Origin of the sequence: Natronosalvus vescus, assembly GCF_023973145.1 — an archaeon.
Lineage (GTDB): Archaea > Halobacteriota > Halobacteria > Halobacteriales > Natrialbaceae > Natronosalvus > Natronosalvus vescus.
In genome coordinates, this window is record NZ_CP099546.1 from 2,277,215 (window position 1) to 2,333,498 (window position 56,284).

The following is a 56,284-nucleotide window of genomic DNA, read 5'->3' on the forward strand; positions in this document are numbered from 1 at the left end:
GGCACCCAGTCAGACCGCGGTATCGACCTAGGTGCCAAGGACGCCATAGAAGAGTTCTCAAAAAAATCATTTCGGATGACTCTCGGACGAATATCCGATCAGTACGCGTGCGTACCGTACGCTCTTTGGGTTAGCTGTGATCAGAAATTTTTCCAAGTGATCGAAAGAGTACAACGCCGGCAGCGAGCTCAAGCCCAATCGTCACCAGCGCATCTCGTGAGACATTCGCGCCCACTATTCAGCACGACTGCTGAAACCTGTCACCGACTGAGTGGTTCACCAGAGCCGCTTTTCGTTATTACGCGCGCTGGCTTCTGGCTTCACACAACTTCGCTCGCGTCGCCAGCGCTAAAAACAGCGCCAGCAGCGTGAACGTCACCTCGCCGGCGGCGATCACCCCCAGCGCGTCGGCACCGAGGTACATCGGTTCGTCGCGCTCGAGCGGGATCATCGTGTGATGGGGGTCGCCGACGATCGGCACGAAGTAATCCACGATCAGGTTGAGAGTGTAGTACGCGAGCGCGATGCCGACGGCCCAGACCGGAAAGTCGGTGATCCGGTAGAGGACGAACGCCTGGACGACCATCGCGAGGTGGCTCCAGAAGAGGAACTGGTACATCAGCGGATCGAGGAAGCTGTAGGCGTCGTAAAAGGCGAGCAGGGTGTACGGCGTCCACAGCCCCAGGATGATGTTCCCGAAGAAGGCGATCGCGGTCAGCCAGGGCAGTTCGTGCCCGAGTTTCCACGCGGCGATGGCCAGGGCGATCGCCAGCGTCGCCAGCGGGCTGTCCGGGACGAGCGGCCACATCACCATCGACGTCGTCGCCAGCTGCTCCTGGTAGTACCAGAAGCCGAAGACCGTCCCCGCGAGGTTGATCGCGACGACGAGCCACGCGTACCGGAGCCCCAGATCCTCGAGCGCCCGTGGCACGGGTGCCAGATACCGGGGGATGGACGGCCGATCGGGAAGCGTCCTGCCTGTCATCGCCGACGACGACGAACGCCGGCCGCAAAACGATAGCGATTGTCGACGCTCGAGGCCGTCGTAACGGTCAGGGATCCTCGAGCCGGGTACCTGTGCGTGCGAAGGTGTCCTCGAGCGGACGAACGCTAGCGCTCGTCAGACGATACGTTTCGAAACCCCTATCACTTGGCTCTCGAAGCTGAGTCCGTGAACGGGAACCGGGAACAGTTCTGGGCGCTCTATCTCACCCGGTTCGCCGAAGGGTTCGGGTTCATCACGCTCATCACCCTGATGGCGTTTTACATCGAGACGCTCGATCCCTCGAGTACGACCCTGTTCGGGATCACCATCAGTGCCGGGTTCATCATCGGGATGTACACCTCGGGGTACACCATCGGGAAGACCCTCTCGATCGTCCCGCTGGCGTGGGCAGGCGACCGGTTCGACAAACGCCTCGTCCTCCTGATCGTGCTTGCTCTGAGCATCGTCGTCTACGCGCTGTTTCCGCTCGTGGATTCGAGCGCCTCCTTCATCCTGCTCCGGGCGCTCCAGGGTGTCGCCGTGACGGGATCTGGACTGATGTCGCTCTCGCTCGTCGGTCAGATCGCCGACGTCGGTACGCGGGCGAACTACATCGGGAAGGCGAACGCGGCGAGCTTTGGCGCCTCGATCATCGGCAGCCTGAGCGCTGGACTGCTGTACGAACGATTCGGCTTCGGGCCGATTTTCACGATCATCGTCTGCGTGCTGGTCGTCGCCTGGCTCGGCACCTACCGCTATCTCGACCCCGACGAGACCCGCGTCGAGGGGTTTCCGTTTTCCGGACTGGCGCTCAATCGACGCATCCTCACGCTCTCGAGCTTCCGCATCCAGTACGCGTTTTCGGTCGAGATGGTTCGCGTCTGGGTCGCCATCTTCGCTGGCGTCTCCGTGGCCGACGGCGGACTCGCCCTGAGCGCGTTCGCCGTGTCGGTGGTCGTCGCCGCCGAGAAGTTCACGAACATGGTTTGTCAGCCGTTTACCGGCCGGCTCTCTGACGGCTACGGACGTGCACTGTTCGTCTTCGGCGGCGGCGGGGCCTACGGACTGATCGCGTTCGTCGTTCCGTTCGCGCCGGCAATCGGGGCCGCTCTCGAGGTGCCAGCATCGTATCCGCTCGTCGGCTCGCTCTCACCGGCGTTTCTCCCGTTGGTGGCGCTGTCTGGGTTGCTCGGTATCGCTGACAGCTTCCGGGAACCCGCGAGCATGGCGCTATTCGCCGACGAGGGCACCAGCGAGGGCGGCGTCGCCTCGAGTTTCGGCATCCGGGAGCTCGTTTGGCGGCCGGGGAGCGTCATCGGCCCGCTGCTGGGCGGCTGGCTGATGACCGAGGTGAGCATGGCGTCGGTGTTCTACGTCGGCGGGGCGTTCGCGCTCACCGGGGCCGGCACGTTCCTGGTGATTTTGCTGTCGGTACACGGACGCGACGCGTTGCGCTCGTGGTGACCGTCGGATCGAGTAACTTGGAGGAAACGAGTCGCGTTCGATGATCGTTCGCGTCTGACGAACCATTAAGTACGCTGCGATACGAATACGTCCGTTATGGGCAACAAGAACAAGACGATCTCGTTCCGGGTGAACGAGGACGCGTTCGAGGCACTGCAAGAAATCGCCGAAGAGCGCGACATCTCGTTGTCCGCCGTGTTTCGGGACTACGTCGACCTCCTGGTCGACCACGACGGCCAGGTCGTGGTCGTCCCCGAGGACGAACTCGGCCGCCGGGACGACGACGAACCCTCGTTCCCGCCGATGGTCGAGGTGCCAAAGAGCTTCGTCCGCGAACACGAGCGCCTCGAACTCGAGTCCGAACACCTGCGCGAGCAACTCGAAGAGCACAAATCCTACGTCAACGAGCTGCGGGATCGCCTCGAGGACGAGCAGGACGAGGTACTCTTGCTCGACGACCTGGACGAGAGCGACGAGTCACCGACGATCCGGTAGCATCCGGTGGGATCTTGCAGTGTTTTGGATCCGATAGCGATTACCTCGGGTGGTCACTGATACGGCTGTTGGCGATTCGGTCTATGGCGTCCCCTCTCAGCGACCACCCTTGCGGGTCGACACTCACCGGGAACTCGCTCAAACAGTCCTCATTGGTGGTTTCGATTGCTCGAGATGACTGCTGGTGCTCGGTCGCGCTGTCGAACCCCTTCGCCGCGTACAAAAATTCGAGGACGCTACTCGAACCAACTTGCCGTCGTTGGTGGGGGGCTGAAACCGATCAGCACTCCTCGTTGGTCACCGTCAGCGTCCCGGTTTCGGTTTCGCCGTTCGCCGTGACGATCCACTCGTGCTCGCCGGGGCCGAGATCACGAGCCATCACGCCGAAGTAGACGGTCTCGCTCTCCCCTGTATCGAGATCGGCGTAAACTGGTTCGTTGATCGGGCCGATCTCGAGCGTAATTTCGACCGAGGTGGTTTCGCCGCCACGATTCGTTACCGTGATACAGAAGTCAGCGGCGTCCTCGCCAGATTCGGCGTTCTCTTCGTACGGGATCGAGTCGGGTGCGGACACCGACAGCTCGAGATCGGTCTCGGCCTCGGTGTCATCATCGTCGTCCTCGTCTTGCTGGTCGTCCTCGTCTTGCTGGTCATCCTCGTCTGGTGACTCTCGGAGTGCGACGAGCTCGCTGTCGTGATCGACGTAGATCGTCTCGCCACTGATCGCACGAATTGCTCCGACCGGCGCGTCACCCCTCTCGACGGTCCACTTCTCGGAGCCGTCGTACTTGTCTAGGGCGACGAGCTCTTCGTCGTAGTCCCGATCCCCGTAATTGTGTCCGTCCTGGTACAAATACGCGTACACCGTGTCGCCGCTGATCACGGCACGCCCGTAGGTGTAGGTCACGTCGAGACTCCAGCTGGGTTCGTCGCCATCGATCGGCCCGCCGTTGTACTCCTGATCGGTACCGCCACCGACGTAGAGTTCTTCGCCGATCGCCAGCTCGCGGGTGCCGTGTGCCATCGTCAGCCACTCACCCGTCGTGGCGTCGTGCACCAGCCGTTCGTTGTAGGCCCCACCGTAGTAGGCGACGGCGGTCGACGTCGCGTGGATGCCGGGCGACGTCGTGTAGGGCTCGCGTTCCTCCCGCCAGACCTCCTCACCGGTCTCTGGCTCGAACGCAATCGGGCCTGCACCCGTGACGCTGTAGATCACGCCGTTGGCCGCCGCGGTCGCCGTGACGAACTCGTACTCCGCCTCGCCCTCGCCGTGGTAGAAGTCTTCGGGGGCCGTGACCGACTCCTTCTCCCACAGAATCGAGCCGTCGTCGGCATCGAGCGCGTACAACGTCCCGTCGACGACGACGTAGACGCCGCCGTAGGCGACCGTCTGCCAGTAGATCTCCTCCTCGGGATCGAACTCGGTCTCCCAGACGACCGAGCCGTCGGTTCGGTCGAGCGCGACCACCTCGTACCCGCTGAGGTAGACGCGCTCGTCGACGACCGACGGCGTGCCCGCTTCGACCTCCGTGTTCTCCCAGACGACCGAGCCGTCGGCGGCCTCGAGCGCGGCGACGCCGTCTTCGGTGGTCGTGTACACCGTGTCGTCGGCGACGGCGACGGTTCCGACGTTGCCCACCGAGTCTAACCCACCGTGTTCGACCGACCACGCGGCCTCGAGCGAGTCTCCGTCGAACGCGTGGCCGTCGTCGATGTATCTCGCGTGCCCGGGATCACCCCGGTGGGAGGGCCAGTCGTCGTCCATCTCCGGATTCGCCTCGATCGTCGAATCCGGGAGGTCGTCGATATCGGACTCGTTAGCTTCTCCCGCGCCGATCGAAGCGAGTCCAATTGCGCTCGTAAGTGCTGCACCTGTCGCGAGTACCGTTCGGCGATGCCACTTTGGCATACTATCGACAACCCCGATTGGCCGCTTCACTATCAGGATGTTAGGAACCAGTTGTGATTGCTATAATTGTTGCACAATCGAATTATGACCACGCTTGACTTTTCAACCGTCAGTTAAGACTGGTTTGTCAGGTCACGAAACTCGAGCACGGAGTTGACCGAAGCCGACTCGCTCGAGTCGATTTCACTCGGGCTATCACCCTCGGCTGCTCACCGCGAGAGTTCCTGTTTCGTCCGCCGTATCTTGTTGGAGGCGTCGTCGTTCCCCTCGACGCGCGCTAATCCCTCGGCGGCCTCGAGCGTGCGCACCCCGCTGTCGAGAAACGAGAGGACGTCCCCGGAGTAGGCGTAGACCATGTAGTCGTCGCTCATCACGTCTACGATGGCGTCCGGGCCAAGTCCCTGGGCGCGTAACTCGAGCAGGTACCGGATGAACTTCCGCTCCGGGCAGCCACAGTAGGGGTTGTTCTGACAGTCACAGTCCAGGAAATCCGTCGCGAAGTCGAGCACCCGCTCACGGGTCGCGTCGTCGAGCTTCTCGAGCCCCTTCCCCTGAAAGAGGATGTCGAGGGTCGCCCCTTTGAACGCCCCCTTCGGGATGTTCGTCTCGAGCTGGGAGCTGAGTTGCCGGTGGTTTTTGACGTAGATCTTGTCGGTGATGGCCACGCGTTGGCGGTGCTACTCGAGCAGTGGGCAAAAGCCCCTCGATAGTGACGACCGTTTCGGCGTCGAGCTCGGTTCCGCGTCCGTCTGGTGGGTGGCACTCGAGCGTCCGGGATATTGGTATTGATATTATAGTGAAAAGCTATACTATCGATAGCTTCTCTGGAAACGGGGATTTGCGTCCCCGATCGCTGCGGTAGGCGTTCACACTCTTCCCCGAGAGTCGTAACGTATTTGAAGTCGACCGGGCTAGAAAAGCCTGCAAGCGCGTCCGGGTTGGGGTAGTGGTTATCCTTCAGCCTTGTGGAGGCTGAGACGCGGGTTCGATTCTCGCACCCGGACTTTCTGGCGACGAACGGACGTGAGGAGGTGAAAGTCCGACCGAAATCGAACCACGCGAGACGAGCGTAGCGAGTCTCGCAGTCGGGTTCGATTCTCGCACCCGAACCTTTTGTGATGAACCATCTCGTGAACCACGGAAGTCACCCGAACCTATTCGTGCTCGTCAATCCGTCGCTGTCGGTTTCCGGCAACGCTCCCGATGGCAGAAATGACACTGACAGCCTGCCAACGCAGTACGAACGCCGGTCTCACCGTGTTCAACCGACGTCAGTCCTGCCAGGGCAGTCCCGTGCGTACAGACGTCGTAGACGGTGACTCGTTTCTCAGATTTTGAAAACCGTCTTATTTCGTATCGACATAGATCAGTCAGATAATAACATGACTGAGGCAACTTCGATATGTGAACCGATAGACGGCAGTCCGTAAGACAACTCGAGACCAACCGTCTCCCAACCGTGACACAGTTAGACTTTATTTTGTACGACAATCTTGCGTAATTTGTCTGACGGGGATTTATGGTCTTCTCCGACATAGAACTGTTCCCGTCACACGTCGTGACTGTCACCACTACCGATACCCATGACCGCACCATCATCACCACAAGTCAACGCAGCCGATTCGGGCGTTCCAAATACCACGTACTTCACCCACGATTGGACGGACGCTGACGACCTCACGACCGACGTCGTCATGGCCGTCGCTGAAATGACCGGCAAGGACGAGACCGAAATCGAGTGCGTGCACGACCGTCTCAATCCCGAATCCCTCAATACGCTCTTTTCCCAGACCGAGACCGAACGGTACACGCCGGATAGTCTGATAATGTTCTCACTCGAGGGGTGTTCTATCACCGTGTACAGTTCCGGGTTAGTCGTGGTGCAAGGCGAGTAAGCTACGGAGCGGAACTCGTGATTGCATCGTACCCACCGACGAGATATTCGCGTCCGCAATCTGAAATCTGCTAGCGCATTGCATCGGGGACGACCATTCCGGCAGCGTCGAGCTTCTCGAGGCGCGTATCGACGTCTCCACTCTGAGAGATACCGATCAGTTCGAGTCCCTCACGGATCGCTCGCGGTCGACAGCGATTCGCGGCGTACAGAAACTCGAGAACGCGTCCTCGTTATTTCGCCATCCAGTCGCCCGGTTTTCGGACGACGACGGTCATGGCCGTAGTACGGGCTCCACGTCGGCCCCCTCCACGATCATGTGGAAGTGTTCGTCACAGAGACGCGGCGCGTTCCCCTCCTCGAGCACGGTGGTACTTGTGACGACGTTGTTCTCGATGATCGTCTTTGGGACGTACCGAGGGAGGGCGATCTGTCCGTCACGATCGCACAGTTGACAGTCGTCACCATCGGTGTGGAAGCCGTGCTGTAACGTTCGTCCGAACTCGTCCTTTTCGCAATTCATACAGAGCCTCCCGATCTCGACGCCACTGTACAGATCAACGACCGCTCGATTATATCCAGATCTATGTCCACATGTTATACAGTTCATACGAGTTCCCTATCCTTGTAGTGGAACTCAGGGTAAGAACCAATTACACATAAAGGGGCGCAGCGAGGTGGAATTGATCATAATAACCAACTAATTGATGTATGTTTGGAAATGTATCACCTTCTTCACTGCTGTCGATATGAAGGTAGGTTTCGAGTGGATCACGTCCAATAAAGCACAGAAATATTATATATACTCAACTGAGTTTCACGGACGTTGCTTATTCTACCCCCGCTACGTCTGGTGATTTTGGATCGTGTTCCAATCGAAATTACACGTCGGGTGGATGCCGTCTTGCATTCGGACACTGTACTCGACCCCTTTATTTCGGGTATTGTCTGACGCTTTATTCTGTTCTATACTCGCGGAACTAGGGTCGCCCGGCAATGGAACGATAACTGTATTAATTGTTCATTACTGTCTTTCGGGTGTCTCACAGACACGGTCTCCCGACCGATTTACGGCTGGGACAGCACAGGGGAGCCGTTCGTACCTGAGATGCCGTCCAGCAGTCCGTATGCCTCTCGAGATCACGGACTACGAACGCTGGATCACGAGCCCTGTGCACCACTCGGTTGCCGTCTTAGAGCGAGTGGAACTGCGGTCAGTTGGCCGGACGCGCCTCGCCCGCACCGCTCACGGCGCCACTCTCGCGAATAATGTTCATCGCGGTCATCAGATCAGTTCGCGTGATCAGTCCCACCAGGTCGCCGTGGCCGTCGATGACCAGCAGTCGACCGATATTGTCCTGTTGCATGCGCTCGAGTGCCGTCATCGCGTCGGCGTGGGGCTCGATCGTCTTTAACTCGGTACTCATCACGTCGGAGACGGTAAACGCATCGCGCTCGACGGGTTTCACGTCACGGGCGTCCGAGAGGGTAACGAGGCCGACGAGATAGCCGTCGTCGAGAACGGGGTAGCCGGTGTGGCGCTCGCTGAACATCCGCTGGATGAGCGTCGCGATGGACGTCTCGGGGGCGACCGTGTGGAGGCTCCGAGCGGGGGTCATGATGTCGGAGACGGCGACTCCCTCGAAGGCGGCTTTCATCGTTACCTGCCGCGATTCGGTGGAGGCGGCGATGTAGACGAATAAGGCGACGAAGATGAGGAAGAAGTTGCTGAAGAGCCCGAAGATGGCCATGACGACGGCGAACAGTTTGCCGACGCTGGCTGCCTGCTGGGTGGCTTTCGCGTAGGGGCGGTTTCGCGCCAGCAAGGCGCGAAGGACACGCCCACCGTCCATCGGGAACGCGGGAACCATGTTGAAAATCGCCAGGCCGACGTTCAGGATGGCCAGATAGCCGAGGACGAACAACGTTCCATCGATGACTGCCTGGGAGGCGATCCCCTCGAGGGCGGTCGGCGTCACGAGAAACAGGCCGTAGGCGGCGACGCCGACGAGAATCGAGACGATCGGGCCGGCGATGGCGATGTTGAGTTCCTGTTTCCAGTCTTCGGGCATCTCCGAGAGGGCGGCGAGCCCACCCAGGAGCCAGAGGGTGATCGACTCGATGGGGAAGCCGTATCGCTGGGCGGTCAGCGAGTGGCCGAGTTCGTGGAAGACGACGCCCACGAACAGTCCGACCGCCGCTACCGTCCCGAGGATCCAGGGGGTGGATCCGCTGGCGATGGCGTCACTCGAGATGCCCGCGTCCATGAACTCGTTCAGGACGCCGACGACGGGGACGATCTGGACGCCGATGAGGTAGGCGAAAAACGGGAGGACGAGCAGAAAGGTCAAATCGAGTTTGATTGGAATGCCGAACAGCGACCCGATCCGGAAACTCTTCATGTCGGTGCATAGCGGGGGAATCCTCTTAAACGCGATGTCGTCTCACCGCTCGTGAACGGCTGGCGAACTACCAGTCCAGCGCGCTATAGTAGCCACTGCAAGTCAATGCACACCTGATCGCCAGATGCATCGGCGATCAGTGTGTAAATCGTTGCAGTTGTTACTATATGTTCCTCGAGTCGCCCACACCGACGGTTCGAAGCCTTTATTCCCGCGGTGGGCTTCGTTCCCAACAAGTAACCATGTCCGACAAACCCGCCTCAATGTATCGGAAGATCGACAAGCCGGCCTACACGCGCCGTGAATACATCACCGGGATTCCGGGCTCGAAGATCGCCCAGCACAAGATGGGCGACACCAGCGCGGAACCCGAGGACTACCCCGTCCAGATCAGCCTTGTCGCCGACGAGGAGTGCCAGATCCGTCACGGCAGCCTCGAGGCATCGCGCCTGTCGGCCAACCGCCACATGATCAAAAACGCCGGGGAGTTCCAGTACAAGATGATTCTCCGGAAGTTCCCCCACCAGGTGCTGCGCGAGAACAAGCAGGCGACCGGTGCGGGTGCAGACCGTGTTTCCGACGGGATGCGCCAGTCGTTCGGGAAGATCGTCGGCACCGCCGCCCGCGTCCAGAAGGGCGACCGCATCTTCACCGTCTGGTGTGACGTCGACGACGCCGCCTTCGCGAAGGATGCGTTCCGCCGTGCGTACAACAAGATTACGCCACCGTGTCGGATCGTCGTCGAGCGCGGCGAAGAACAGCTCATTTCCTGAGTTCTGTACACGGTTCATGCCCGTTTCGACGTTTCTTCTCCCGTAGCAACTGGTTTCGCTTGCCGTCACCCTCGAGTTCGAGATGGCGGACGCCTCGAGATTTCGATCGCCAGACGAATCCGAATCCCAATTTGCTCGACCCACCTCATAGGGGATCGTTGTCGTCACGTACCGACGTTTCCCGACTCGGGATTGGGCAAACGGTAATACATTGGTACAACGATCCCTATCAGACGCTGGCTCTTTTACCCTGACCCACCCAGTGGTCGGTATGATCGACCTCGCCGTCGCCAACCGCAAGGCGACATTCGAGCGCATGCGCGAGCCACTCGCAGAGCGCGGGATCACCTGTCATCACGTGCCGGTACGCGAGCGAACGGTCTCACTCGAGAACCCGCCCTGGAACCCGGACGACTACGACGTCGGGTTCGTCTATCCCGGTCGACTGATGGAAGGCGGCGTCGCCGACGCATTACTCGAGCTATCGTGGCTCAACGGGCTCGAGGCCGTCGTCACCTCCCGAAACAAGGCGGGCGTCCTCGCGCGCCTCGGGAGGTCGGGGGTGCCGACGCCCGAATCGGTGTACGTCTCCAATCCAGTCGACGACGCGGAACTGATGCGGGCGTTCGACCGATTCGAGCCGCCGGTCGTCGTCAAGCCGAACTCGACGACTCGCGGCGTCGGCGTCGCGAAAGCCCACGACCTCGACTCGTTCCTCGGAATCTGTGAGTACCTCTCGCTGGTACACGATTACCGGGCGACCGGCGACAAGTCCTTCCTCGTTCAGGCGTACGTCCCCGGGGCGACAGACTATCGCGTGATGGTACTCGAGGGCGAGTACGTCGGCGCAGTCGAACGGCGACTGCCCGCCGACGCCCGGGCCGACGGGCGGTGGAAACACAACGTCCATCGGGGTGCGGAGGCGACCGGCGTCGGCCTCCCCGACCGTATTCGCGAGGTCGCCCTCGAGGCAGCCGACGCGCTCGATATTCCGTTCGTCGGCGTCGACCTCCTCGTCTCGCAATCGGGCGAGGTGGTCGTCAACGAGACCAACGCCCGGCCGACCATCGACGCCGCCACGAAGTACGAACCCGGATTCTACGATCGGCTGGCAGCGGCGCTCGAGTCCCGGGTGTAGTGCCGATCCGCTGGCGGCGCTCGTGTCTCGCATGCAGCGAGGGTGTCGGACTCGAAACGGATCGTTGAAAATAGCCTTGCGAGGATGGGGTGAGCGTTTATCGGACTGGTTATGGGCTAGCGAATGTGCTGCCCGTGCTGTTCGCGTCGGGGGCTGTCGGTCTGCACCGACGGATTCCGAACAGCAGCTGCTCTCAACACCATGTCTGACGACGATCCACCCTTCGAACCCGAACCCGACGAATCGAACGACGAAACACACGCGACCGACGGCGGCTCGGATTCCGGATCCGGAACCAGCGGCGACGACGCCGGCGAGGATCGAAAACAGGAACAACTCGATTCGGCACGCGAAAATCCCGAGGGCGAACAGCTGACGTCCGACCACGGGGTCAAGATTAGCGACACCGACAACTCCCTGAAGGCGGGCGAGCGCGGCCCGACCATCATGGAGGACTTCCACTTCCGGGAGAAGATGACCCAGTTCGACCACGAGTCGATCCCCGAACGGGTCGTCCACGCCCGCGGGACGGGCGCCCACGGCTACTTCCAGCCCTACGAGGATCCCGACCTCGGCGACGAATACGACGATCTCGAGGAGGTGACGAAGGCGACGGTGCTGACCAATTCCGACCAGAAGACACCCGTCTTCGTTCGCTTTTCGACGGTCGTCGGCTCCCGGGGCTCGTCCGACACCGTCCGGGACGTTCGGGGCTTCGCGACGAAGTTCTATACCGAGGAGGGCAACTGGGATCTCGTCGGGAACAACATGCCACCCTTCTTTATCCAGGACGCGATGGAGTTCCCCGACCTGGTTCACGCGATCAAGCCCGAACCCGACGACGGGATACCCCAGGCATCAGCCGCCCACGACACCTTCTGGGACTTCGCCTCGCTCAAACCGGAAATCACGCACATGATCATGTGGGTGCTCTCCGGGCGTGCGCTCCCTCGAGCGTACCGCATGATGCAGGGCTTCGGCGTTCACACGTTCCGGCTGGTCAACGACGACGGCGAGTCGGTGTTCGTCAAGTTCCACTGGACGCCCAAGCTCGGCACCCACCAGCTGGTCTGGGACGAGACCACGAAGCTCTGGGGGAAGAGTTCGGACTTCAACCGGAAGGGTCTCTACGACGTGATCGAGGAGGGATACGAACCCGAGTGGGAACTGGGCGTCCAGCTCTTCGACGAAGAGCGGGCCGAGGCGTTCGACTTCGACGTCCTCGACCCGACGAAGCTCGTTCCCGAGACCGAAGTTCCGGTACGGCCAATCGGGAGGATGGTACTCAACGAGACGCCCGACAACTTCTTCGCGGAGGTCGAGCAGGTCGCGTTCCACCCGGGCAACGTCGTCCCCGGCATCGACTTCTCGAACGACCCCCTGCTCCAGGGGCGGCTGTTCTCCTACCAGGACACCCAGCTCAACCGATTCAACAGCGCCAACTGGGACGAGATCCCGATCAACCGGCCGATCACCGAGCGACACAACAACCAGCGCGCCGGCTTCATGCGCCAGGAGATCAACGAGGGGAAGGTATCCTACAAGCCGAATTCGATCGGCGACGACGACCCACAGGAGGTTCCCGAGGAGGAAGGCGGCTACGAGCACTACGCCGAGAAGGTAGACGGGAAGAAGATCCGCAACCGCAGCGAGAGCTTCGAGGATCACTTCACGCAGGCGCGGCTGTTCTGGAATTCGATGAGCGAACCCGAAAAGCAGAACATCGTCGACGCCGCCCACTTCGAACTCGGCAAGGTCGACCGGACGGAGATTCGCGAGCGGATGGTGTACGATCTCTTCAACAACGTCGACCACGAGTTCGCCAAACGGGTCGCCGAGGGGATCGGCGTCGACCCACCTTCGGAACCCGGCGACGAGATGCCGACCCACGACCGAGAGGATCCGTCGCTCAGCATGGAGAACCGCACGCCAGACACGATCGAAACCCGCAAGATCGCCGTGCTACTCGACGACGGGTTCGACGACGAGCACGTCTCGACGCTCCGGTCGGCGCTCGAGGAGGAGGGCGCTCGAGTCAAGATCATTTCGAGGATCCTCGGCGAGAAGTCGGGAGCCGACGGCGAGACGGTCGATCCCGACCAGCACCACGTCGCGGCGGCTTCGGTCGCCTTCGACGCGGTCGTCGTCCCCGGCGGGAGCGAGAGCGTCGACGCCCTGCTCGAGCAGGGCCACGCCAGGCAGTTCGTCGCCGAGGCGTTCAAACACAAGAAGCCGATCGCGGCCCTCGGCGAGGGGATCGATCTCCTCGAGGCGGTCGAACTGCCCGAGGTGGCGCTCGCTGGCGATGGCGACGCCGACGCCGTAGCCGTCGACCAGGGCGTCGTAACGAGTCGATCCGCTGACGACCTGGAGGCGTTCACCGAGGCATTCGTCGAGGCGATCGCCGCTCACCGCCACTGGGAACGCAGCGTGAAGGGAGTGTCCGCGTAGGGATTCCACTCCGAGTGAGCAGGATCCACAATTTTCGAATTCGACTCACTCTCGAGCGGCCGCGACGATCCGGTCGGTGTCCGCGACCGTCGCGAACTCGCGGTGGAGGTGTGCGAGGGCGAGTCGGTGGCTCGTCTCGGCGTCGTAGGTCGTGCCGTCGTAGCCCGTCCGATCGAACGCCGCGGTCGCGTCGGCGGCGACGATCGGGTCGAACCCGTGATTCTCCGCCATCCGGGTCGTCGTCGAGACGCAGTGGTCGGTCGTCAGGCCGCAGACGACGAGCGTCCGCACGTCCCGCTCGCGCAGCCAGGCCTCGAGGTCGGTGCCGACGAACGCCCCGTTGACCTGCTTTTCGATAACGTGTTCGCCCGCCACCGGTTCCCCGACGGGTTTGAACGCGAAACCGGGTTGATCCGGTCGTAACGGCGACTCGGGCTCAGTCGAAGCGTGTCGAACGTGAACGATCGGGCGTTCCGTCTCCCGCCAGGCGGTGAGCAGGTCACTGATCCGCGACTCGGCGTCGGGGTTGTTTCGCTCGCCCCAGGTCGGGTCGTCGAACCCACACTGTACGTCGACGAGGAGCAGGGCCGCCGTCGGTGGCAGTCGCGACTCGAGGCCGCGCTTGTTCCCGTCTCTCGGTTCGTGGCCTTCCGCTGGACGCTGGCTTTCCATCCTCGAGCGTGGCTCCCGACTCGCGTCGTCCATGCGAGTCGATTGGTCTCGAGCGCGTTGAACGCTTCGGCGTGGCGACTCGGCCGAACAGGTCGTCGTCCTCGCTTCGAAATGTGAACGCATCGACCCCCGCCTCGAGCGATGACGTGTCGACCCGCTTCGAGACGTGAGCGTGACCGCCTCGTCTCGAGACGTGAGCGTGTCAATCCACCTCGAGACGCGCGTGCCACAGGGTAGCAATCCCAGAAGACGGAAATACCGAGCGGTGTAACAGTGAGACGATGCTGTTGGTCTTGTGTGTCGACCTCGACGACGACCTGGGTCGGAAGACCGGTTTCTCGACGCCCGTCATCGGTCGCGAGCCGGTCAGAGAGGCAGCCGTCGCGCTCGCCACTGCCGACCCCGAGGACTCCGACGTGAACGTCCTCTTTCAGGGGCTGCACATCTACGACGACCTCGATAGCCGCGACGAGAGCGTCGAGGTCGCCGTCGTGACCGGCCTCGAGGGCTCGGACGTCAAGGCCAACCGGAAGGTCGGCGAGGAGGTCGACACGGTGCTCGCGAGTCTGACGACCGGCGAGGACGTTACCGCGTTGGTCGTCACCGACGGCGCACAGGACGAATCCGTGGTGCCGATCATCCGCTCGCGCGTGCCGATCGACGGCGTTCGCCGCGTCGTCGTCCGCCAGGCACAGAACCTCGAGTCGATGTACTACACGATCAAGCAGGTGCTCGCCGACCCAGAGACGCGGGGAACCATCCTGATTCCGATCGGAATTCTGTTGCTCGTCTACCCGCTCGCGTTACTCGGTAGCCTGTTCGACCTGCCGGGTCTGATGCTCGGAATGACGTCTGCACTGCTCGGCCTCTATCTCATCTCGCGCGGCCTCGGCCTGGGCGAACACCTCGACGACTCCGTCGAGCGCCTTCGACTCTCGCTGTACGCCGGTCGGATGACCCTCATCGCCTACGTCGTTGCCGCGACGCTGATCGTTCTCGGCACCGTCAGCGGACTCAACACGCTCGAGACCTATCAGGAGGGATCCGGCGACCTCGGCCCGCCGCTCATGTTGGCGGCGTTCGTCGTCGGCTCCATTCAGTGGTTTGCGGCCGCCGGAATCACGACCAGTCTCGGTCAGATCACCGACGAGTACATCTCCGGCGGCCTCGAGTGGCGCTACCTCAATGCCCCCTTCTACGTCGTCGCGATGGCAGTCGTCCTCCACGCCGTTAGCGCCTTCTTCCTCGACGAGGTGGCACTCGCGTACCTCGCGACGGCGCTGACGGGCGGCACGCTGCTCGGGATCGTGAGTACGCTCACGTTCGCGGTCGCGGAGTCCCGGCTCTCGGACGGTGCGCACCGTGCTGATAGCGCCTGAGACGTGTCTCGGTGCTGGTTTTCCGACGACATTTGAGGTACCGCCTGTTCAGCGCTCGCGCTCGACCACGAACTCCGCGAGCTCGAGGAGGTAGGCTTTCGCTTCGGTGTCGGTGACGTCGACGGTCTCGAGGGCGTCGATGGCCCGGTCGGCCTCCATGCGGGCGCGTTCGTTCGCTTCGGCCGGCGTGAGGTCGGTCACCTGGACGAGCGAGGGGCGATCCATCTCGGCGTCGTGACCGGTCGGTTTTCCGAGCGATTCCGGATCGGCGACGGCGTCGAGGACGTCGTCCCGGATCTGGAAGGCGACACCGACCCGTTCGGCGTACTCGCCGAGGGACTCTACGGTGAAGGTGTCCGCGCCGGCGGCGATCGCGCCGAGTTCGGCGGCCGCCCGGAACAGCGCGCCGGTCTTTCGGCGGGCTAGGGTCATGTACTCCGCCTCGGTTTCGGGTTTCGCCTCGAGTTCGGTTGCCTCGCCGACGCCGAGTTCGACCATCGCCTCGGCGACGACCTGCATCGCGGCGGGATCGGTCGAGAAGAGGGCGAACGCCTCCCCGAGAAGACCGTCGCTGGCGACGATGGCCGGCCCGTAGCCGAACTCGGCCCAGGCGCTCGTCGTGCCCCGGCGGAGCGCGGATCGGTCGATGATGTCGTCGATGACGAGCGAGGCCGTGTGGACGAGTTCGATGCCGACGCCGAAGTCGACGGCGTCCTCGGCGTCGCCGCCGACCGTCTCACAGGCCAGCAGGGTCACCGTCGGGCGGACGCGCTTGCCTCCCGAGAGCGCGACGTGTCGGACGTCGTCGCTGAGGGCATCGGGTTCGATCCCGTCGACGACCTCGACGAGTCGCGCCTCGATGAGCGCCCGACGGTGCTCCAGCAGTTCCATTGCCAGCGCTTAGAACGGGGTTCAAAAGTAGGTGACGGTTGCCGATCCATCGGTGCGCCTACAGCGAGCGAGCGTAGCCACAACTCGGGCAGTGAATCGCGTTGGCGGTCACCAGGAGATGGCTCCGGTCACACCGGTTGCACGGACTGCCAACGGAGACGCCGCTTGCCCGAGCCAGCCCGGTGACCGTGTTCAGCAGCCGTTTCTGGCGGCGTTCGGCCGCCTCGAGGCGGCCACGGAGGGTCTCGAGTTCGCGCTGGGTCGCCCGTGCGTGTGTCCAGTCTGCAGTTGCCTGCCGTGAGTGGGACTGCGGTCGTGGCTCCGTCTGTGCCCGCGATTGGCTCGTCTGGCGCTGTCGCTCCCACTGTCGAGCCCAGTCTCGCTCGGATTGGTGGTGTGTTCGCGGTTGCATACGGAACCTAGGCGTCCCACGGAGAAAACCTGCGTGACGGCTTTAATGACATGACACCGGCGGTGTATCCGGATTCGGAACGATCATTCACCTGGGGTCGAAAGCGACCCCATGGTCGGGCTCCTCCGTCGGCTGCTGGCTGCGTTCAGCGTCGACCGGCGCGTCCTCGCGCTCGCGTTCGCGCGGATGGCCGACGGCGTCGGCAACTCCTTTCTGATCATCGTGATCCCGCTCTACGTCGGCAGCGAGGTCGTCGGTGGCCGCACGTTCGGCCTCGAGGAGGCGGTCATCATCGGTACCATCCTCTCGCTATACGGATTTCTCAACAGCAGCGCCCAACCGTTCACGGGCCGGTTCTCGGATCGAACGGGAAAACGACGAGCGTTCATCCTGGTCGGCCTCGTCGGCCTGACGATTACGAACCTGGCGTACGTGCTCGCGGACACCTACGCGGAACTGCTGGTGATCCGCGGCCTCCAGGGCGTCAGCGTGGCCTTCATCGTCCCCACGTCGATCGCACTCGTCAACGAACTCGCGACGACACGCGACCGGGGCGGGAACATGGGTGTCTACAATACCTTCAGGCTGATCGGCTTCGGGGCCGGCCCGGTCGCCGCTGGTGCCGTCGTCAGCCTCGGTCCGTACACGCTCTCGCTAACGACGCTCGAGGTCACGCTCAGTGGGTTCGACGCGGCGTTCTACGTGGCGGCGATCACGGCGGCGATCAGCGCGCTGATGGTCACCCTCCTGGTGTCGGATCCGGAGGCGACGAAAGCAAACGCGGGCGACGACCTCTCGATCGCGATCCGTGATCCAACCGGACGCCACCTTCTCGACCCGGTGTTCACCCTCGGAATCGCGACGCTCTTTCTGGCGGCCTCCATCGCCCTGTTCGCCACGATTCAGCCACAGATCAACGCCCGCCTCGAGCAGGGGGCGACCTGGTTCGGCCTCCAGTTCGCCGGGTTCGTGATCGCCCAGGTACTGCTCCAGACGCCGATCGGACGGGCCTGCGACCGTTACGGTCGACGCCCGTTCATCGTCGCTGGCATGATCTTTCTGGTGCCGACGACGCTCGTCCAGGGGTACGTCCTCACCTCCGAGGCGATGTTTCTCGCCCGCCTGTTACAGGGAGTCGCCGGGGCGATGGTGTTCGCCCCGTCGCTCGCGCTCGCTGGCGACCTCGCCGGTGAGGGTGAGTCCGGCACGAAACTCTCGATCCTGACGATGGCGTTCGGATTCGGGATCGCCCTCGGCCCGTTCGCCTCCGGTGCCCTGGTCGCCTACGGCTTTCGCGTCCCATTCATCTTCGGTGCCGTGATCTCGGCCGTCGGGGCCGTGCTCGTGATCACGCAGGTTGAAGAGACGCTCGAGTTGTAGGTGCCGCCCGTTCCATCGACGCGGAAACTTAAAAGACGGACGTATCCAGCCACGACGTTGTTATCGTGGCCTCCCAACGGACGACCGATGGATCCGCTCCCCCCATCGTTCGAACTGCTCATCTACGTCGTCTTGACCGGAATCGCAATTACTGGAATACTCTTACACGTTCACCTCTGGCGAATCGATCCGCGTCGACAGGCCTGATCGAGCCGCATTGTCCCCGCTGGCGTCAACGTACACGAACGCGACCCGGTCACCCCTTCGCTACCTTTTTGCCGACGCTGTGGGTACGACCTGTCATGCAAACCGTGCGCGCGCCGGCGACGAGCGCGAACCTCGGCAGTGGCTTCGACGTCTTCGGACTCGCACTCGAGTCACCCGCCGACGTCGTCCGCGTCGAGCGCGCCGCGGAGACGACGATCACCGTCACGGGGGTCGGCAGCACCTACATTCCGGAGGATCCGAAGTCGAACACCGTCGGCGCGGTCGCCGACGCGCTCGACGCCCCGGCTCGCATCCACATCGATAAGGGCGTGCGTCCGTCCTCGGGACTGGGATCTTCGGCGGCCAGCGCTGCCGGTGCGGCAGTCGCGCTGAACGCGCTCTACGACCTGGAATACACGCGGGAGGAACTCGTCTCGGTGGCTGCAGAGGGCGAAGCGCTCGTTTCGGGGGTCGCTCACGCCGACAACGTCGCCCCGTCGCTGCTTGGGGGATTCACGATCGTCACCGACGAGGGAATCACCCAGGTCGACGCCTCGCTCTCGCTCGTCGCCTGTCTTCCCGAAATAGTCGTCTCGACGCGTGACGCTCGCGGTGTCGTCCCGTCGTCGGTATCGCTCGCGGACGTCACCGAAACCGTGGGGAACGCGGCCACGCTCGCGGTCGGCATGGCTCGCGACGACCCGGCGCTCGTCGGACAGGGGATGGACGATCCGATCGTCACGCCCCGGCGGGCCGACCTGATCGACGGCTACGACGGCGTTCGGACGGCCGCCCTCGAGACTGGCGCGACGGGCGTCACGGTCAGCGGTGCCGGCCCGGCCGTCCTCGCCGTGTGCCGGGCGGACGACCGCCGAGCGGTCGCCGGCGCGATGATCGACGCCTTCGACGAGGCGGACGTCGAGAGCCGAGCGTACCAGACGCGCATTGGTTCGGGAGCGATTCTGTACGAGTAGGTGGGTGCCAGCAACAGAGAGCGAACACACAGGGGGCCGAACGGACGTGAGCACGAACAGGGGCGGAACGAATATGAGTACGAAACTCGACGCCGGACTCGCCCTGGGCGTCCTCGGCAGCTTCGTCCTGGTCGCGATCGCCGTCGACGCCCCGCTCTCGAGTCCGTTTCTCGTGCTGGGCGGGATCGGTACTGTCGTCTTCGAATTCGTCTCGTATTTCCGTCACGAGGCGATTCGCACCCGCTGGAAGCGGCCCGAGGTACAATTCGCGTCGGTGCTCGGTGCGATCGTCCTCGCCATCGTTGGCGGCTTCTTCGCCCCGTCGATCGTCCTCTCAGTCGGCATCGGTGCGCTGGTGACGTACCTCGTCCTGCTCGGGGTGCTGTCGTAGTCGCTCGAGTGACCGAATAGGCGACTCGAGTCCAGGTGATGCGTCTCGTCGCGTTCCGGAGTTTGCCCGTGACAACGGAGTCTGCCCGTGACAACGAAGTCCGCCCATGACAGTGACCAACGTATATCATGGCTCGCCGCATATGTCTCTCCTATGAAGTTCGTCATCGTTGGCTACGGCCGCGTGGGCTCGCGAACCGCCCGGATCCTCTCGACGGAGGGCCACGACGTTACCATCGTCGACAACGATCCTGATCGACTCGAGCGGGCCACAGGCGACGGGCTCGAAGCTGGCGTCCTGGGGGGTGGTGACGACGAGGATGTCCTGCTCGAGGCCGGAATCGACACCGCCGACGCCATCGGCGCGTTGACACCCGACCTAAACGTGAACTTCGCGGCGTGTATGGTCGGGAACCACCACGGCTGTCGAACCGTTCTCCGGATCGACGAGGACTACCGCGAGGACATCTACGAGAAGTACGCCAGCGACGTCGACGAGATCATCTACCCCGAGCGTCTCGGCGCGGCGGGCGCGAAGACGGCGCTACTCGGCGGGGACTTCAACGTCGTCGCCGAGCTCGCACAGAACCTGCAGTTGACCGTCCTCGAGATTACGGAGGGTTCGCCGGCGGTCGGCAAACGGATGAGCGAACTCGACCTGCCCGACAGCGCACGCATTTACGCACACGGTCGTGCCTCGGAATCGCTGACGATCCCGCTTCCGGGAACGGAACTCGCCGACGGTGATGCCGTCGCCGTCATCTCCGAAACGAGCGCGATCGACGGTGTGCGTACCGCGCTGCAGGCACACCACTGACCGAACGATTCTCGAGGGATGGAGTCGGTACTCGAGGTCGACTCCGAGGGGGTACGTGTGGGCGCGCACCGGGGAAGGATGGGAACTGATACCGTCAGATCGGGGTGCGCGCCTCGTCGTATTCATTCGCTCACATCATCATAAAACTCAGTCAGACGGCCGTGTGACGGAAGTCTGACGGCTCGAGTCTTCCGGCTCCGATCAGGGTGCCTCCTCGACCCGAAAGACGAGCACGTTCTGATGGACCATCGACGGCACGAACGAGAACGGGTAGCCGTAGACGTGAAGATCCTTGCCGGGATCGTACCAGATCAGGTTCGCGACGAGCGTCATCGGTGCTGCGCTTTCGATCGCTCGAGCGAGGTCGGCCGCGAGGAACTCGTAGGACTGCTCGCGGTACATATCGCCGATGAAGACGACGGCGTATCGACCGGGTTTGACCGTCCGCACAAACCGCTGAAAAGCGTCGCCCATGGTCTCGAGCCAGTCGGCTTTCGAGCTTGAGCCCCCACCATCGTCTCCGCTCTGGCCCTCGCATTTACCTTCCCCGTCTCCACCGTCGGTTCCATCGAACGCACCCAGTTTGCTCTCGCGGGTCGCTCGCCGGTTCCGCGTCTGCTCGCGCTCGTCCATGTCCCAGTAGGGCACGTCGGTCAACAGCAGGTCGACCGAGTCGTCGGGGAGGTCTTCGATCAACTCCCGACAGTCGCCCTCGCGTACGTCCTGGCCCGCCAGCGGCGTCTCGTCGCGTGCGCTGCGCTCCGCATTCTCGCGCTCGAGGGCCGTCTCGTACACCTCGATCCATCGCGGGTTGCGTTCGAAGCCGATAGCCTCTCGCTGACCGGTTCCCTCGTGTTCACAGAGACTCGCGCCGAGGAGCGTCCCGCCGACGCCGGCGTACGGATCGAGGACGGTTTCGCCGGCCTTGCTGAACCGTCCGATGAGTTCAGCACAGAGCCGCGGCGGCTTCTGTCCGCCGTGTTCGCTCCGAAGCTCGTGCTGGAGGTCGGGCGGATAATTCTCCGGGATCACCGACTTCGTCGCGAACTTCCACTCCCGCCCGGTCAGGTCGTTGAGGCGATTGCGCTCGTCGTAGATCCCCCGTCCCTCGAGGTACGTCTGGTGATCGGAGAGTGCCTCGGTGTTGACGATGTCGCCGTCTTCGATGGGGAGTGACTCCTCGCGGGCCCGGTCAGCGTCGAACGTGCCTTCGTCGTCGGTGAACAGGCGGCTCTGGCGGTGATCGCTCCCCGCGCTGTCGCCTTCGGCGTCCGCCCCTCCGTCGTCGGCCATACCTCGAGTGCTCACCGGTCGGTGATAAACGCTTTCGCTCTCGACCGTGTGTTTGAACTCCCTCTCCCGTTCGCAGTGGCCGTGGTGGTGACATCGGTGTTAGCGCGAGCCTTTGTACGCTCAGTCCCTTCATCCGTCCATGAACATGCTCGTCGACGGCGAGTGGCGAACCGACGCGTTCGAGACGACGAACGAGGAAGGGTCGTTCGAACGCCAGACGACACCCTTCCGGGATCAGGTTCGCAACGAGCCTGATGCCCGCTTTCAGCCCGAGGCCGGTCGGTACCACCTCTACGTCTCGTATGCCTGCCCGTGGGCGCACCGAACGCTGGTCGTTCGTGCCCTCCGGGGGCTCGAGGATGCCATCTCCGTGTCGGTCGTCGATCCCTACCGGGGCGAGGACGGCTGGCAGTTCACGCCCGAGAAGGAGGGGTGTACCGTCGATCACGTCCACGACGCAGACTACCTCCGGGAGCTGTACGTGCGCGCCGATCCGGACGCGACCTGTCGTGTGACGGTGCCCGTGCTCTGGGACACGAAGGAGGACACCATCGTCAACAACGAGTCGGCCGAGATCATTCGCCTGTTGGACACCGCGTTCGACGACCTGGCGACGCGGGACGTCGACCTCTACCCCGAGGGCTACCGGGAGGAAGTCGACCGGATCATCGAGTCGATCTACGAACCGATCAACAACGGCGTCTACCGGGCGGGCTTCGCGACGAATCAGGAGCCGTACGACGAGGCGGTGACCGAACTGTTCGACGCGCTCGCTCACTGGGACGACGTGCTGGCCGACCAGCGCTACCTCGCGGGTGATCGCCTGACAGAAGCGGACGTCTGTCTGTTCACGACGCTCGTTCGGTTCGACCAGGTGTACCATACTCACTTCATGTGCAACGTGCAGTTCATTCGGGAGTTCGACCACCTCTGGCCGTACCTTCGCGACCTCTACCAGACGTCGGGGGTCGCCGAGACGGTCGAAATGGGACACATCAAAGAACACTACTACACGACCCACCCCGACGTGAACCCACACCGGATCGTCGCCCAGGGGCCGGATCTCGACTTCGAGGCGTCACACGACCGGGGCGAATTACCGGGGGAGCCGCCGATCTCGAGTGCGGCGGCGGACGACTAACCGATCCGACTCCTTATCCGTCGTCCTCGAACTCGAGGGCGGCCGAGTTGATACAGTAGCGCTGGCCCGTCGGCTGGGGGCCGTCCTCGAAGACGTGGCCGAGGTGGCCCCCGCAGGTGGCACACAGGACTTCGGTTCGGTGCATGCCGTGGCTCGTGTCGGTGCGGGTCTCGATCACGTCGTCGTCGACGTCGTAGAAACTCGGCCAGCCACAGCCGGAGTGGTATTTCGTATCTGACTCGAAGAGGGTGGCCCCACAGCCGGCACAGGAGTAACTGCCGTCTTCCTCGTGATCGACGTATTCGCCCGAAAACGGCTGTTCGGTGCCGGCTTCGCGCAGGATCCGGTACTCCTCATCGCTCAGTCGCTCGCGCCACTCGTCGTCGGTCGTCGGGACGCGCTCGTGCTCGCTTTCGCTCTCGGTGTCGGTCTCGTTGCTCATCGAACGAATCTAGGGCGGTCGCTCTCAAGAGTCTGTCTCCGTTGGCGATCCACTCGAGCGGGGTATAATCGTACCGTCCTGTCGATCACCGGCCGGTGATGACGTTCGTGCTCTCACAGGATGGACACTGGGTCATCCGTCCGAGGCCGGGTACCTCGAGGCGAATCCACTCGTCGTCCCCACCGGGGGCTTCGAAGCCACAGTTCAGACAACGAGACTGCTGCGGTGTCGGTGATTCGAGCGCCATAGCCGATTCTATGCTATTCACTACCATATGGATTTTCGTTAGCAATGATGACTCTCAATCGCCGTGATCGATCTCCGTCGTCGTCGAAACGTACCCGCTGTGAAGATCTTCCACACTCGGGCAACCATTATCCGTCGTCGGCCAGCACCTCTCCTCCATGCACACGTGTTATTTCGACCTCGATGGCACCCTCGTCGAATTCGACGTGCCGTACGCGACCCTCTACGACACGGCGCTCGAGCGACTCGGCGTCGAGCCTGCTGGTGCGTCGACCTTCAGCGAGCGATTCTTCGAGGTGTTCGGGACGGTCGATGATCCTTACGCGGCCGCCATCGAGGCGACCGCGGTCGAGGTGGAGCCGGCGGCGTTTAGCGACTCTATCGTCGAGACCGAGATCGAACACACTGAACCGATCACCGGGGCAAAAGAGATCCTCGAGGCGCTTTCCGAGGAGTACCGGCTCGGCGTGCTGACGAACGGCCTCGGTCACGTCCAGCGGGCGAAACTCGAGGCCGTTGGGCTCGACCCGTGGGTTGAGACGATCGTCGTCGCCGACGAGGTCGACGCCTGGAAACCCGAGCCGGCGATCTATCGCGTTGCCGAGGAGCGATTACCGGCCGACTCGCACACGTTCGTCGCGGACGACCTCGAGCGGGACGTGGTGCCGGCGATCGAATGCGGGTGGCGAGGTGTGTACGTCGGTGCGACCGACGGCGATTCGACACAGGCTACCGTACTTTCCATCGAGAAGCTCGAGGAGTGCCTCGAGATACTGTAACTGGAACCAGAACTCGAGCGCGTCCCGTCTCAGTGTCCACTTCTTACTCGAGCGCGTCCGATTCCACGATCGTGTTCCGCAACGTGCCGACGCCCTTGTAAGTGATCTCGACGGTGTCGCCCGGTTCGACCAGTCCCGGGTTCGCCGGACTGCCGAAGGCGATCACGTCGCCGGGCCGGAGCGTGAATCGCTCGGAGAGGAAGGAAACGATCTCGAACGGGTCGAACAGCATCAGTTCGGTGGTCGCCTCCTGGCGGTGCTCGCCCGCGACGTCGGTCCACATCTCGAGGCTCGTCGGATCGACGTCGGTCTCGATCCACGGGCCGAGCGGGCCGGAGCCGTCGAACGCCTTTCGCGCGGTTCGCCCCTGCTGGTCGAGCGCGTCGAGGTCGTTCATGACGGTGTACCCACGAACGACCGAGGGGACGTCCGCGGGCTCGAGGTCTCGACAGCGGCTGTCGATGACCGCCGCCAGTTCGCCCGCGTAGGTCAGCTCGTCACTGAAGGTGGGGTAGGGAATCGACTGCTCGTGACCAGCCAATGAAGCCGGCGGCTTGATGAAAAAGTCCGGCTCCTCGGGCCGTTCGTAGTCCATCTGCTCGAGCGTTTCGGCGTAGTTGCGCCCGACGCAGTACAGCGCGGTCGGTTCACACGGCGGGAGCAGATCGCCGTCACGGCCGACGGCGTACGCGCCGTCGTCGGCGTGGACGACGCCGTCATCGTACCGGCCGGAAACGGGCCCCTCGGGTGTCGCGAGTCTCGCGAGTCGCATGGCCGTACTCTCGACTCGAGTGGATTAGCCCTGTCGTTCGCCCCCGTTTCGTGTCAGACCCTCTCTATCACAGTCTATTTCCGTCCCGTCGCCGTACCCCCACTCCATGGCAGTCGAGGACGAATCCGGCGACGGCGGTGGCCCTGACGACTCCCTCGAGGCGCTCGACGGACGCCAACGCACATTCGAGACTCCCACCGGGCCGCCCCTCGAGGAGTACGCCGCATTGGCCGAGGCGCTGGAGGAGGCCGTCAGCGGCGAGGTCGCCTTCGACGAATATACGCAACTGCTGTACGCCACCGACGGCAGCATCTACCAGGCGAGACCGGCGGGCGTGGTACATCCACGCGACGTTGCGGACGTGCAGGCGACGATGGAGACCACGGCCGAGTTCGACGTTCCGGTGCTCCCGCGCGGTGCTGGCTCGTCGCTCGCCGGTCAGGCCGTCGGCCCCGGTTGCGTCGTGCTCGATTTCACGACCCACATGGACGCCGTGCGCGAGGTCGATCCCGACGAGCGTCGCGCCGTCGTCCAGCCCGGCGTCGTCCAGGATCACCTCGATTCACACCTCGCGCCGCACGGGCTCAAGTTCGCCCCCGATCCAGCCTCCTCGAACCGGGCGACGGTCGGCGGCGGCATCGGCAACAACTCGACGGGCGCTCACTCGGTTCGCTACGGCATCACCGATGCCTACGTCGAGGCGTGCGAGGTCGTTCTGGCCGACGGCTCGCTCATCCGGGCGCGGGAGGTCGTCCTCGACAGTTCAGAGTGGGACGAGATCGTCGGAAAAGACGATCGTGAAGCACACCTCTATCGAACCGTTCGCGGCCTCGTCGAGGAGTATCAGGAGGAGATCGAGGCACGCTACCCCGACCTCAAGCGGTCGGTGAGCGGCTACAACCTCCAGAAGGTGATCTACGAGACCGACGACGGCGAACGCGCGATCAACCTCTCGAAACTGCTCGTCGGCGCCGAGGGGACTCTGGGGATCGTCGTCGAAGCCACCCTCTCGCTCGTGACCGTCCCCGAGGAGACCGCCCTCGCCGTCTACTGTTTCGACGACCTGATCGAAGCGCTCGCGGCCGTTCCGACCGCCCTCGAACACGACGTCAGCGGCGTCGAACTGATGGACGACGAGGTGTTCCGCCTCGCCCGTGACTCAGATGGCTACGCCGAATACGCCGAAGCGATTCCCGAGGGAACCGCCGCGGCGCTCATGCTCGAGTTCGATTCTGAACTCGTCGACGACTTCGAGGCGGCCGTCGCCGAGACGACCGAACGGCTCCTCGAAGACGGCGATGCGTTCACCGTGCTCGAGGCCTACGCCGACGACGAGCAGGCCGACCTCTGGAAGCTCAGGAAAGCAGCGATCCCGCTGTTGATGAGCATGGAGGGCGATCCGAAACCGTACCCGTTCATCGAGGACGCCTCCGTGCCACCGGCGGAACTCGCGGAGTACGTCCGCCGGTTCGAGGAGATTCTGCTCGAGCACGGCACCTCGGCGGCGTACTTCGCCCACGCCGGTGCCGGCACCCTCCACATCCGGCCGATTCTGAACCTCAAGGACGGGGACGGCATCGAGACGATGCACGCGATCACTGACGACGTAACCGACCTCGTCCTCGAGCACGGCGGCGCGTTCTCGGGCGAACACGGCGACGGGATGGCTCGAACGGAGTTCTCACCCAAGATGTACGGCGACGAACTGTGGGGCGCGTTCAAGGAACTCAAGACGGCGTTCGATCCCGAGTGGCGTCTCCACCCCGGCAACGTCGTCTACCGCGACGGGCCGGACGACCCGGGCCCGGACACGGAGCGCGGCGTCGGTGCGGACATGCGCGAGAACCTCCGGTACGGCGCGGCCTATCAATCACTCGAGCCCCGAACGTCACTCTCGTTCGCCGACGAGGGCGGCTTTTCGCACCTGGTCGAACTCTGTAACGGCTGTGGCACCTGCCGACAGACCGATTCGGACGTGATGTGTCCGACCTACCGGGCGTCGAAGGAGGAGATCCAGACGACGCGCGGACGAGCCAACCTGCTCCGGGCGGCGATTTCGGGCGAACTGCCCCCGGAGGAGCTGTACACCGAACAGTTCCAGTCGGCGGTACTCGACCTCTGTATCGGCTGTAAGGGCTGCTCGAGCGACTGCCCGACCGGGGTCGACCTGGCGAAGCTCAAAGCGGAGGTCAAACACCAGTACCACGAGCGCGAGGGAACGAGCCGTCGAACCAGACTATTCGCCGACGTCGACCGCTTTGCGGCACTCGGGAGCACGTTCGCCCCGGTTTCGAACTGGCTGCCGTCGATCCCGGGCGCCCGAACCGCGATGGAACGCACGCTCGGCATCGCCCGCGAGCGCGACCTGCCGACCTTCACCCGAGAGACGCTCCACGACTGGGTCGACGCCCGGGGTGGCCCCGCCGTCCCCGAAGCCGACGCGGACGCGGCCGTGGTTCTCTTTCCGGACACGTTCACGACCTACTGCGACCCGGCTCCCGGGAAGGCCGCGATCCGGCTCCTCGAGGCAGCGGACGTCCACGTTCGCGTGCCGACCGATTTCGAGGCGAGCGGGCGCGCGGCGTACTCGATGGGGTTGCTCGACGATGCGGCCGCAGCGGCGGCTCACAACGTCCGTGCGCTCGCCCCGTACGTCGATCGGGGCTGGTCGGTCGTCTTCGTCGAGCCCTCGGACGCGGTGATGTTCCAGGACGAGTACCTGGATCTGCTGGGCGGTGATGGGAGTGGGAGCCACGCCCGCGAGGAGACGAGCGTCGAGCCCGGATCCCTCGAGGCGGTCTCGAACGCCTCGTTCGGTGTCTGCGAGTACGTCGACCGAACCCGGCTCGACGAGCGCCTGTCGTTCGACGCCCCCGACCGATCGCTCACCTACCACGGTCACTGCAACCAGAAGGCGCAGGGCACCGACCACCACGCCGTCGGCGTCCTCCGGCGCGCCGGCTACGCCGTCCACCCGCTGGACTCGAGTTGCTGCGGGATGGCCGGCTCCTTCGGCTACGAGGCCGAACACTTCGACCTCTCGCGGGCGATCGGCGCGATCCTCTTCGACCAGGTCGACGACAGCGACGGTGACCTGGTGACCGCCCCCGGAACCTCCTGTCGGAGTCAACTCGGCGACCGGGACGGGGCGAGAAAGCCGCCGCATCCGGTCGAACTGCTCGAGGCGGCGCTGGTGGAGTAGTTGCGTCGTCGAAAGTGCTTCGTCTCCGCCGATTGCTACCCGTGACCCGGATAATCCCGCTCGAATCGATCCTCGAGTTCGCCGTACTCGAACCGGACGATCACGGGTCGGCCGTGGGGACAGGCGTAGGGGTTCTCGCAGTCGTCGAGCGCTGACAGCAGGTCGACGACCGACCCCTCCGTCAGCGACGTGTTGCCGGTGATCGAGGGATAACACGCTAGATCGCCCAGGAACTCGTCGGCCAGCGCGTCGACGGTCTCGGCTCCAGCATCGACGTCGCCCTCGAGGAACGACGCGAGGACGTCCCGGAGCTGTGCCGGCTCGAGGGTCTTCTCGAGGACGGCGGGGACGGTGGTAACGGCCACCCTTCGGTCGTCGACCCGGTCGGCGTAGAAGCCGAGGTGTTCAAGCGCCTCCCGATAGCTCTCGAACGCTTCGGCCTCGACGGCGGTCAACTCGAGTTCGACGGGCGCGGCCAGCGCCTGGGCCGTCGGATCGTCGGCGAAGGCGTTCTGGAGACGCTCGTAGTTGACCCGTTCGTCGGCGGCGTGCTGGTCGATAAGGACGAGGCCGTCGGGGGATTCACAGACGATATAGGTTTCTTTGAGCTGGCCGAGTACCCGTAGCGGCGGGAGCGAGTCGTACCTCCCCGCCCGTTCGCTCGTCGTGGTGTCGCCCTCGAGCGTCCGCTGTTCGGTCGGTGCGGTGATCGATGGCTGGTGATCTGTAGTGGCGTCCGCGGCGTCGAACCCGGAGGCCGAGTGGTTGCGGGTCGGCTTGCACGACCGTTGGGGGGAGGAAGACTGGTCGGATGGCCCTCGGTCTCGAGTCTCGTACGAGTCGTCGGGATCCGTCCTCGAGGTGTCGGTCTCGAGACCCGTTCGTGCGACCTCGCCACCCCCGTTCGCGGAGGTGGTGCTCTCGTCGTCTACGTTCGAGGCCTGGTGGCTCGTGGCCGATTCCCCTTCGGTCTCGGTGTGGGAAGTCGTTCGAGTCCCGTGCGTATCTATGGATCCGTCTCGAGTCCGCTGGCTCTCACCACCTTCGTCTCGATCCCGTTCCGGTGCCGACTTCCGCGCTCGAGGGTCATCGTCCCGCCCGCGATCCGGCTCGACCGTCGCCTCCTCCGGTGCCGACCGTCCGCGGGGGGCTCGAGACCGGAGCAACCCGTGCTCGAGCAGCGCGTTCTGGACGGCCGACTCGACCGCCCGGCGAACGGCGTCGTCGTCGTCGAACCGCACCTCCCGTTTTCGGGGGTGGACGTTCACGTCGACGGTGTCGGCGGGCACCTCGAGAAAGAGGACGACGAACGGGTAGCGTTCGCCGCCGAGTTGGCCGTCGTACGCGCCCATGATCCCCTCGCGGATCGCCTCGGAAGTGACCGCCCGCCCGTTGACGTAGGTGGCGAGGTACTCCCGACTCGAGCGGTTGGTCTCGGGGTGGGAGACGGTGCCGGAGACGGTCTCGAGCGGCCCGGCGGGGAGGTCTTCGGCGGTGGCCTCGACGTCGATCATCGCTTCGGCGACCTCGCGGCCGTACACGGCGAGGATCGCCGCCTGTAGGTCTCCCTGGCCGGTCGTCGCGAACACCTCTCGGCCGTCGTGTGTTAGCGAGACCGCCACGTCCGGATTGGCAAGCGCGTACCGGGTGACGATCCGGTTGACGTGGGCGAATTCGGTCGCTTTCGTCTTGAGGAATTTCCGGCGGGCGGGCGTGTTGTAAAACAGCTCCTCGACCGCAACGCTGGTTCCCTCCGGACAGCCCGTCGGGGCGACGGAGACGACCTCGCCGCCCTCGTAGACGAGTTCGGTGCCGGTCGCCGACTCGTCGCCTCGAGGCCGCGTCCGGATCGTCAGCTTCGACACCGAGCCGATGGTGTGTAACGCCTCGCCCCGAAAGCCAAGCGTCGAGACGCCGGCCTCGAGGTCGTCGAGATCGGTGATCTTGCTCGTCGTGTGCTGGCGGACGGCGCGTCGAACGTCGGCCTCGGTCATCCCGCGGCCGTCGTCGCGAACCCGGATCGTGTCCGTCCCGCCGGCATCGATGGCGACGTCGATCCGGGAGGCGTCTGCGTCCAGGCTGTTCTCGAGGAGTTCCTTGACTGCGCTGGCCGGTCGCTCGACGACCTCCCCGGCGGCGATGCGGGCGACGGTGTCCTCGTCGAGTTGCCGGATCGACGACCGGTCGTCGGGTGGGGTATCGGCCATGGCTCAGGCCTCGAGGAGCGCGTCGGTGCGTTCGGCGATCGCTGCCTCACCGGTCTCGGGAACCGTGACGAGCGGCGGGCGCACCGCGTCGGTCGGAATCATCCCGCGGTGGGCGAGACCGGTTTTGGTTCCCGGGGCGAACCCGTGCGTTCGAACCGCGTCGAACAGCGCCGAGATGGCCCCCTGGAGCTCGTTTCCGCGCTCGGTGGCGGCGGTCTCGAACGCTTCGGCGTACACGCTGGGTGCCACGTTCGAGAGCGCGTTGATTCCACCGTCGGCCCCCATCCGGAGCGAGGGGACGAGCAGCGTGTCGAATCCCTGGAGACAGTAAAACGAGTCGGGCGTTCGCCGCATCGCGTCCAGGAAGTACTCGAAGTCGCCGCTCGAGTCCTTGAACCCGACGACTGCCTCGTGGTCGGCGACCCGTTCGAGCGTCTCGAGGGCGATCGGTTGACCCGTACACGACGGGATGTTGTAGAGGACGAGCGGGAGCGGCGACTCGTCGGCCACCCGTTCGAAGAACTGCTGGTTACCGGCTGGATCGGTCGCGGTGTGGAAGTACGGCGGGACGACCGCCGCCGCGTCAGCCCCGAGGGCTGCGGCGGTCTCCACGAAGGCGAGCGTCTCGGCGACGTTCGTCGCTGCGGCCCCGGCGAGTACCGGCACCTCGCCGTCGACGCGATCGACCGTCAGTTCCACGACGCGGCGTCGCTCCTCGGGCGCGAGGCTCGCGAACTCGCCGGTCGTGCCGCAGGGAAAGAGCCCGTCGATGCCGCCCTCGAGGAGCGCGTCGACGAGACTCTCGAGCGCACCCTCGTCGATCGTCCCCGCATCGTCGAACGGCGTCGCGATCGGGCACGTGATTCCCTCGAGCGTCTGTCTGAAGGTCATGTACTGTTTGTTTCTCAGCGAGTCCAAAAGGGTATCGACGGGCTCCTCGACTCGCCTCGTCCGATCACCGCTTCGGTTCTCGATGAACCACTCGAGGATAGATCACCGCGCGAGCGCCCTATTTCGACCCGTCCTCGAGCGACCGTTGCCACTCCTGGACTTTCGCCATCAGCTCCACCGGCGGGGTGTTGTTGACGTCGACCGACTCGAGTTCCTCGAGAATGGCTTCGGTCTCGGGGTCGAAGCCTGCCCTCTCGCCGCCGTCGGCGTTCGCCGGGCCACGGAACCCGCCGCTCGAGACGTCGAACACCGTCTGGACTGGTTCGTTCGAGCCGCCGCCTTTGGCCTCGATGGCCTTCTCCTCGCGAAGCCGATGGAGGACGTCCCGCGCCCGGTCGACGACGGGGCCGGGGACGCCCGCGAGATCCGCCACGTGGATTCCGTAGCTACGGTCGGTCGGCCCCTCCCGGACGGTTCGCAGGAAGGTGACGTCGCCGTCGCGTTCGTCCGCGGCGACGTGGACGTTTGCGACCCGCGGGAGGTGCTCGGCGAGGCCAGTGAGTTCGTGGTAGTGAGTGGCAAAGAGTGTCTTCGCACGAATCTCGTTGTGGAGGTACTCGGTCGCCGCCCAGGCGATCGAGATGCCGTCGTAGGTCGCGGTGCCGCGCCCAACCTCGTCGAGGATCACGAGGGAGTCGTCGGTCGCCGCGTGGAGGATGTTCGAGAGTTCGTTCATCTCGACCATGAACGTCGAGCGACCCTGGGCCAACTCGTCGAGCGCGCCCACACGGGTAAAAATCCCGTCGACGAGGCCGATCTTCGCCTCTCGAGCCGGGACGAAACTCCCGACCTGCGCGAGCAGGACGATGCAGGCCACCTGGCGCATATAGGTCGACTTCCCGGACATGTTGGGGCCGGTCACGACCAGAAAGCCCCGATCCGCGTCCAGATGGACGTCGTTTGGGACGAACTCGGTCGTCTGTTCGACGACTGGGTGACGACCCTGCCCAATCGTGAGTTCGTCGCATTGCTGGAGGTCGGGTCGTACCCAGCCGTTCTCGGCCGCGTGGGTTGCCAAACTCGAGAGTGCGTCGACCGTCGCGAGCGTCCGCCCAACGTCCTGGAGGAGGGTCGCCCTGTTGGCGACGGCCGATCGAAGCCGCTCGAAAATGTCGTACTCGAGGTCGCCCCGTCGTTCCTCGAGCCGAAGGATCTCGCGCTCTTTTTCCTCGAGTTCGTCGGTCGTGAACCGCTTCGAGTTTTTCAGCTGCTTGATCTCCTCGTAGTGGTCGGGGACGCCGTCGGCAGCCGAGCGTCCGACCTGGATGTAGTAGCCGTCGGTCTTGTTTCGATCGACGGTGACGTGACTCAGGCCGTGCTGGCGCTTTTCTCGGTCGGCGAGCGTCTCGAGCCAGTCGATGACCGACTCGTGGCGGTCGATGAGGTCGTCGAGGTCGTCGTCGTAGCCGTAGCGGATCAACTCGCCCTGGGTGACCGTCGACGGCGGCTCCTCGGCCAGCGCCTCGGCGAGCGTCTCCCGGAGGTCGGCGGCCGCTTCTCTGTCGATCCGGTCGACGATCGACGGGAGCGGTGAGGCCGCCAGTTCGGGAGCGGAGTCGACGATTTCCGCCACCTGTGGGACGAGCGCCAGCGTGTCCCTCACGGCCAGCAGGTCGCGGGCGTCGGCGCTCCCGTGAGTCGCCCGGGAGGCCAGCCGCTCGAGGTCGTACACACCGCCGAGCACCTCGCGCAGTTCGTCCCTGGCGAGGGCGGCCCCCGCGAGGGCATCCACGCTCGTCTGGCGTTCCTCGAGCGTCGCCATCGAGCGCCGGGGGCGTTGTAGCCACTCCTTGAGGAGTCGCCCGCCGGCGCTCGTCTGGGTGTGATCGATCGTTGCGAAGAGCGAGCCGTCCCGGTCGCCGTGCATCGTCTCGGTCAACTCGAGGTTACGCTGGGTCGTCACGTCGAGGGTGACGTGGTCGTCCCCGCGGTGGGTCTGGAGACGGGTCATCGACGCGAGCACGCCCGTCCCGGTGTCCTCGACGTAGGCGAGGACTGCTCCCGCGGCCGCGAGCGTCGGTTCCGGGAGATCGAGCCGGCCGACGGTTTCGCCGCCGAACTGCTCGCGAACGCGGTGGGTCGCCCGTTTCGGGGCGAACGCCTCGGTCTCGTGGAGCGAGAGGTGGGCGTCGAGACGTTCCCGCAACTGGGCGAGCATCGCGTCGTCCGTCCGGACGTCGGGGCCGGGGAGCACTTCGACGGGGTCGAACCGGTACAGTTCCGTCATGGCGTCGTCGACCGTGTCGGCGCTCGCGACGAGGAACTGGCCCGTGGTCACGTCGGCGAACGCGAGGCCGTAAGCGGCGGTTTGGCTCGTGGTGTCAGCGACGATGGCTGCCAGATATTGTGCATCGGCGTCGCTCGTCTCGAGCACGGTACCGGGGGTCACCACCCGGACGATTTCGCGGGCGTGGCCGTCGTCGGTCTCGTACTGGTCGGCGACGGCGACGCGATAGCCGCGCTCGACGAGGCCCTTGAGGTAGGGCGTGAGATCCTTCAACGGCACGCCGGCCATCGGATAGGACTGCCCTTGCGAGGACTTCGAGGTTACTTTGAGATCGAGTTCGTCGCCGACGAGTTCGGCGTCATCACCGAAGAACTCGTAAAAATCGCCGCACTGCATCGCGAGCACGTCGGCGTCGGTACTCGCCTTCAACGAGAGAAACTCCCCAACGATGCCCGTCGCCTCAGTCATATGCGCTCGAGTGTGTTCCGACGAGTAAAGTCCTGCGGGTTGGGGTTCACCGCGACCCCTCGTCCCGGGATCAGGGCGTGAACGTCCACACCGCTCGGTTCGGCCACAATGCTCAATACGGCTCTCTCCAATGATTCCGGTGGCGACGGCGGCCAACGCAGTCGGACGACCCGACCGTACAACAGCCGGGTGGGTGGTGGCAGCTGGAAGTCGACAGTCATCGGTTGTGCGCCGATACGGACGTCAGTCAGGGCTGGCGTCCAGCTGTCGATCGGCGACTGGACGCCCGTGGTGTTTTCACTGCTTGGCGTCACATCCGTTCCACGTCTTCTACACCGGGAGTCCCCTTCATCACCAGCACTCGAGTAACCGAATCAAACGCGGGGGTAATCGAGTATTACGACGACGGGAGAACGGGGTATCGACGGTTTTCGTTCCTGACTATCAACCGTCTCGCCTGGGAAACGCTGGCATGACTCGGACAACAGAAGGGTTATGGTGGTAGTCACGTATTACTATTTGATTCATGACCAGCGAGCCGTCGTTCGTCGACCGCGTCGACGATCCACGGATTTCCCCGCAGTTCTGCCGGCACCTCCCCGGTGAGACCGACGTAGTCCTCCTCGGCGTCGTTCACGACCACCCGGCGAGCATCGCTCGCGTCGAACTCGTCCTCAAGCACCTCGAGCCGGACGCCCTCGCGTTGGAACTCCCTGCAGCAGCGCTCCCCCTGTACCGAACGTACGCCCGCGACATCGAGGGCGACGGGCCGCCACGATTCGGCGGCGAGATGGCTGCCGCCATTTCCGCCGCCCCCGAATCCGACCTCGTCGGGATCGACGCACCCAACTGGTCGTTCGTTCGCCGACTGGCCACCCGTCTGCTCGCCGACCGCGTTCCAGCGTCGACCGCCAGGCGCGTCCTCTCGAGCCTCGGCGGGGCGACGCGAACCGCCCTCACCTGCCGGGTCGCCGCAACGGTGTCGAACGCGACGTCGATGACCGTCGCCTGCGACGACCCGATCGAGTACACCTGTTCACACGCCGATTCGCCCGCTACACAGGCCGCTCACGAACGACGCCACGTTTCGGGGGTGAGTGCCCTCCTTCGACACGCTGGCACCGACGAACCGACGGCGACAGCCTACCGCGACGAAACGCGCGAGGCCTGCATGGTCGATCACCTCGAGTCGCTGCGCGAGGATGCGACGGGGTCGGTGGTGGCAGTTGTCGGCATCGACCACCTCAAACCGCTCGAGGCGGCGCTTTCGGGCGAGTAACGTCTTTGAAGATCGGTTTCGGAGCGGAGGGTTATTGTCGGAGCGGAGAAACACACACTCGACAGTACGTGTACACCTGATCGTGCTCGTTCGGCGCACCACAGTGTGGGCACGTCGTCGATTCACCCGAAATATCGAGGTCGTCGACGTCGACCGATTCGCCGCCGTCGCCCCGGTGGGTGCGGTAGGTATCGGCCCGCGGCGCTGACTGGAACCCGGTGTGTTCGCCGTCGGTAACCGATGGGAGCGTCGTCTCGCCGTTCTGGCGGACGTACGCGTAATAGAGGACCAGATGGAGTACGGCGAACAGCACGATGTACCCGATGAGCCAGCCCCAGAGGGACATGGTGTGTGGTATGCTCTCAATACACTTGGCTGTTGCCCGAACGATCAACGGCGTTGATACTCGTTGCCGGAAGAACGATTCGGTATGTTACTCCTTACCGGGTCTCTCTGGTCGCTCCAGGCGGCCGTCGTTCCCGCTGGAACTCGTCGAACACCTCGAACTCGTCGCTCAGTTCGTACTCGAGCTCGCGTTCGTCCTGGCGGTTCTCGCCGGCGTCCTCGAGCGGGACGGCGACGTCTTCCCAGCCGGGTTTGATCTTGATACTCTTGGCGGGCATCCCGACGGCGATGTGGTGGGCGGGAACGTCGTTCTGGACGATGGCGCGCGCGCCGACGATGGCGTTCTCGCCGACTTCCACTCCGGCCCGAACCATCGAGTCGTAGGTGAGGCGAACGTCGTCTTCGATGATCGTGTGGTAGTTTCGCACCTCGGTCTGGTCGACGACATCGTGATCGTGGCTGTAGATGTGTGCCCCGTCGGAGATCGAGACGCGGTTGCCGATGGTTAGCTTCCCGCGATCGTCCAGGTGGACATCGTCGTGGATGACGGTGTTGTCCCCGACGGTGATGTTGTGGCCGTAAGTGAACGAAATGCCCTTGAAGAAGCGGCAGTTCTCCCCACAGTCCTCGAAGAGGTGGGATGCGAGCATCCGCCTGAATCGGAGCGCGAACTCGACGTTGTCGGCGATCGGCAGGCTGTCGAACTGTCGCCAGAGCCACTGGAGGTGTTTCGAGCGTTTGAACCGCTCTTCGTCCTTCTCGGCGTAGTACTCGCTCTCGAGCGTCGTATTACAGGGGTCGTAGCTCTGAAGACGGACGCGTTCGGCCGGCGAGACGTCCGCCCCTGCCTGCCAGCGCTCGTAGGCCTCCCGATCCCCCGAGAGGTCGATGAGCACGTCCTCGACGACGGCACAGGTGTCCTCATCGCTCGAGAGCCGCTGGTCGACTGTCGTCACGAATTCCCGCATCCCCGCCTCAGCCTCCGCCGGCAACGAGACGTGCCGCTTGGTCATGACCGGCCGTACTATATCGAAGGTCATAGACGTTCGGTTGTGTGACCGTTTTGCCCATCCCGGTAACAATCATGTCAGTACCCGCACTTGGCTACCCGGTGAATAAAAAGTAACTCACGGTGACGCAGTCGTTCATTGTTCGAGTAAAAACACACTCGTGGGAGGGGTCGACCGTCAGCGGTGGAACGCACGGTTCGGTCGGTAGTGAACCGCCGCGTTAGCGCCGTACACTCGCGGCGAGCTGGCCCGAGGGCAGCTGAAAGTTGGTATCGATTCCCGCCCGCTCCAGGTCGTCACCTGCGTACTGGAGTCCGTCTTCCTGTTCACGAACCAGTCCAGCCTCCCGGAGTACCGGCAGGTGCTGGTGGTGGAGGGTGATCGCGACGGTTCGCTCGTCCGCGTCCGGCTTGTGGGCTGCGACACGCGTGGCGAGGGTTTCCGGGGAGAGCGCCTCCGTAGCCTCTCTGAGGACGGTCAGCACCGTTCGACGCCGCCCGTTCGAGAGCGCTTCGAAGACCGCGTCCCAATCCAGTTCAGCGGACTCGAGCGTTCGCTCGAGAAACGACGGATCGAGCGCGACTTGGTCGGGAATCGACACCGTGCCTGCAGACCGATCCCAGTTGAGCAGCCCTGCCTCCTCGAGCATGGGCAACTCACGGTGGACGAGGTGTATCTGGGACGAGCGGTGGTCGGTATCGGTCACGTGTTCGTCGTCAACGAGGTGACGCGCCAGTGCGTCGACGGTCAGCGAGGGGCGTCCGACACCCTCGTGCTCATTCACGAGGACGAATAGGCGACGCCGTCGTCCGCTGGCGAAGGCCTCGAACGCTTTCTCTGTCGACCGAGTTTGAACCGTCGCGTCCAGCTTACTCATATCCCATCAGTTCCACTAACGAGGGTTAAGCATCGTTCCAAAACAAATTGGTGCCGTGGTGGTGCGAACGAATGTATGTTCTACACGACTGTTCACGTCCACAGTACGTCCATCTGAATCACCCACTCTCGAGCCCTGTCCCGCTCGCTGTGGCAAGCCACCAGTCTGACCCCACCGTGCGGGGGCTCCCACGATCGGGGAACGTTCCGCACGCCCTAAGTTCCCTCACTTCCAAACCCGGGTATATGCAGTACCAGACGCTCGGAACGTCCGACGTGAAAGTGAGTGAAGTCGGCTTCGGTGCCTGGGTCGTCGGCACCGACTGGTGGGGCGACCGCTCCGAGGACGACGCCATCGAGATGGTCGAGCACGCCATCTCACAGGGGATCACCTACTTCGACACCGGCGACGTCTACGGCCACGGCCGCAGCGAGGAACTGCTCGGCCAGGCACTCGCGGACGTCCGCGACGAGGTCACCATCGCGACCAAGATCGGCTACGACTTCTACAACAACCCGCAGGCGGGCCACGGTGAGTTGCCCAAGGAGATGGATACCGACTACCTCCGGGACGCGTTCGAAAAGAGCCTCGAGCGACTCGACGTCGAGTACGTGGACGTCCTCCAGCTCCACAACGCCAACGTCGACGAGATCGATAGCGACGTCCTCGAGTTGCTCGACGAACTCGAGGAGGAAGGGCTGATTCACGCTCGTGGGCTCGCACTCGGCCCCTCGATCGGCTGGCTGGCCGAGGGCGACCTCGCCATCGAGGAGGAGTTCGACTCCCTGCAACTGGTCTGGAACGTCCTCGAGCAGGACGTCGGCAACCACTTCCTCGACACCATCGAGCGCACGGGTTCCTCGACCAGCCTCATCCCCCGTGTCCCTCACTCCTCGGGCATTCTGAACGAACAGGTCACACCCGAGACGGAACTCGACGCGGGCGACCACCGTGGCTTCCGCCCCGACGCCTGGTACGAGACGGGCTGGGAGAAACTCGAGACGCTTCGATTCCTCGAGCGCGCTGCTCACGCCGATGGCGAACGAACCATGGCCCAGGCCTCGATCGCCTGGCTGCTCAGCCACGACGCGGTGGCGAGCGTCACCCCAACCTTCCGCACCGCCGCCGACATCGACGAGTGGGCGGCCGCAAGCGACGTGCCAAAGCTGAGCGACGAGGAGATGGCTCGCGTGGCCGAGTTATACGAGACGAACTTCGACATCGACCGCAACGACGGCATGGACGCCCTGCGCTCGTCCGTCGATGGCGACGACCTGCGGGAGGCGGGTCTCGGCGCGATGGCCGCCGACTGATTCGGTCTGTTGGAGTTTTCCCGGTACTTGTCGACCGACACGGGTAACCACCGGGACACCGTACACCAGTCCGTATCAAAACTGCAGTTTGATTTTTGATCCTGTGAGCGGCCTCGAGTCGAGACTATTCGTCGCGATCCACGAACCGCCAGGTCATTGTCGTGATAATTTTTGTCGCGACAATGACCTGCTCAAGCGATAGGCTCCCTCGAGCGATAGGTTCGACTCCCAACCTCCAACCCGTTGAACGCCGCCAACTCTTGACCCGCCGCGAAATCTCGGCCCGGGGACAGGGTGACCTACTTCGATAACGCTCGCTCGACTGCGTTCGCGACCGATCGAGCCTTCTCCGCCAGTGCGTCCGAAACCAGCCCATCCGACACTGCCGCCTCGAGTTCGTCCAGATCGACGATTTCCACCTCGCCGTCGGATCGCCGGATCACGTCGACGTACAGATCGACGTAACGGGCACAGTCTGGGAACAGTTCGACGGGCGTACAGACGTTGACGTATGTGCCCTTCACCGTGCCGTCGGCGGCCCTGTACGTCGTCGGGTACCACCACCGACCCTCCCGGAGTTTCGTGACGGCGACGTCGCCCGACTCCTTGGGCGTGCCGAGTGCGTCGTACGTGCCACCGCCGCGCATCGACCGCTCGAGGGTGATCGTCCCCTCGGCATCCCAGTCGGTCACGTCGCCGGTGCCGAGCGTGATGAGCCGACCGTCGGGCTTGCCGTGACCCAGCGAGAGTCGGTCGCCCGATGTGGGGCCGAACTGCCTCGAGACCGCACCGAAGGGGAAGTCGTCGGTTCCGTCCGCCTCTGCACAGACGGCTTCGGCGAAGTCGACGGCCACGCTCGCCGACGCGCTGCCGGCTTTGATCCGGTGGTGGCCGGCCATCGTCGTCTCGACCGCCCGACGAGCGTCGTCCAGCGCCAACCGCGACCCCCGGCCGAACCAGAGCCAGGCCGTCGCCTGCGGCGTCGCGAGTGCGCCGAGGGAATCCGCTCCCGGCTCGTCGGGTGCGTCCTCGAGCGCCGCCTCGAGCGCTCGAGCCCGGTCGACGACGGTTGCGACCGCTGCGCCCATCGCCTCGAGGTCGGCGTCCCCAGCGGTTCGGTGCCAGCGAAGGCCCCAGCCGTCGGGAACGTCGGTCGACAGCAGGCCGGTCATGCCGACGAGTTCCTCCGCTGGGGCGCCGCTAAAGTCGGCACCAACCCCGTTCCATCGTCGAGAGAGCGAACAGAGGCCGCCCTGGACGGCCACGCCCGGGAGCACGCGCGGATCGTCGTCTGTCCACGGCGGGGTCGGTTCGTCGACCTGGACGCGGTAGCGGTTGCCGGCGTCGACGTAGCCGTCCACGTCGTCGTACGGCAGGTAACCAGTGCGGCCGTCGCCGAGGTCGACCGTGGCTCCCCGTCCGCCGGCGGCATCGTCCACCTCGGCGTCGAAGACGCCACTTCGAGACACGTCGTCGGGCCAGCGGAAGGTGTCGACGCCGAGCGACTCGAGTCGGGAAGTGACGGCGTCGACGCCATTGGGGTCGCCGGACACCTCGAGTCCCTGCCGGTCTCGGGTGGTTTCGATGCGAACGTCGGCGGGAGCAATTTCGAACGCGGTATCGAAGCGGTCGCGAATCGGCTCGGAGGCCTGTACCACGTCGAACCCCGCTGTCTCGAGCAGTCTGGTGACGGCGGTCGTGTAAATGCCGCGGACGCGGACGCTGGTGCTGGCGGCGCTGTCGTCGCGTTCGTCGTCACGCCCCTCCCCGCTCATCGCAACGTCTCCCGATCGGGGGCGAACCGAACCCGGCCGTGAATCGGCCGACCGACCGTCAACTCGACGTACTCCTCCTCGGCGTCCAGAATCCGACCGTCTTCGACGGGGACGCCCCATGTGTCGAACCGGAGCCAGCCGCGCATCTCGTCTGCGTGAGTCGTGACGTCCAGGTACTCGACGGTGTGTTCCGGATAGTCGGCGCTCGAGTGCGCCAGATCCATGTCCGAGTAGACGGTGTCGTGACGCTCGAACACGGTCTCGAGGGCCTCGGCGTCTGCGCTGACGGCATCGACGACGAGTTCCGACGCTCGACGGAGGTCGTCGGTGTCGAGCCCGACTTCGCGCAGGGCGCGCTGGGTTCGTTGATCGAAGTGCATGTCGGGCGGTTGGTCGTCCTGGCCTTAGTCGGTTGTGGGTTTGCTCGCAGACGGTTCGATGCCGGTGGCGCGAACGACCCTTCGGCGTCGTTCAGGATCGACAGGCTGGGCGCGACGTGGGACGTACGGTCGACCGATCAATCGTCAGCCGGCGTACCAGTCAGCGAAGAAGAGGTGGTGGCGGCGGTCAGTTGGGGATCCGCTTCAGGCGAGCGCTCCGGTTCGGTTGTCGATTCGGCTTCGTCCGCTTCGGTAGCAGCCTCGCGCTCGAGGGTGGCCGCGATTGCTGGTGGTGGATTTCGGACGACGTGTGTGTCGTGGGGGGAGGGCGGTGAAGTGTAAAGTACCCCGCGGGTCGGTCGGCTCATGCAGTCGTATGGAGACGCATCACCCATAAACACCCACCTTAAATGACTATTGACATTTAATACCATATAAGGTGTCTCCCCGCCGAACGTATTTGATAGGTGGCCGATGTATTCCCGCGCATGGCCGGCAAGCGCGATCCGATCGAACGAGCGGCCGACGGCTCGGCTGACCTCTATGACATCTCGACGTGGGAACCCCGTTCGCGCATCGATCGATTCGCCGCCTGGCTCTACGCGCTTATCAGCTACGGATTGCACGCGATCGTGCTCTCGGTTGCGGTGTTGATCACGATCTCCCTGCTCGCTTCGCCGGCCGTCCTCGTCCTCGACGAACCGATGGTGGGGGTGTTCTTTGGACTCTCGGTCGTGCCGGCGGCCCTGCTTGCCGCCTACATCTGGTACGCCGACATCACGACCAGCGAACCGCTCTCCCTGCTCGTCGGGACGTTCGTCCTCGCCGTTCTCTTTGCGACGTTCGCCGCCGTCATCAACACCGTCGGCGGGGCGTTCTTGCAACCGGTGCCGATCGTCGGGATGATCCTCTTCTTTTTCCTCGTCGTCGGCCCGGTCGAGGAAGCCGTCAAACTGCTGGCCGTCCGAATCTTCGCCTATCGCAGTGATACGTTCGACGCCGTCATCGACGGCGCTGTCTATGGGGCCATCGCTGGTCTCGGGTTCGCAGCCATCGAAAACGCGCTGTACATTTCCCAGACGATCGACACGGTAAGCCCGGAGACCAGCCTCTTCGCCACAGCGACCGGTATCACGACGACTCGCGCGCTAGCCGGCCCTGGCCACGTTATCTACTCGGCAATCGCGGGCTACTACCTCGGGCTGGCGAAGTTCAACCCACAGCACGCTGGCCCCCTGGTGGTCAAGGGACTGCTCATCGCGTCGGTGCTCCACGCGACCTACAACGTTACCGTTCAGGTTATCCCCCCGCTCATGAGCGCCACCTGGGCGATCGGTTCCAGAATGGCGGTGGTTCTCTTTGTCATCGCCTACGACGGTATCATCGCCGTCTACCTGTACCGAAAGCTCAGTCGGTATCGACGAACCTACCAGGCTGTCCGCGAACCGTCCGAGGAGTATCCGTCCGAACGAACCGAGTTCGAGCCCGGACAGCGCTGATTCTTTTCACGGTGCCTCGAGCACGTCGGCCGTTACCGCGCCGCCTCGAGTCCGTCTCCCGTCTCGAGATGGCCCTCGAGCAGTCGTTCGACGTACTTCGCGAGGACGTCGACTTCGAGGTGAACCGGGTCGCCGACCGATTTCTCCGAGAGCGTGGTCAACTCGTAGGTTGTTGGAATGATGGCGACGGTCACGCGCCCGCTCTCGGTCAACTCTGCGACGGTGAGACTGATCCCGTCGAGGGTAATCGAGCCCTTTTCGACGACGTATCGATCATACCGCTCTGGCAGGTCGAACTCGAAAAACCAGTCGTCACCGACCGATTCGATTTCGGTCACGGTCGCCACGGCGTCGACGTGTCCCTGGACGACGTGGCCGTCGAAGCGTCCGTCCGCCGGCATTGCGCGCTCGAGGTTGACGGTGTCGTCCTCCTCGAGCGTGTCGAGGTAGGTTCGCTCGACGGTCTCGCTCGCGAGGAACACCTCGAACCACGCCCCGGGTTCGAATCGCTCGACGGTCAGACAGGCCCCGCTGACGCTGATCGACTGGCCGTGGGCCAGGTCGCTCGCCACCGAGTCGGCCCCGATTCGGAGTCTGAGCCCCTCGGCTGTCGCTTCCCGTCCGACGAGGTCGCCCGTCTCTTCGACGATACCGGTAAACATACGCTGGTGTCGCCGTGGGGAGAATAAAGCGGTTCCGATACAGTGATACATATCGTATCTGTGATGGCGCGCTCCGGCGCGTTTTTCACCCCACCGGCCGAATCCAGGGCAATGGCAGGGCTCTTCGATACGATCAAACTGGTCGGTGTCCTCATCTTTGCGATCCCAGCCGCGCTGGCGGGTCTCGAGATGGTCGCTACCGGTTCGCGGCCGTACATCGGCAGTGCGCTCATCGTCTGCGCCGTGGTGCTCGTGCTCGTCCAGCGACGGCTCACGACCCCCGGCGACGTGCCTGGACTCCTCGCAAAGAAAGTGACCGGTTCGGCCGCTCGGACGCCCGAACGCGAGGAGGAGTGACGGGAACCGGAACCCAATTCGTGGTGCCGGCTACGGAACCGATTCCGCGATCTCGTCGATCGAGTGGACGCGAACCCCGGTCGGTCGCTTCGTAAACTGACCGAGCGCTCGAGCGATGATTCGGTCGGCACCGGTATCGGCCGCCACGTCCAGGAGTTGCTGGCTCGCGATGCCGTCGAGGATAACCGTCGAGAGCGCGTCGTCCGCGTTCGCCTCGAGCAACTCGATAACGTCACCCGCTTCGCCGTCGGCGAGGGGTTCGTTCTCGGCGTCGAGCAACCGCACTCGGTCGGTGTCGGCTCTGATGATCTCGTTTGCTTGGTCGTAGAGCGTCGCCGGAACCGTCGGTGACGATTCTGCAGTCGTCCGTTCGGCTTCCGGTGGTGTGCTCGCGGATTCTGGGGGGTGATGATCGGACGTAGCGGCGTTGTTCTCGGTAGCGGTCGCTCCGCTCGTGGCGGCCGTCTCGGCGGATTCCGCTGCATCGAGCGCCGATTTGACTGCCGACTGAGAAGGCTGGCTGCCAGTTTCGGTCACCGGTGGCGCTGGCGTTGCACTGCCGTCCGTGGCGGCGATCGCATCTCGAGGTTCGTTCGTCCCCGAAACGGTCTCGTACGGCACCTTGTTTCGCAAGGCGGTGAACAGTTCGTGATGGTCGAGATCCTCGACGGAGCTGCCGGCGGGGGCGAAGGTGACGTAATCGATATCGCCGACCTGGGCGAGTTCCTCGAAGATCAGGTCGCCGCCGCGGTCGCCGTCGAGAAACACGGTGACCGTTCGATGGTGGGTGAGTTCGGCGACCGCGTCTGGGACGTTCGTCCCTTCGACGGCGATGGCGTTTTTCACGCCGTATTTGAGCAACGTGAGGACGTCAGAGCGCCCTTCGACGACGATGATCGCGTCGCTGTCGGTGACGCGCGGCCCGGCGGGCAGTCCTTCGTACTCGGTGATGTCTTCGACCCGAACGTACTCGCGCACTTCGGCGAGGATTTCGTCTGAGGACATCACGGTGTCGTCGAAGCCCGTCCGCAGGAGTTCTTTCGCCCGATCGACGACGTCTTTGCGCTTGGCTGCACGGACGTCTTCGATCTCTTCGACCTCGAGGCTGGCCCGACACGGCCCGACGCGGGTGATGGTCTCGAGTGAGGCTGCGAGGGTCGCCGTTTCGACTTTGTCGAGGCTGGTGGCGATGGTCAACTGGCCGTGTGAGGTGCCTCTGGTGCTGGTGATGTCGACGTCGATGCGGCCGACCTTCTGTGACTGACGGAGGTCGCGGAGGTCGAGTTCGTCGCCGAGGAGGCCCTCGGTCTGGCCGAAGATGGCACCGACGACGTCGCTCCGCTCGACCACGCCGTCGGCCGTCACGTTCGCCCTGATGAGATATTTTGACGTGTCTTCCATTGGAGATCCGTCCCGTCTGGGGGACTGCTGGCGCGGACACCGCGCCCGCAAACGCTTTACGTACTAGCTAGTCGTTCGCCGGCAAATACCTGTTGACCGGGAGGTCTGCCGTTCGGGTCGGTACACACGGCTGACCCTGGCGAGGTGCTCGGGTGAGATGACATCGGTGTTCGGGTGGGCCGGCACCGATGCTCGACCGGGTTCGACACTCAACAGGGCGGATAGAAATCGAGCAGCCGATTGCGATCGTGAACGCCTGACGCGAGCCTACTCGAGGCTGATGTCCGAGGATTTCTCGGCCGGTTCGAAGACGACCTCGAGGACGCCGTTGTTGTAGGTCGCCGAGGCGGTGTGTTCGTTGACCCGACGGGGCAGGGAGACGCGCTCGTCGTACTCGCGGTGGTCGCTCCGGGCGGAGATGGTGAGGGTCTTGCCGTCGCACTCGAGTTCGATATTCTGTTTTTCGACGCCTGGAAGGTCAGCGATGACGCGGACTTCGTCGTCTGCGTCGTGGACGTCGACGTGGGTGTCGGTTCCGAAGCCGCTATCGACGGCTCCCCCCGATTCGAAGTCTACGTCGGCCCCACTCATCATCTCGTTCATCATCCGTTCGATCTCTCGAAAGAGGTCATCAAAGGGTTCGTCGCGGTCGTCACGGCGCATACCAGTCGGTAAGGATGGGAGGTGCAAAAAGGTGTTCCTCACGGTCATCGATCGAGAAGCGTTCGGACGTCTCTCCGGAGAGTTCCAACCGATTCTCCGGGACTGCTCTCCGGCGGGTTTACAACGTTTCTACGGGGAACCGGCCGATCTGCAACTGATTTGAGTGGAGAGTCAGTCGGCCGTCTGGGTATCGAGTGAGGGCAGTTTCCGGTCGTCGAGGCGGCCAAAGCCGATGCCGAGGGTCTCGTTCGTGAGCGAGCGACTCTCTGGGCCGGAAAGGTGGCCCGAAATCGCCCGAAGGGCGTCGACGTTCTCGGGGACGACGTCGGATTCCTGGTGGATGGCCTGCATACAGTAGAGGTCGTTGCCCTGTATCGTGACCGACTCCTCCCAGATGCAGTTCTCCCAGATGTCGCCGCGTGGGCGGCCAGCGTCGAGGGCCATATCTTTGAGCGTGCCTGCACCGTCGATGCGGGCGTACTCGGGCACCATGACGGTTCGATCCTGGGCGGCGAGCAGGTCGCGCACGTCTGCTTCGTCGGCGGGCGGGTTCTCGAGGGTGACGTTGATGGTGTGAACGTGCATCATCGTCGTGGGAACCTTGAGGCCGATGGTGTCGATGTCGAGATCCGGGAAGATCGTCTGGACGTCGGGGCCGTGGTGGGAGGGCACCGAGACGGGATCGGGCACCGCGTCGTTGATCGGGCCGCGGTCGGTCTGGTTGGGATCGCCGCCGCGTCGAACCAGCGTGGCTCGAACCTTCTCGATCCCGTAGGCTTCCTCAAGTGGGGCGACGAGCCGGGAGAGGCCAGTGGTGTTGCAGGAGACGACGCGGACGTAGTCGGCGTCTTCGGCTTCGTCGTAGTTCACGCGGGCGTTGAAGCTGACTTCAGCGACGGTGGCGTCCTCACCGCCCTGGAAGATCGCGGGGGTGTCGTGGCGTTCGTACAGCGGGCGGTTCTGGGCACCAATACCGGAGGGCGTTGCGTCGACGACGACGTCGCTTTCGGCGACCAGTTCGTCGACCGTGCCGGCGACGTCGATGCCGATTTCGCGGAACGCATCGATTCGCCCTTCGTCGACGGCGAAGAGGCGGTAGCCAGCCTCAACGGCGTTGACTGCCACGTAGTCTGGGCTCACCTTGGCGACGCCACAGACCTCCATGTCGGGCTGTGCCCGGACGGCGTCTGCGACGCGTTTCCCGATGGTTCCGTATCCGTTGATTCCGACCCGAAGCATACGAGTGCTCCTCCACTGACGACGGGTATAATAGTTTCGGATAGGTTGATAGATGTTAACTCGTAATTGAGTAACTTGGGGAAAAATCGACAGACGTAGCTGTGTTATAAATTCTCATTGTGACTGTGTGTCTATGTTTATTAGCTGGTAGTTAAACCGTACCCGATCGTCGAACACTTCCTTTTGCACCCGCCAAACACGACAGTCACCACCGTGTTTTCGACACGAAGGGGGCAACTACTTTAACGGTGGAAAACATACTACTCAGATATGAGTGAACATTCATTTACAGAAGACCCTACGGACGACGAGGTCGTTCGCGTCGGCCTCAACGGCTTCGGCCGCATCGGCCGAAATGTCCTGCGCGCCTCGCTCGAATACGAGGGGCTCGAAATCGTCGCGATCAACGACGTGATGGACAACGACGACATGGAGTACCTGCTCCGGTACGACACCGTTCACGGCCGCCTCGAAGGTATCGAGCGCGACGGTGATACCCTGTTCGTCGACGGCAAAGAAATCCACCTTCTCTCCGAGCGAGACCCCTCTCAGCTCCCGTGGGACGACCTCGACGTCGACGTCGCGTTCGAAGCGACCGGCCTGTTTCGCACCTACGACGACGCCGCCCAGCACCTCCAGGCTGGTGCCGAGAAGGTACTCATCTCCGCACCGCCGAAAGGCGACAAGGACGTACCGATGTTCGTCTACGGCGTCAACCACGACGAGTACGCTGGTGAAGATGTCCTCTCGAACGCTTCCTGCACGACCAACAGTGTCGCCCCCGTCGTGAAGGTGCTCGACGAGACGTTCGGCATCGAATCCGGCCTGCTCACGACCGTCCACGCCTACACCGGCACCCAGGCCCTGATCGACGGCCCCCAGACCAAACGCCGCCGTGGCCGTGCCGCCGCCGAGAACATCATCCCGACCTCGACGGGTGCCGCCATTGCCACCACCGAAGTCCTCCCCCAACTCGAAGGGAAACTCGACGGCATGGCGATGCGCGTCCCCGTCCCCAACGGCTCGATCACCGACCTCACCGTCGACCTCGAGGCCGACGTCACCAAGGACGACATCGAAGCGGCCATTCGCGACGCCGCTGACGGCGAGCTTGCCGGCGTCCTCGGCTACACCGACGAGGAGATCGTCTCTCGGGACATCGTTGGCCTCCCGTTCTCGTCGTACGTCGACCTCGAGTCCACGATGGTGCTCGAGGGCGGCCTCGTGAAGGTGCTCACCTGGTACGACAACGAGTACGGCTTCTCGAACCGGATGCTCGATCTGGCACTCTACGTCGTTTCCGAGACCGAACACGAAACTGAGATCGAAGAAGCCGCCGCGTAAGGGGACTCGAGGTCTCGACATCTCTATCGGACGATAGCGACACCGGTCACCGACTTGCGTCGTGGTTGGTATCTTTCTCTCTATTAGTTCTGATCCCAGTTCGTCCCATTTGTCGTATTGCTACTCCTTCTATAGTCTAACACTTCCCAATCTGTAGTGATGATCCTCACCGCAGTCATCGCAACCGTTCCCCAGAAATCGCAATAGCCGGCGCTATCCGTCCGTTTTAAGCGCCCGGATCGCACCGGTACACGCATGTTCAAGACTATCGACGACCTCGAGCCCGGCCAGCGACTCCTCGTCCGAGTCGACCTCAACGCTCCCGTCGAGGACGGCGTCGCCCAGGACAACCGTCGCTTCGCCAGCCACGCCGACTCTATCCGCCGGCTCCTCGAGGACGACCACGCCGTCGCCCTCATGGCCCACCAGGGCCGCCCCGGACGTGACACGTTCATCTCGCTCGAGAGCCACGCCGCGGTGCTGGCCGACCATCTCGGCCAGGACGTCGACGTCGACTTCGTCGCCGACACCTACGGCGAGGAGGCCCTCGCCGCCATCGACGCCCTCGAGTCGGGTGACGTCCTGTTGCTCGAGAACGTCCGCATGTGCGAGGACGAACTCCCCGAGAAGGATCCCGAGGCGCACGCCGAAAGTGAGTTCGTCCGAACACTCGCGCCACGGTTCAATGCCTACGTCAACGACGCCTACTCGGCGGCCCACCGCGCCCACGCCTCGCTCGTGGGCTTCCCGCTCCTCTTGGACGCCTACGCGGGGCCGGTGATGGACGCCGAGTACACCGCCAACTCCGCAATTCAGGGGCGGACGTTCGACGGCCCGGTTACGATGGTTCTCGGCGGCACGAAAGCCGAGGATCTCATCCCCGTCATCGAGGAGGTCGAGGACACCGTCGACCGGTTCTGTCTCGGTGGCATCGTCGGCGAACTCTTCTGTCGGGCGGCCGGCCACGACGTCGGCTACGACGTCGACGACACCGAGTTCTTCGACCACCAGTGGGACGACCACGCCGAAACGATCGAACGCATCCTCGAGACCTACGGTGACCGCCTCACCCTCGCCACCGACCTCGCCTACGAGGACGCAGATGGCGAGCGCGCCGAAGTCGCCCTCGAGGGACTCGAGAAGGACACCTCCTATCTCGACGTCGGCAGCGAGACGGCGGACACCTACGCCGATCTCGTCCGCGAATCCGATGCGGTCTTCGTCAAGGGTGCACTCGGCGTCTTCGAGGACGAACGGTTCGCCCACGGCACCGTCGAAGTCCTCAGCGCTATCGCCGAGACCGACTGCTTCTCCGTCGTCGGCGGCGGGGACACCTCCCGCGCCATCGGGATGTACGGTCTCGACGAGAACGATTTCTCCCACGTCTCCATCGCCGGCGGCGCGTACGTCCGTGCGCTCACCGGCGACTCACTGATCGGCGTCGAGGTGCTCGAGGACGCGGTCTGATTTTCTCTCACTGAGGTTCACTCTTGTCGACCGGTCAGTCGCTGATCGTCCCCTCGAGTGAGCCCAGTACCGACCCGTCGAACCGACACTTTGGGATCGCGAGTTTCGGTGTGACCTCGTCACCTGTTCTCCCGGCCGAATCCCACTATCGAATCCCCCTCCGCTGTCGACCGCCGCTCCACTATCGGCCACTCCTCCACTGGCGACAACCGACCCTGCCTCGAGGTCGACGACGAGATCGGCGTACTGCTCGAGATAGCGCCGATTCGCTGGCCGCTCTCCCTCGGTCACACAGACGAATACGGCCAGGGCATCGATGTCACCTGTTCGCGTCGCCACAGTTGACAGAAAGTCGAGATACGGCTCCCGATCGGCTCCCTCGAGACTGTTGGCCGTCTCGATCAGTAGCGTCGCCCTGTCGGGCAGTTTGTCGATCAGGACGAGCGCCTCGTCGATGCGTGCAGCCGCGTTTTCTCCCTCCAGCATACGAACCGTCGGCGCGCCGGTCTCGGTTGCCGTTCGCTCGAGTCCTCTCGTCACGTTCGCGACCGGGCGGTCGGTGCTGAGATACAGCGTTCCGCGGGGTGCGGTGAGCCGAGCGACGTGGTGGTCGAGCGACCCCGCTGCCGGCCCGCGCAAGGCCACCACCGACCCCGGCGGCACGCCACCATCGAGTACCCGATCGAGCGGCTCGAGGTCGGCGCGTGACGTGAGGCGATGGGAGACGATCACGTCAGACTGTGAGACACCGACGGCCGGGACGGCGCTCGGTCGCTGGCTAGCCGAGACGAGACTGACGCCCGGTGCCCGGCCGCGCGTGAGGATCGTTTCCAGCGCGGACTGTGCGACCCCGTCGAAGAACGTGTGGGCTTCGTCGAGCAAGAGCCAGGGGAGTCGGTCGATGGTTTCCTCTATGCGTGCCCGGTACAGCGTCTCACCGACCCCACGAACGACGGCGTTCATCGCGGCGTCGTCCAACCCGGAGACGTCGAGGACGGACACCTCGCTTCCAGCGAGGTCGGCTGCGGTGAGTCCGTCGTGATCGAATACCCCCCAGGAACTGGCGAGCTCGAGGTGGGGGACGAGGTGTTCGTCATCGGGGAAGCGACAGTGGTGGCTGGTATGGGCGAGCGGACACCGACTCGACGATCTAACGAGCTACCTGAGGTGGTCACGTGAGTGCCAGTGGGGTGGTGACGGTACCAGCGGTCGTGTCGCCGTGGACGCAGACGGCACTTGTCTCCATCCTCGGGCTGTCTCTCCTGGCCGGCGTGATGGCAACCAGGTGTACGTTCGTCCATCGCTGGGCGACGACCTGGGCGATTCCGGTCGGCGCTGCCATCCTGCTTGGCATCACGTTGCCATCGATCGTCCTGACGATGGATGTGTTGCTCCGGGGACAGTTCATCGATCCAGCCCCGGCTGTCGGCGAGGCCAGTGCGCTCTACATCGTGGGGGTGGTGACTGGTGGTGTCGTCGTCTCGTTCGGTGGCCGGTACGCGGGTGACCACCTCGGCTGTAGCACGTTCGACATCTCCCGGATCGATACTGGTGGGGAGGTCACGACACTGATTCAATCGGCGGGCGTTGCCATTGCACTCACCCTTCCAACCGAACTCGCGGACGTCGATGGCTATCCGCCGGTCGCTGTGGAACGAAAACGTACGATCGCCGGTCGAACACCCCTGTTTCCGCGTCACCTCTCACGATCCGACCTCGAGAAGCGCCTGCGTACGCGCCTCGAGGAGGACTTCGACCTCGGGCGCGTCACCGTGGCGGTCGACGATGACGGCTCGATAGACGCATTTGCCGTCGGTGGCCGCCGAGCGGGGCTGAGTCCGACGACTCCACCGTCGATGGAGGCCGTCGCCGTCGTCACAGATTGTACACCGGCGGTGAGTACCGGCGATCCGATCGAACTCTGGGCCGGTGCCGACGACGGCGTGCGCCTCGTCTCGACTGGGATCGTCCATGCGGCTGATACCGACGTCGTCACTGTCGTCCTCGAGTCCGGTGTGGCTTCGATGATCGACGACGACACGGCCACGTACCGGCTGACGACGGCTGCAGATACTTCGACTGATGTACACGAACTGATCGGACTCACGCGTGTGGCGGCCGATCGGGTGGTGAAGCGAACGGTCGAGCCTGGAGCGGCAATCGATGGAGAGTTCGTCACCTGGGTGTCCGACACGGTACTCCTCATCGAACGAGATGGCGAGTGTCTCCCGTTCCCCGATGGACGAGAGACGATCACGGCCGGTGATACCGTCCACACCTTCGTCCCTGCCGCGGAACGGCGAGGAGCGTCCTCGGTAATCGGATCGGGGCGTGATCCATGAGCCTCGCTGGCTCCTTTTGGGGTTCGAACGGACGGTCGACTCGTCCAGGCGTGTCCGATTTTATATCCGAACGGGCGGGAGTGACGCCCATGGTCGAGGTCGATTCGAGGAAGACGGGCAGGGCGGGTGTGGCGTTCGTGCGAGTGGTCGTCACGAACACGCAGACGACGCCACAGCACGTTCGCCTCCGCAGTACCCTCTCCGGCCCGATCTGGGTGCCACGGCGGGGTGACCTACCCGCGCCCGAGTGGGCTGGTGACGTCTGGGAAGCAACCCTCGAGCCGGGACGCTGTCGTGGGTTCGGATTCGAAACCCCACTCGAACCGGTTCCGCGATTGCTCGAGATGGGGGCGGAAACGGAGGGAGTTGCTGGCAATCGTTCGGATGTCACGGAGCCTGCCGACCTCGAGTCGCCGGTCGAGTGTTGCTCCGTCGAGCCAGCGCCGCCAGCGTCCACTCGAGATCGACCTCGAGCCACCAAGCGTCCTCGCGACGCTCGAGGGGTGGTCCCCGGCGAGTGACGTCGTCGCCCGTGATCTCCCTCGGGAGCGATGATCGTCGCCGTTAGCGGGGGGGGGGGGAAGGTGGCGTCGGAAAGTCGACGCTCTCGCTCAACCTCGGCTACGAAATCGACGCCGTCGTCGTCGACGCCGATCTGTTGGCGGCCGATTTACCCGTGAGGACGACAGGTGGGCCGACCCTTCACGAGGTGCTCACCGGCCGCGTCGATCCCCTGGACGCCGTCGAAACGGTGGGTGCCGTTCGTATACTGTCGTGCGGGCAAACGCTCGAGGGGGCACGAGCATCGACACTCACCGACGTACCGCGGGTTGTTGAGCGCCTCAGGCGGCGGTATGGCCGTGTCGTCATCGACTGCCCGGCGGGGCTGGCCCGCGACGTCGGCGTATGCTTGCATAGCGCCGATCTGGCCGTCCTCGTTACGATGCATGACCGGGTTGCACTGTCGGATGCCGCTCGAACGCAGTCGCTCGCGGCTGACGTGGGGACACCAGTTGCATCAGTCGTCCTCAACCAGTGTCGTGATCCCGTTTCTGACTCGCTGTGTGACCGGGTGGAAGCAACCATGGGCGCACCGGTCGTGACGATCGACTGTCGAGCCGAACTGGCCTCGGCGCAGGCGGCAGGTCGCCCGCTTCGGGAACAGGTTCCGTCGTCTCCGGTACTCGACGCCCTCGAGTCGCTCACCAGGCTACTCGAACGCTGTGAGCGACGGCTCGCTGATGGGGTCGGTGGCAGATCTCCAGTGACTGTCGCGGTTACAGTTGCACTCGCCGTCCTGGCTCGCCCACAATCACTCACCCGACCGCCTCTCCGGAAGCTGGTTCGGATCGATCGTTCGGCCGGTGAACGGCAGCCGTGCTTGCAGCCACTCGACGAGTGGCCAGTCGTTCAACTGCTCGGCAATCACCGGTACGGCGAGAATCGTCCCCGTTGCGACCGCGTACCCTGCGATCTCGAGGAGCCAGTGTGGATCACCAGGAACCGGAGAGCCCAGTATCGAGTTGGCTGTTCTGAGCCCGATGATGAGTGGAATACACAGATATGCCAGCAGGAGAATCGACGCACCGCGTGGGTTCGACGGCTGGTCGGCGACGGTGTACCACGCGACGGTCGCACCGAGTGAGGCACCGATCGTCATCGTGGTGAACTCGTGCGAGCCGAGGAGGAGCGCAAGGATGGCAATGACGCCGGCCACGGCAAAGATGAAACCTGGTTCGGCCCGTTCCGATCGCACGACGAGTGCCACGAACGCCAGCCCGATCGCCACGCCGACGAGGACGTCGCCGACGTAATGAACGCCGATGATGACCCGCGAAACCGCGACCAGCAGGATGACTGTTCCGGCGGCGACGTAACGCTGGAGACGTGTTCCACTGTCGGCGACGACGGCGAGGGAGCCGTAGAACGCCGCGGCACCGAGGGCGTGTGCGCTCGGGAAGCTGTAGCCGCCGTAGCCGCCGGCGAGCTCCGGGCGGGGTCTGACGAAAATTCCTTTCATCCCGGCACTGATCGCCAGCGCACCGATCCCGATCGCGATGACGAGCGCACGCTGGCGACGCCGCGACTCAGCACCAAACCAGTAGAGCAGGGTTGCAAAGATAATCAACGCTGCCCCATCGCCCAGGTGGGTTACGAGCTCGAACACGCCGATGAGCCACTCCGGGAGCGTCTCCCGAACGGCTTCGTTCGTCGACTCGTCGAACAGCAACTGGTCGATCGTCGAACGAACCATCACGTCCGGAAAGTGTGACGCGCTGGGTAAAGTCGTACCGCTCGTTGACACACGTATGCCGGTTCTCCAGTGGGACGTTTCGCTCGAGGCACCCGCTTTCGGAAAGAGCTTTCCGAGTCCTGCACACACTGTGGAGTATGTCGACACTCCGGTCAGCGGCCGAGACGGCAATTGAGCAGTGTTTAGCGCTCGAGTCCGAGGAATCCTGTGTGATCGTCACCGACGACAAGCGCGAACCGATCGGGACGATGCTGTACGACGTCGCCAGCGACGTCACCGACGATGTGGTGATCGTCCGCTACCCGCCGGGTGAGACCCACGGCGGCGAACCGCCTGAACCGGTCGCGGCGGCGATGGCCGCGGGTGACGTCGTTCTCGCGCCGACAACCAAGAGCCTGAGTCACACCCGGGCGAGAACGGAGGCGAACGAAGCTGGTGCCCGCGTCGTCACGCTCCCCGGGATCACCGAGGACGTGTTCACGACGGGACTCGACGCCGACTACGACACGATAGCCGCCCACTGTCGAGACGTTCGAGAGCAGGTCGACGGTGCGGCGGAGGTTCGAGTCACCACCGACGCTGGCACGGACATCACGTTCGGCATCGGCGAGCGGCAGTTCCTCTCTGACACCGGCATCGTCCACGAGGCCGGCCGGATGTCGAACCTTCCGGCCGGTGAGGTGTTCGTCAGCCCCGAGACCGCCGATGGGACGTTCGTCGTCGACGGGACGATGATGCCCTACGGCTTGCTCGAGGACGGACAGACGCTCGAGTTCGACGTCGAGGACGGCCTCGTCACTCGTATTTCGGACGACGAAATTCGCGAGACGGTCGACACGGCTGCGGAGGAAGTGGGCGACGCAGCGTACAACCTCGCCGAACTCGGTATCGGGACGAACGTCGCCGTCACGGAGCTCGTCGGGAGCGTGCTGCTCGACGAGAAAGCCGGCGGCACGGTGCACATCGCCATCGGTGACGACGCCGGCATCGGTGGGGACGTCGAAGCGCCGATCCACCTCGACGGGATTATCCGCGAACCGACGGTGTACGCGGACGGCGTCGAAGTCGAACTGCCGAGACAGGGCTGACGCACGCTGATTCGTTACGCGTGACCTCGAGCACGAGATCCGCTCCTCGAGCGTCCGAACAGGAACCCGCCGTCGCTTCAATCGCCTTTTACGCCCGGAGCCTCTACGTGGACGTCATGAGCGACACTCAGGATCGAATCCCTGCACCCTGCCCCTCGTGTTCGCCGGAACTCGAGACGGTACACGAGGTACTCTCCCCGGGTGGGGGGAGCCTTACCGTCCGATGCGGCGACTGCGGCCACGTCCACAAAGTACAGCCCGAACCCGAACGCGAGGTGACCCTCGACGTCGTCGTCTCCCAGGACGGCGAGTCGTTCACCGCGAACGTCACCACGGTCGAGGACGAAACGGTCGAACTCGGCGACGAGTTCTTACTCGAGACCGAGGAGGTACTCGCGACGGTTCGGGTCACGAGTATCGAACTGGACGGGATGAAACGCGTCGAGCGGGCACCGACGACGGACATCGAGACGGTCTGGACGCGAGAGGTCGACAACGTCTCGGTCAACGTCACGATCCACCCCAAAGACGGGCGGAAAGACGATAGCCGAAGCATTACCGTGCACGTCCCCGGAGACTACGAATTCACGGTTGGGAAGTCCGACTCCTTCGGGGACGACGAATTCGA

51 protein-coding genes, 1 tRNA gene and 2 pseudogenes (1 of these 54 only partly in view) are annotated in these 56,284 nt (G+C 64.0%); 26 read left to right on the top strand and 28 right to left on the bottom strand.

Annotated features, from left to right (window positions below; all coding sequences use genetic code 11):
- Positions 1-298: 298 nt before the first annotated feature.
- Positions 299-985: a DUF1405 domain-containing protein gene (locus tag NGM68_RS10860; RefSeq protein WP_252698149.1), complete on the bottom strand. Its 687-nt coding sequence runs from the start codon at positions 983-985 to the stop codon at positions 299-301.
- 186 nt (positions 986-1,171) lie between these two features.
- Between NGM68_RS10860 and NGM68_RS10865 the strand changes: the two genes are divergently transcribed.
- Together NGM68_RS10865 and NGM68_RS10870 are read left to right on the top strand one after the other, a co-directional pair.
- Positions 1,172-2,449 carry an MFS transporter gene (locus tag NGM68_RS10865; protein ID WP_252698150.1) on the top strand — a complete coding sequence of 426 codons (1,278 nt, stop codon included), beginning with the start codon at positions 1,172-1,174 and terminating at the stop codon, positions 2,447-2,449.
- 96 nt (positions 2,450-2,545) lie between these two features.
- Positions 2,546-2,944 carry a DUF8146 domain-containing protein gene (locus tag NGM68_RS10870; protein ID WP_252698151.1) on the top strand — a complete coding sequence of 133 codons (399 nt, stop codon included), beginning with the start codon at positions 2,546-2,548 and terminating at the stop codon, positions 2,942-2,944.
- A gap of 280 nt (positions 2,945-3,224) precedes the next feature.
- On the opposite strand, the gene NGM68_RS10875 is transcribed toward NGM68_RS10870, so the two are convergent.
- Positions 3,225-4,853: an outer membrane protein assembly factor BamB family protein gene (locus tag NGM68_RS10875; RefSeq protein WP_252698152.1), complete on the bottom strand. Its 1,629-nt coding sequence runs from the start codon at positions 4,851-4,853 to the stop codon at positions 3,225-3,227.
- A gap of 209 nt (positions 4,854-5,062) precedes the next feature.
- The gene (locus NGM68_RS10880; protein WP_252698153.1) at positions 5,063-5,518 is read right to left on the bottom strand and encodes a DUF5814 domain-containing protein; all 456 of its coding nucleotides are present in this window, start codon (positions 5,516-5,518) and stop codon (positions 5,063-5,065) included.
- A 267-nt stretch (positions 5,519-5,785) separates the two neighbouring features.
- Between NGM68_RS10880 and NGM68_RS10885 the strand changes: the two genes are divergently transcribed.
- Positions 5,786-5,857 (top strand) — tRNA-His (locus NGM68_RS10885).
- A gap of 579 nt (positions 5,858-6,436) precedes the next feature.
- Positions 6,437-6,748, top strand: coding sequence for a HalOD1 output domain-containing protein (locus NGM68_RS10890; RefSeq protein ID WP_252698154.1), 312 nt, complete (start codon positions 6,437-6,439; stop codon positions 6,746-6,748).
- Positions 6,749-7,021: 273 nt separating this feature from the next.
- Here NGM68_RS10890 and NGM68_RS10895 read toward each other — a convergent pair whose 3' ends face one another.
- The gene (locus NGM68_RS10895) at positions 7,022-7,270 is read right to left on the bottom strand and encodes a hypothetical protein (protein ID WP_252698155.1); all 249 of its coding nucleotides are present in this window, start codon (positions 7,268-7,270) and stop codon (positions 7,022-7,024) included.
- 691 nt (positions 7,271-7,961) lie between these two features.
- On the bottom strand, positions 7,962-9,149 hold the full coding sequence (locus NGM68_RS10900) for a CBS domain-containing protein (RefSeq protein ID WP_252698156.1): 1,188 nt from the start codon (positions 9,147-9,149) through the stop codon (positions 7,962-7,964).
- A 242-nt stretch (positions 9,150-9,391) separates the two neighbouring features.
- On the opposite strand from NGM68_RS10900, the gene NGM68_RS10905 reads away from it, so the two are divergent.
- From NGM68_RS10905 to NGM68_RS10915, 3 genes are all read left to right on the top strand, one after another.
- Positions 9,392-9,922 carry a 50S ribosomal protein L16 gene (locus NGM68_RS10905; RefSeq protein WP_252698157.1) on the top strand — a complete coding sequence of 177 codons (531 nt, stop codon included), beginning with the start codon at positions 9,392-9,394 and terminating at the stop codon, positions 9,920-9,922.
- 271 nt (positions 9,923-10,193) lie between these two features.
- Positions 10,194-11,060 (top strand): ATP-grasp domain-containing protein, encoded by an 867-nt coding sequence (locus tag NGM68_RS10910; RefSeq protein WP_252698158.1) that lies wholly within the window; start codon positions 10,194-10,196, stop codon positions 11,058-11,060.
- Between the two features lie 201 nt (positions 11,061-11,261).
- Positions 11,262-13,511: a catalase gene (locus tag NGM68_RS10915; RefSeq protein WP_252698159.1), complete on the top strand. Its 2,250-nt coding sequence runs from the start codon at positions 11,262-11,264 to the stop codon at positions 13,509-13,511.
- Positions 13,512-13,556: 45 nt separating this feature from the next.
- On the opposite strand, the gene NGM68_RS10920 is transcribed toward NGM68_RS10915, so the two are convergent.
- Positions 13,557-14,216, bottom strand: a complete 660-nt coding sequence (locus tag NGM68_RS10920; RefSeq protein WP_252698160.1) for a cysteine hydrolase family protein — start codon at positions 14,214-14,216, stop codon at positions 13,557-13,559.
- Positions 14,217-14,464: 248 nt separating this feature from the next.
- Between NGM68_RS10920 and NGM68_RS10925 the strand changes: the two genes are divergently transcribed.
- The gene (locus NGM68_RS10925; protein ID WP_252698161.1) at positions 14,465-15,562 is read left to right on the top strand and encodes a DUF373 family protein; all 1,098 of its coding nucleotides are present in this window, start codon (positions 14,465-14,467) and stop codon (positions 15,560-15,562) included.
- Positions 15,563-15,610: 48 nt separating this feature from the next.
- On the opposite strand, the gene NGM68_RS10930 is transcribed toward NGM68_RS10925, so the two are convergent.
- Entirely contained in the window at positions 15,611-16,453 is an 843-nt protein-coding gene (locus NGM68_RS10930; protein ID WP_252698162.1) for a polyprenyl synthetase family protein, read from the bottom strand.
- Positions 16,454-16,511: 58 nt separating this feature from the next.
- Entirely contained in the window at positions 16,512-16,865 is a 354-nt protein-coding gene (locus NGM68_RS10935) for a hypothetical protein (protein ID WP_252698163.1), read from the bottom strand.
- A 111-nt stretch (positions 16,866-16,976) separates the two neighbouring features.
- Here NGM68_RS10935 and NGM68_RS10940 point away from each other — a divergent pair, with 111 nt between their 5' ends.
- From NGM68_RS10940 to NGM68_RS10955, 4 genes are all read left to right on the top strand, one after another.
- A complete protein-coding gene (locus NGM68_RS10940; protein WP_252698164.1) occupies positions 16,977-18,245 on the top strand; it encodes an MFS transporter in 1,269 nt (422 codons plus the stop codon).
- Between the two features lie 302 nt (positions 18,246-18,547).
- Positions 18,548-19,426 carry a homoserine kinase gene (locus tag NGM68_RS10945; protein ID WP_252698165.1) on the top strand — a complete coding sequence of 293 codons (879 nt, stop codon included), beginning with the start codon at positions 18,548-18,550 and terminating at the stop codon, positions 19,424-19,426.
- A gap of 73 nt (positions 19,427-19,499) precedes the next feature.
- Positions 19,500-19,817 (top strand): hypothetical protein, encoded by a 318-nt coding sequence (locus NGM68_RS10950; protein WP_252698166.1) that lies wholly within the window; start codon positions 19,500-19,502, stop codon positions 19,815-19,817.
- A gap of 153 nt (positions 19,818-19,970) precedes the next feature.
- Entirely contained in the window at positions 19,971-20,633 is a 663-nt protein-coding gene (locus tag NGM68_RS10955) for a potassium channel family protein (protein ID WP_252698167.1), read from the top strand.
- Positions 20,634-20,834: 201 nt separating this feature from the next.
- Here NGM68_RS10955 and NGM68_RS10960 read toward each other — a convergent pair whose 3' ends face one another.
- On the bottom strand, positions 20,835-21,926 hold the full coding sequence (locus NGM68_RS10960; RefSeq protein ID WP_252698168.1) for a class I SAM-dependent methyltransferase: 1,092 nt from the start codon (positions 21,924-21,926) through the stop codon (positions 20,835-20,837).
- Positions 21,927-22,065: 139 nt separating this feature from the next.
- Between NGM68_RS10960 and NGM68_RS10965 the strand changes: the two genes are divergently transcribed.
- On the top strand, positions 22,066-23,067 hold the full coding sequence (locus tag NGM68_RS10965) for a glutathione S-transferase family protein (protein ID WP_252698169.1): 1,002 nt from the start codon (positions 22,066-22,068) through the stop codon (positions 23,065-23,067).
- 13 nt (positions 23,068-23,080) lie between these two features.
- Here the strand turns inward: NGM68_RS10965 and msrB are convergent, their stop codons facing one another.
- Together msrB and NGM68_RS10975 are read right to left on the bottom strand one after the other, a co-directional pair.
- Positions 23,081-23,509, bottom strand: coding sequence for a peptide-methionine (R)-S-oxide reductase MsrB (gene msrB, locus NGM68_RS10970; protein WP_252698170.1), 429 nt, complete (start codon positions 23,507-23,509; stop codon positions 23,081-23,083).
- Positions 23,510-23,594: 85 nt separating this feature from the next.
- Positions 23,595-23,756, bottom strand: a complete 162-nt coding sequence (locus NGM68_RS10975) for a hypothetical protein (RefSeq protein ID WP_252698171.1) — start codon at positions 23,754-23,756, stop codon at positions 23,595-23,597.
- Positions 23,757-23,913: 157 nt separating this feature from the next.
- Between NGM68_RS10975 and NGM68_RS10980 the strand changes: the two genes are divergently transcribed.
- Positions 23,914-24,534, top strand: a complete 621-nt coding sequence (locus tag NGM68_RS10980) for an HAD family hydrolase (RefSeq protein ID WP_252698172.1) — start codon at positions 23,914-23,916, stop codon at positions 24,532-24,534.
- 43 nt (positions 24,535-24,577) lie between these two features.
- Here the strand turns inward: NGM68_RS10980 and NGM68_RS10985 are convergent, their stop codons facing one another.
- Positions 24,578-25,306 carry a fumarylacetoacetate hydrolase family protein gene (locus tag NGM68_RS10985; protein ID WP_252698173.1) on the bottom strand — a complete coding sequence of 243 codons (729 nt, stop codon included), beginning with the start codon at positions 25,304-25,306 and terminating at the stop codon, positions 24,578-24,580.
- Between the two features lie 106 nt (positions 25,307-25,412).
- On the opposite strand from NGM68_RS10985, the gene NGM68_RS10990 reads away from it, so the two are divergent.
- The gene (locus NGM68_RS10990; protein ID WP_252698174.1) at positions 25,413-28,508 is read left to right on the top strand and encodes an FAD-binding and (Fe-S)-binding domain-containing protein; all 3,096 of its coding nucleotides are present in this window, start codon (positions 25,413-25,415) and stop codon (positions 28,506-28,508) included.
- A gap of 35 nt (positions 28,509-28,543) precedes the next feature.
- On the opposite strand, the gene mutL is transcribed toward NGM68_RS10990, so the two are convergent.
- The 4 genes from mutL to NGM68_RS11010 all read right to left on the bottom strand — a co-directional run bounded on the left by mutL (position 28,544) and on the right by NGM68_RS11010 (position 34,675).
- A complete protein-coding gene (gene mutL / locus NGM68_RS10995) occupies positions 28,544-30,715 on the bottom strand; it encodes a DNA mismatch repair endonuclease MutL (protein ID WP_252698175.1) in 2,172 nt (723 codons plus the stop codon).
- A 3-nt stretch (positions 30,716-30,718) separates the two neighbouring features.
- On the bottom strand, positions 30,719-31,606 hold the full coding sequence (locus tag NGM68_RS11000; RefSeq protein WP_252698176.1) for a dihydrodipicolinate synthase family protein: 888 nt from the start codon (positions 31,604-31,606) through the stop codon (positions 30,719-30,721).
- 118 nt (positions 31,607-31,724) lie between these two features.
- Positions 31,725-34,361, bottom strand: coding sequence for a DNA mismatch repair protein MutS (gene mutS, locus NGM68_RS11005; protein ID WP_252698177.1), 2,637 nt, complete (start codon positions 34,359-34,361; stop codon positions 31,725-31,727).
- Positions 34,358-34,675 (bottom strand): hypothetical protein, encoded by a 318-nt coding sequence (locus NGM68_RS11010; protein WP_252698178.1) that lies wholly within the window; start codon positions 34,673-34,675, stop codon positions 34,358-34,360. The genes mutS and NGM68_RS11010 overlap by 4 nt, the downstream gene beginning before the upstream one ends.
- Before the next feature lie 212 nt (positions 34,676-34,887).
- Here NGM68_RS11010 and NGM68_RS11015 point away from each other — a divergent pair, with 212 nt between their 5' ends.
- On the top strand, positions 34,888-35,640 hold the full coding sequence (locus tag NGM68_RS11015; protein ID WP_252698179.1) for a hypothetical protein: 753 nt from the start codon (positions 34,888-34,890) through the stop codon (positions 35,638-35,640).
- A gap of 31 nt (positions 35,641-35,671) precedes the next feature.
- On the opposite strand, the gene NGM68_RS11020 is transcribed toward NGM68_RS11015, so the two are convergent.
- From NGM68_RS11020 to NGM68_RS11030, 3 genes are all read right to left on the bottom strand, one after another.
- Entirely contained in the window at positions 35,672-35,986 is a 315-nt protein-coding gene (locus NGM68_RS11020) for a DUF7577 domain-containing protein (protein ID WP_252698180.1), read from the bottom strand.
- Positions 35,987-36,080: 94 nt separating this feature from the next.
- A complete protein-coding gene (locus NGM68_RS11025; RefSeq protein WP_252698181.1) occupies positions 36,081-36,998 on the bottom strand; it encodes an acyltransferase in 918 nt (305 codons plus the stop codon).
- Positions 36,999-37,215: 217 nt separating this feature from the next.
- A complete protein-coding gene (locus tag NGM68_RS11030) occupies positions 37,216-37,872 on the bottom strand; it encodes a DUF7344 domain-containing protein (RefSeq protein WP_252698182.1) in 657 nt (218 codons plus the stop codon).
- 245 nt (positions 37,873-38,117) lie between these two features.
- Here NGM68_RS11030 and NGM68_RS11035 point away from each other — a divergent pair, with 245 nt between their 5' ends.
- Positions 38,118-39,185, top strand: a complete 1,068-nt coding sequence (locus NGM68_RS11035; RefSeq protein WP_252698183.1) for an aldo/keto reductase — start codon at positions 38,118-38,120, stop codon at positions 39,183-39,185.
- Between the two features lie 299 nt (positions 39,186-39,484).
- Here the strand turns inward: NGM68_RS11035 and NGM68_RS11040 are convergent, their stop codons facing one another.
- The 3 genes from NGM68_RS11040 to NGM68_RS11050 form a co-directional block, all read right to left on the bottom strand.
- Positions 39,485-40,960 carry a ribonuclease FAU-1 family protein gene (locus NGM68_RS11040; protein ID WP_252698184.1) on the bottom strand — a complete coding sequence of 492 codons (1,476 nt, stop codon included), beginning with the start codon at positions 40,958-40,960 and terminating at the stop codon, positions 39,485-39,487.
- Positions 40,957-41,340 carry a DUF7532 family protein gene (locus NGM68_RS11045; protein ID WP_252698185.1) on the bottom strand — a complete coding sequence of 128 codons (384 nt, stop codon included), beginning with the start codon at positions 41,338-41,340 and terminating at the stop codon, positions 40,957-40,959. Before NGM68_RS11045 ends, NGM68_RS11040 begins: the two co-directional genes overlap by 4 nt.
- 137 nt (positions 41,341-41,477) lie before the next feature.
- Entirely contained in the window at positions 41,478-41,708 is a 231-nt protein-coding gene (locus tag NGM68_RS11050) for a hypothetical protein (protein ID WP_252698186.1), read from the bottom strand.
- A gap of 120 nt (positions 41,709-41,828) precedes the next feature.
- Between NGM68_RS11050 and NGM68_RS11055 the strand changes: the two genes are divergently transcribed.
- Entirely contained in the window at positions 41,829-42,839 is a 1,011-nt protein-coding gene (locus NGM68_RS11055; RefSeq protein ID WP_252698187.1) for a PrsW family intramembrane metalloprotease, read from the top strand.
- Positions 42,840-42,871: 32 nt separating this feature from the next.
- On the opposite strand, the gene NGM68_RS11060 is transcribed toward NGM68_RS11055, so the two are convergent.
- Positions 42,872-43,501: a riboflavin synthase gene (locus NGM68_RS11060; protein WP_252698188.1), complete on the bottom strand. Its 630-nt coding sequence runs from the start codon at positions 43,499-43,501 to the stop codon at positions 42,872-42,874.
- A gap of 111 nt (positions 43,502-43,612) precedes the next feature.
- On the opposite strand from NGM68_RS11060, the gene NGM68_RS11065 reads away from it, so the two are divergent.
- Entirely contained in the window at positions 43,613-43,858 is a 246-nt protein-coding gene (locus tag NGM68_RS11065) for a DUF7533 family protein (protein ID WP_252698189.1), read from the top strand.
- A 30-nt stretch (positions 43,859-43,888) separates the two neighbouring features.
- On the opposite strand, the gene dnaG is transcribed toward NGM68_RS11065, so the two are convergent.
- The 3 genes from dnaG to NGM68_RS11080 form a co-directional block, all read right to left on the bottom strand.
- Positions 43,889-45,259 (bottom strand): DNA primase DnaG, encoded by a 1,371-nt coding sequence (gene dnaG / locus NGM68_RS11070; RefSeq protein ID WP_252698190.1) that lies wholly within the window; start codon positions 45,257-45,259, stop codon positions 43,889-43,891.
- A 267-nt stretch (positions 45,260-45,526) separates the two neighbouring features.
- Positions 45,527-45,922 (bottom strand): Hsp20/alpha crystallin family protein, encoded by a 396-nt coding sequence (locus tag NGM68_RS11075; protein ID WP_252698191.1) that lies wholly within the window; start codon positions 45,920-45,922, stop codon positions 45,527-45,529.
- A 171-nt stretch (positions 45,923-46,093) separates the two neighbouring features.
- On the bottom strand, positions 46,094-47,161 hold the full coding sequence (locus NGM68_RS11080) for a type II glyceraldehyde-3-phosphate dehydrogenase (protein WP_252698192.1): 1,068 nt from the start codon (positions 47,159-47,161) through the stop codon (positions 46,094-46,096).
- A 270-nt stretch (positions 47,162-47,431) separates the two neighbouring features.
- On the opposite strand from NGM68_RS11080, the gene gap reads away from it, so the two are divergent.
- Positions 47,432-48,505: a type I glyceraldehyde-3-phosphate dehydrogenase gene (gene gap, locus NGM68_RS11085; protein ID WP_252698193.1), complete on the top strand. Its 1,074-nt coding sequence runs from the start codon at positions 47,432-47,434 to the stop codon at positions 48,503-48,505.
- Positions 48,506-48,760: 255 nt separating this feature from the next.
- Positions 48,761-49,972 carry a phosphoglycerate kinase gene (locus NGM68_RS11090; RefSeq protein ID WP_252698194.1) on the top strand — a complete coding sequence of 404 codons (1,212 nt, stop codon included), beginning with the start codon at positions 48,761-48,763 and terminating at the stop codon, positions 49,970-49,972.
- Here the strand turns inward: NGM68_RS11090 and NGM68_RS18340 are convergent.
- Positions 49,934-51,049: pseudogene (locus tag NGM68_RS18340) on the bottom strand (DUF7125 family protein); the annotation flags it as partial. The gene NGM68_RS11090 and the pseudogene NGM68_RS18340 overlap by 39 nt on opposite strands.
- A 98-nt stretch (positions 51,050-51,147) precedes the next feature.
- On the opposite strand from NGM68_RS18340, the gene NGM68_RS11100 reads away from it, so the two are divergent.
- The 3 genes and pseudogenes from NGM68_RS11100 to NGM68_RS18245 all read left to right on the top strand — a co-directional run.
- Positions 51,148-52,314, top strand: coding sequence for a DUF8167 domain-containing protein (locus NGM68_RS11100; protein WP_252698195.1), 1,167 nt, complete (start codon positions 51,148-51,150; stop codon positions 52,312-52,314).
- 89 nt (positions 52,315-52,403) lie between these two features.
- Positions 52,404-52,835, top strand: coding sequence for a DUF7857 domain-containing protein (locus NGM68_RS11105; RefSeq protein ID WP_252698196.1), 432 nt, complete (start codon positions 52,404-52,406; stop codon positions 52,833-52,835).
- 107 nt (positions 52,836-52,942) lie between these two features.
- Positions 52,943-53,290: pseudogene (locus tag NGM68_RS18245) on the top strand (MinD/ParA family ATP-binding protein); the annotation flags it as partial.
- Between the two features lie 336 nt (positions 53,291-53,626).
- Here NGM68_RS18245 and NGM68_RS11115 read toward each other — a convergent pair.
- Positions 53,627-54,568 carry a phosphatase PAP2 family protein gene (locus NGM68_RS11115; RefSeq protein WP_252698197.1) on the bottom strand — a complete coding sequence of 314 codons (942 nt, stop codon included), beginning with the start codon at positions 54,566-54,568 and terminating at the stop codon, positions 53,627-53,629.
- A gap of 137 nt (positions 54,569-54,705) precedes the next feature.
- On the opposite strand from NGM68_RS11115, the gene NGM68_RS11120 reads away from it, so the two are divergent.
- The gene (locus tag NGM68_RS11120; protein ID WP_252698198.1) at positions 54,706-55,656 is read left to right on the top strand and encodes an aminopeptidase; all 951 of its coding nucleotides are present in this window, start codon (positions 54,706-54,708) and stop codon (positions 55,654-55,656) included.
- A 116-nt stretch (positions 55,657-55,772) separates the two neighbouring features.
- On the top strand, positions 55,773-56,284 hold the 5' portion of the coding sequence (locus tag NGM68_RS11125) for an HVO_0476 family zinc finger protein (RefSeq protein ID WP_252698199.1). Its footprint extends 142 nt past the window's final position; the window shows 512 of its 654 coding nt (coding positions 1-512); the start codon lies at positions 55,773-55,775; its stop codon lies off the right edge, out of view.

What these genes read in the sequence shown, in the direction of transcription:
- NGM68_RS10920 (WP_252698160.1), bottom strand. Translation starts at nt 14,216, where the DNA reads ATGGACGACGCGAGTCGGGAGCCACGCTCGAGGATGGAAAGCCAGCGT.
- NGM68_RS10960 (WP_252698168.1), bottom strand. Translation starts at nt 21,926, where the DNA reads ATGGCCGACGACGGAGGGGCGGACGCCGAAGGCGACAGCGCGGGGAGC.
- NGM68_RS11035 (WP_252698183.1), top strand. Translation starts at nt 38,118, where the DNA reads ATGCAGTACCAGACGCTCGGAACGTCCGACGTGAAAGTGAGTGAAGTC.
- mutS (WP_252698177.1), bottom strand. Translation starts at nt 34,361, where the DNA reads ATGACTGAGGCGACGGGCATCGTTGGGGAGTTTCTCTCGTTGAAGGCG.
- NGM68_RS10910 (WP_252698158.1), top strand. Translation starts at nt 10,194, where the DNA reads ATGATCGACCTCGCCGTCGCCAACCGCAAGGCGACATTCGAGCGCATG.
- NGM68_RS11015 (WP_252698179.1), top strand. Translation starts at nt 34,888, where the DNA reads ATGACCAGCGAGCCGTCGTTCGTCGACCGCGTCGACGATCCACGGATT.
- NGM68_RS10915 (WP_252698159.1), top strand. Translation starts at nt 11,262, where the DNA reads ATGTCTGACGACGATCCACCCTTCGAACCCGAACCCGACGAATCGAAC.
- NGM68_RS10975 (WP_252698171.1), bottom strand. Translation starts at nt 23,756, where the DNA reads ATGGCGCTCGAATCACCGACACCGCAGCAGTCTCGTTGTCTGAACTGT.
- NGM68_RS10990 (WP_252698174.1), top strand. Translation starts at nt 25,413, where the DNA reads ATGGCAGTCGAGGACGAATCCGGCGACGGCGGTGGCCCTGACGACTCC.
- NGM68_RS11000 (WP_252698176.1), bottom strand. Translation starts at nt 31,606, where the DNA reads ATGACCTTCAGACAGACGCTCGAGGGAATCACGTGCCCGATCGCGACG.
- NGM68_RS10965 (WP_252698169.1), top strand. Translation starts at nt 22,066, where the DNA reads ATGAACATGCTCGTCGACGGCGAGTGGCGAACCGACGCGTTCGAGACG.
- msrB (WP_252698170.1), bottom strand. Translation starts at nt 23,509, where the DNA reads ATGAGCAACGAGACCGACACCGAGAGCGAAAGCGAGCACGAGCGCGTC.
- NGM68_RS11025 (WP_252698181.1), bottom strand. Translation starts at nt 36,998, where the DNA reads ATGACCAAGCGGCACGTCTCGTTGCCGGCGGAGGCTGAGGCGGGGATG.
- NGM68_RS11030 (WP_252698182.1), bottom strand. Translation starts at nt 37,872, where the DNA reads ATGAGTAAGCTGGACGCGACGGTTCAAACTCGGTCGACAGAGAAAGCG.
- NGM68_RS11055 (WP_252698187.1), top strand. Translation starts at nt 41,829, where the DNA reads ATGGCCGGCAAGCGCGATCCGATCGAACGAGCGGCCGACGGCTCGGCT.
- NGM68_RS10935 (WP_252698163.1), bottom strand. Translation starts at nt 16,865, where the DNA reads ATGCAACCGCGAACACACCACCAATCCGAGCGAGACTGGGCTCGACAG.
- NGM68_RS11080 (WP_252698192.1), bottom strand. Translation starts at nt 47,161, where the DNA reads ATGCTTCGGGTCGGAATCAACGGATACGGAACCATCGGGAAACGCGTC.
- NGM68_RS10955 (WP_252698167.1), top strand. Translation starts at nt 19,971, where the DNA reads ATGAAGTTCGTCATCGTTGGCTACGGCCGCGTGGGCTCGCGAACCGCC.
- NGM68_RS10900 (WP_252698156.1), bottom strand. Translation starts at nt 9,149, where the DNA reads ATGAAGAGTTTCCGGATCGGGTCGCTGTTCGGCATTCCAATCAAACTC.
- NGM68_RS11105 (WP_252698196.1), top strand. Translation starts at nt 52,404, where the DNA reads ATGGTCGAGGTCGATTCGAGGAAGACGGGCAGGGCGGGTGTGGCGTTC.
- NGM68_RS11040 (WP_252698184.1), bottom strand. Translation starts at nt 40,960, where the DNA reads ATGAGCGGGGAGGGGCGTGACGACGAACGCGACGACAGCGCCGCCAGC.
- dnaG (WP_252698190.1), bottom strand. Translation starts at nt 45,259, where the DNA reads ATGGAAGACACGTCAAAATATCTCATCAGGGCGAACGTGACGGCCGAC.
- mutL (WP_252698175.1), bottom strand. Translation starts at nt 30,715, where the DNA reads ATGGCCGATACCCCACCCGACGACCGGTCGTCGATCCGGCAACTCGAC.
- NGM68_RS11045 (WP_252698185.1), bottom strand. Translation starts at nt 41,340, where the DNA reads ATGCACTTCGATCAACGAACCCAGCGCGCCCTGCGCGAAGTCGGGCTC.
- NGM68_RS11115 (WP_252698197.1), bottom strand. Translation starts at nt 54,568, where the DNA reads ATGGTTCGTTCGACGATCGACCAGTTGCTGTTCGACGAGTCGACGAAC.
- NGM68_RS10905 (WP_252698157.1), top strand. Translation starts at nt 9,392, where the DNA reads ATGTCCGACAAACCCGCCTCAATGTATCGGAAGATCGACAAGCCGGCC.
- NGM68_RS11050 (WP_252698186.1), bottom strand. Translation starts at nt 41,708, where the DNA reads ATGAGCCGACCGACCCGCGGGGTACTTTACACTTCACCGCCCTCCCCC.
- NGM68_RS10950 (WP_252698166.1), top strand. Translation starts at nt 19,500, where the DNA reads ATGAGTACGAAACTCGACGCCGGACTCGCCCTGGGCGTCCTCGGCAGC.
- NGM68_RS11020 (WP_252698180.1), bottom strand. Translation starts at nt 35,986, where the DNA reads ATGTCCCTCTGGGGCTGGCTCATCGGGTACATCGTGCTGTTCGCCGTA.
- gap (WP_252698193.1), top strand. Translation starts at nt 47,432, where the DNA reads ATGAGTGAACATTCATTTACAGAAGACCCTACGGACGACGAGGTCGTT.
- NGM68_RS11065 (WP_252698189.1), top strand. Translation starts at nt 43,613, where the DNA reads ATGGCAGGGCTCTTCGATACGATCAAACTGGTCGGTGTCCTCATCTTT.
- NGM68_RS11090 (WP_252698194.1), top strand. Translation starts at nt 48,761, where the DNA reads ATGTTCAAGACTATCGACGACCTCGAGCCCGGCCAGCGACTCCTCGTC.
- NGM68_RS10860 (WP_252698149.1), bottom strand. Translation starts at nt 985, where the DNA reads ATGACAGGCAGGACGCTTCCCGATCGGCCGTCCATCCCCCGGTATCTG.
- NGM68_RS10945 (WP_252698165.1), top strand. Translation starts at nt 18,548, where the DNA reads ATGCAAACCGTGCGCGCGCCGGCGACGAGCGCGAACCTCGGCAGTGGC.
- NGM68_RS11075 (WP_252698191.1), bottom strand. Translation starts at nt 45,922, where the DNA reads ATGCGCCGTGACGACCGCGACGAACCCTTTGATGACCTCTTTCGAGAG.
- NGM68_RS10870 (WP_252698151.1), top strand. Translation starts at nt 2,546, where the DNA reads ATGGGCAACAAGAACAAGACGATCTCGTTCCGGGTGAACGAGGACGCG.
- NGM68_RS10985 (WP_252698173.1), bottom strand. Translation starts at nt 25,306, where the DNA reads ATGCGACTCGCGAGACTCGCGACACCCGAGGGGCCCGTTTCCGGCCGG.
- NGM68_RS10890 (WP_252698154.1), top strand. Translation starts at nt 6,437, where the DNA reads ATGACCGCACCATCATCACCACAAGTCAACGCAGCCGATTCGGGCGTT.
- NGM68_RS10940 (WP_252698164.1), top strand. Translation starts at nt 16,977, where the DNA reads ATGGTCGGGCTCCTCCGTCGGCTGCTGGCTGCGTTCAGCGTCGACCGG.
- NGM68_RS10925 (WP_252698161.1), top strand. Translation starts at nt 14,465, where the DNA reads ATGCTGTTGGTCTTGTGTGTCGACCTCGACGACGACCTGGGTCGGAAG.
- NGM68_RS11060 (WP_252698188.1), bottom strand. Translation starts at nt 43,501, where the DNA reads ATGTTTACCGGTATCGTCGAAGAGACGGGCGACCTCGTCGGACGGGAA.
- NGM68_RS10895 (WP_252698155.1), bottom strand. Translation starts at nt 7,270, where the DNA reads ATGAATTGCGAAAAGGACGAGTTCGGACGAACGTTACAGCACGGCTTC.
- NGM68_RS10980 (WP_252698172.1), top strand. Translation starts at nt 23,914, where the DNA reads ATGCACACGTGTTATTTCGACCTCGATGGCACCCTCGTCGAATTCGAC.
- NGM68_RS10875 (WP_252698152.1), bottom strand. Translation starts at nt 4,853, where the DNA reads ATGCCAAAGTGGCATCGCCGAACGGTACTCGCGACAGGTGCAGCACTT.
- NGM68_RS10930 (WP_252698162.1), bottom strand. Translation starts at nt 16,453, where the DNA reads ATGGAACTGCTGGAGCACCGTCGGGCGCTCATCGAGGCGCGACTCGTC.
- NGM68_RS11120 (WP_252698198.1), top strand. Translation starts at nt 54,706, where the DNA reads ATGTCGACACTCCGGTCAGCGGCCGAGACGGCAATTGAGCAGTGTTTA.